At 63.4% G+C, this 56,131-nt stretch carries 57 protein-coding genes and 1 tRNA gene (1 of these 58 cut by a window edge); 36 read left to right on the forward strand and 22 right to left on the reverse strand.

The genetic code is table 11. The features are described 5' to 3' along the window. On the forward strand, window positions 1-1,247 hold a 1,247-nt coding region (locus F1542_RS04720; protein WP_193732027.1), incomplete at its 5' end, for an MATE family efflux transporter. 113 nt (window positions 1,248-1,360) lie between these two features. On the opposite strand, the gene F1542_RS04725 is transcribed toward F1542_RS04720, so the two are convergent. Beyond that, window positions 1,361-1,867 (reverse strand): hypothetical protein, encoded by a 507-nt coding sequence (locus F1542_RS04725; protein WP_193732028.1) that lies wholly within the window; start codon window positions 1,865-1,867, stop codon window positions 1,361-1,363. Window positions 1,868-2,015: 148 nt separating this feature from the next. On the opposite strand from F1542_RS04725, the gene F1542_RS04730 reads away from it, so the two are divergent. Beyond that, entirely contained in the window at window positions 2,016-2,342 is a 327-nt protein-coding gene (locus F1542_RS04730; protein ID WP_193732029.1) for a superinfection immunity protein, read from the forward strand. Window positions 2,343-2,536: 194 nt separating this feature from the next. Here the strand turns inward: F1542_RS04730 and serA are convergent, their stop codons facing one another. From serA to F1542_RS04745, 3 genes are all read right to left on the reverse strand, one after another. Next, window positions 2,537-3,802 (reverse strand): phosphoglycerate dehydrogenase, encoded by a 1,266-nt coding sequence (serA, locus tag F1542_RS04735; RefSeq protein WP_193732030.1) that lies wholly within the window; start codon window positions 3,800-3,802, stop codon window positions 2,537-2,539. A 91-nt stretch (window positions 3,803-3,893) separates the two neighbouring features. Then, window positions 3,894-4,709 carry an inositol monophosphatase family protein gene (locus F1542_RS04740; RefSeq protein WP_193732031.1) on the reverse strand — a complete coding sequence of 272 codons (816 nt, stop codon included), beginning with the start codon at window positions 4,707-4,709 and terminating at the stop codon, window positions 3,894-3,896. Beyond that, on the reverse strand, window positions 4,709-5,212 hold the full coding sequence (locus F1542_RS04745; protein ID WP_193732032.1) for a cytochrome c family protein: 504 nt from the start codon (window positions 5,210-5,212) through the stop codon (window positions 4,709-4,711). Before F1542_RS04745 ends, F1542_RS04740 begins: the two co-directional genes overlap by 1 nt. A 137-nt stretch (window positions 5,213-5,349) precedes the next feature. On the opposite strand from F1542_RS04745, the gene F1542_RS04750 reads away from it, so the two are divergent. From F1542_RS04750 to smpB, 4 genes are all read left to right on the forward strand, one after another. Next, on the forward strand, window positions 5,350-6,087 hold the full coding sequence (locus F1542_RS04750; protein ID WP_193732033.1) for a 3-deoxy-manno-octulosonate cytidylyltransferase: 738 nt from the start codon (window positions 5,350-5,352) through the stop codon (window positions 6,085-6,087). Beyond that, window positions 6,084-6,929: a prephenate dehydratase gene (locus F1542_RS04755; protein ID WP_193732034.1), complete on the forward strand. Its 846-nt coding sequence runs from the start codon at window positions 6,084-6,086 to the stop codon at window positions 6,927-6,929. The genes F1542_RS04750 and F1542_RS04755 overlap by 4 nt, the downstream gene beginning before the upstream one ends. 153 nt (window positions 6,930-7,082) lie before the next feature. Continuing rightward, complete coding sequence (gene dapA, locus F1542_RS04760; protein WP_227672490.1) at window positions 7,083-7,961, forward strand: 4-hydroxy-tetrahydrodipicolinate synthase; 879 nt, start codon at window positions 7,083-7,085, stop codon at window positions 7,959-7,961. A gap of 3 nt (window positions 7,962-7,964) precedes the next feature. Then, window positions 7,965-8,459, forward strand: coding sequence for an SsrA-binding protein SmpB (gene smpB, locus F1542_RS04765; RefSeq protein WP_025438569.1), 495 nt, complete (start codon window positions 7,965-7,967; stop codon window positions 8,457-8,459). Window positions 8,460-8,794: 335 nt separating this feature from the next. On the opposite strand, the gene F1542_RS17395 is transcribed toward smpB, so the two are convergent. Both F1542_RS17395 and F1542_RS04775 read right to left on the reverse strand, forming a co-directional pair. Then, entirely contained in the window at window positions 8,795-9,475 is a 681-nt protein-coding gene (locus tag F1542_RS17395; RefSeq protein ID WP_010507903.1) for a cold-shock protein, read from the reverse strand. Then, window positions 9,465-9,851 carry a hypothetical protein gene (locus F1542_RS04775; RefSeq protein WP_193732036.1) on the reverse strand — a complete coding sequence of 129 codons (387 nt, stop codon included), beginning with the start codon at window positions 9,849-9,851 and terminating at the stop codon, window positions 9,465-9,467. Before F1542_RS04775 ends, F1542_RS17395 begins: the two co-directional genes overlap by 11 nt. Between F1542_RS04775 and F1542_RS04780 the strand changes: the two genes are divergently transcribed. After that, window positions 9,850-10,575 carry a TetR/AcrR family transcriptional regulator gene (locus F1542_RS04780; RefSeq protein WP_227672485.1) on the forward strand — a complete coding sequence of 242 codons (726 nt, stop codon included), beginning with the start codon at window positions 9,850-9,852 and terminating at the stop codon, window positions 10,573-10,575. The genes F1542_RS04775 and F1542_RS04780 overlap by 2 nt on opposite strands. On the opposite strand, the gene recG is transcribed toward F1542_RS04780, so the two are convergent. Next, a complete protein-coding gene (gene recG, locus F1542_RS04785) occupies window positions 10,514-12,661 on the reverse strand; it encodes an ATP-dependent DNA helicase RecG (RefSeq protein WP_193732085.1) in 2,148 nt (715 codons plus the stop codon). The two genes, F1542_RS04780 and recG, sit on opposite strands and share 62 nt — an antisense overlap. A gap of 104 nt (window positions 12,662-12,765) precedes the next feature. Between recG and F1542_RS04790 the strand changes: the two genes are divergently transcribed. After that, window positions 12,766-13,077, forward strand: coding sequence for a succinate dehydrogenase assembly factor 2 (locus tag F1542_RS04790; protein WP_193732037.1), 312 nt, complete (start codon window positions 12,766-12,768; stop codon window positions 13,075-13,077). After that, window positions 13,074-16,556, forward strand: coding sequence for a transcription-repair coupling factor (mfd, locus tag F1542_RS04795; RefSeq protein WP_193732038.1), 3,483 nt, complete (start codon window positions 13,074-13,076; stop codon window positions 16,554-16,556). The genes F1542_RS04790 and mfd overlap by 4 nt, the downstream gene beginning before the upstream one ends. A gap of 216 nt (window positions 16,557-16,772) precedes the next feature. On the opposite strand, the gene F1542_RS04800 is transcribed toward mfd, so the two are convergent. Continuing rightward, window positions 16,773-17,705 (reverse strand): hypothetical protein, encoded by a 933-nt coding sequence (locus tag F1542_RS04800; RefSeq protein ID WP_193732039.1) that lies wholly within the window; start codon window positions 17,703-17,705, stop codon window positions 16,773-16,775. Window positions 17,706-17,793: 88 nt separating this feature from the next. On the opposite strand from F1542_RS04800, the gene F1542_RS04805 reads away from it, so the two are divergent. Together F1542_RS04805 and F1542_RS04810 are read left to right on the forward strand one after the other, a co-directional pair. Next, window positions 17,794-18,750, forward strand: coding sequence for a bile acid:sodium symporter family protein (locus F1542_RS04805; protein ID WP_193732040.1), 957 nt, complete (start codon window positions 17,794-17,796; stop codon window positions 18,748-18,750). A gap of 97 nt (window positions 18,751-18,847) precedes the next feature. Then, window positions 18,848-20,281, forward strand: a complete 1,434-nt coding sequence (locus tag F1542_RS04810) for a pyridoxal-dependent decarboxylase (protein ID WP_193732041.1) — start codon at window positions 18,848-18,850, stop codon at window positions 20,279-20,281. A 142-nt stretch (window positions 20,282-20,423) separates the two neighbouring features. On the opposite strand, the gene F1542_RS04815 is transcribed toward F1542_RS04810, so the two are convergent. From F1542_RS04815 to F1542_RS04825, 3 genes are all read right to left on the reverse strand, one after another. Then, a complete protein-coding gene (locus tag F1542_RS04815) occupies window positions 20,424-22,319 on the reverse strand; it encodes a cobaltochelatase CobT-related protein (protein ID WP_193732042.1) in 1,896 nt (631 codons plus the stop codon). 18 nt (window positions 22,320-22,337) lie between these two features. Continuing rightward, window positions 22,338-23,363 carry a cobaltochelatase subunit CobS gene (cobS, locus tag F1542_RS04820; RefSeq protein WP_193732043.1) on the reverse strand — a complete coding sequence of 342 codons (1,026 nt, stop codon included), beginning with the start codon at window positions 23,361-23,363 and terminating at the stop codon, window positions 22,338-22,340. A 158-nt stretch (window positions 23,364-23,521) separates the two neighbouring features. Next, window positions 23,522-24,151, reverse strand: coding sequence for a J domain-containing protein (locus F1542_RS04825; protein ID WP_193732044.1), 630 nt, complete (start codon window positions 24,149-24,151; stop codon window positions 23,522-23,524). A 79-nt stretch (window positions 24,152-24,230) separates the two neighbouring features. On the opposite strand from F1542_RS04825, the gene F1542_RS04830 reads away from it, so the two are divergent. Then, the gene (locus F1542_RS04830) at window positions 24,231-24,545 is read left to right on the forward strand and encodes a BolA family transcriptional regulator (RefSeq protein WP_176642544.1); all 315 of its coding nucleotides are present in this window, start codon (window positions 24,231-24,233) and stop codon (window positions 24,543-24,545) included. Further along, window positions 24,542-25,165 carry an outer membrane lipoprotein carrier protein LolA gene (locus tag F1542_RS04835; protein WP_193732045.1) on the forward strand — a complete coding sequence of 208 codons (624 nt, stop codon included), beginning with the start codon at window positions 24,542-24,544 and terminating at the stop codon, window positions 25,163-25,165. The genes F1542_RS04830 and F1542_RS04835 overlap by 4 nt, the downstream gene beginning before the upstream one ends. Before the next feature lie 27 nt (window positions 25,166-25,192). On the opposite strand, the gene lipB is transcribed toward F1542_RS04835, so the two are convergent. Then, on the reverse strand, window positions 25,193-25,879 hold the full coding sequence (lipB, locus tag F1542_RS04840; protein ID WP_193732046.1) for a lipoyl(octanoyl) transferase LipB: 687 nt from the start codon (window positions 25,877-25,879) through the stop codon (window positions 25,193-25,195). A gap of 60 nt (window positions 25,880-25,939) precedes the next feature. On the opposite strand from lipB, the gene F1542_RS04845 reads away from it, so the two are divergent. The 5 genes from F1542_RS04845 to moaA all read left to right on the forward strand — a co-directional run bounded on the left by F1542_RS04845 (window position 25,940) and on the right by moaA (window position 30,208). After that, a tRNA-Leu gene (locus tag F1542_RS04845) sits at window positions 25,940-26,025 on the forward strand. Between the two features lie 441 nt (window positions 26,026-26,466). Continuing rightward, window positions 26,467-27,336, forward strand: coding sequence for a UTP--glucose-1-phosphate uridylyltransferase GalU (gene galU, locus F1542_RS04850; protein ID WP_408886230.1), 870 nt, complete (start codon window positions 26,467-26,469; stop codon window positions 27,334-27,336). Then, window positions 27,333-28,742 carry a phosphoglucomutase/phosphomannomutase PgmG gene (gene pgmG, locus F1542_RS04855; RefSeq protein WP_193732047.1) on the forward strand — a complete coding sequence of 470 codons (1,410 nt, stop codon included), beginning with the start codon at window positions 27,333-27,335 and terminating at the stop codon, window positions 28,740-28,742. The genes galU and pgmG overlap by 4 nt, the downstream gene beginning before the upstream one ends. A 200-nt stretch (window positions 28,743-28,942) precedes the next feature. Further along, window positions 28,943-29,164 (forward strand): DUF3553 domain-containing protein, encoded by a 222-nt coding sequence (locus F1542_RS04860; RefSeq protein ID WP_193732048.1) that lies wholly within the window; start codon window positions 28,943-28,945, stop codon window positions 29,162-29,164. A gap of 12 nt (window positions 29,165-29,176) precedes the next feature. After that, window positions 29,177-30,208 (forward strand): GTP 3',8-cyclase MoaA, encoded by a 1,032-nt coding sequence (moaA, locus tag F1542_RS04865; RefSeq protein WP_193732049.1) that lies wholly within the window; start codon window positions 29,177-29,179, stop codon window positions 30,206-30,208. A gap of 15 nt (window positions 30,209-30,223) precedes the next feature. Here the strand turns inward: moaA and F1542_RS04870 are convergent, their stop codons facing one another. After that, window positions 30,224-31,144: a methyltransferase domain-containing protein gene (locus F1542_RS04870; protein ID WP_193732050.1), complete on the reverse strand. Its 921-nt coding sequence runs from the start codon at window positions 31,142-31,144 to the stop codon at window positions 30,224-30,226. On the opposite strand from F1542_RS04870, the gene F1542_RS04875 reads away from it, so the two are divergent. The 5 genes from F1542_RS04875 (at window position 31,143) to F1542_RS04895 (ending at window position 34,588) form a co-directional block, all read left to right on the forward strand. Then, a complete protein-coding gene (locus tag F1542_RS04875; protein ID WP_193732051.1) occupies window positions 31,143-31,907 on the forward strand; it encodes a ComF family protein in 765 nt (254 codons plus the stop codon). The genes F1542_RS04870 and F1542_RS04875 overlap by 2 nt on opposite strands. Window positions 31,908-31,977: 70 nt before the next feature. Continuing rightward, entirely contained in the window at window positions 31,978-32,238 is a 261-nt protein-coding gene (gene grxC, locus F1542_RS04880; RefSeq protein ID WP_193732052.1) for a glutaredoxin 3, read from the forward strand. A 23-nt stretch (window positions 32,239-32,261) separates the two neighbouring features. Then, the gene (locus F1542_RS04885; protein WP_193732053.1) at window positions 32,262-32,720 is read left to right on the forward strand and encodes a DUF1178 family protein; all 459 of its coding nucleotides are present in this window, start codon (window positions 32,262-32,264) and stop codon (window positions 32,718-32,720) included. 68 nt (window positions 32,721-32,788) lie between these two features. After that, entirely contained in the window at window positions 32,789-33,313 is a 525-nt protein-coding gene (locus tag F1542_RS04890; protein ID WP_193732054.1) for a DUF2147 domain-containing protein, read from the forward strand. Window positions 33,314-33,358: 45 nt separating this feature from the next. Further along, entirely contained in the window at window positions 33,359-34,588 is a 1,230-nt protein-coding gene (locus F1542_RS04895) for a lactonase family protein (RefSeq protein WP_193732055.1), read from the forward strand. Between the two features lie 38 nt (window positions 34,589-34,626). On the opposite strand, the gene ubiG is transcribed toward F1542_RS04895, so the two are convergent. Further along, window positions 34,627-35,376, reverse strand: coding sequence for a bifunctional 2-polyprenyl-6-hydroxyphenol methylase/3-demethylubiquinol 3-O-methyltransferase UbiG (gene ubiG / locus F1542_RS04900; protein WP_193732056.1), 750 nt, complete (start codon window positions 35,374-35,376; stop codon window positions 34,627-34,629). Between the two features lie 157 nt (window positions 35,377-35,533). Here ubiG and F1542_RS04905 point away from each other — a divergent pair, with 157 nt between their 5' ends. From F1542_RS04905 to prfA, 6 genes are all read left to right on the forward strand, one after another. After that, complete coding sequence (locus F1542_RS04905; protein WP_193732057.1) at window positions 35,534-36,787, forward strand: aspartate kinase; 1,254 nt, start codon at window positions 35,534-35,536, stop codon at window positions 36,785-36,787. An 11-nt stretch (window positions 36,788-36,798) separates the two neighbouring features. Continuing rightward, on the forward strand, window positions 36,799-37,884 hold the full coding sequence (locus tag F1542_RS04910) for a nitronate monooxygenase family protein (protein ID WP_193732058.1): 1,086 nt from the start codon (window positions 36,799-36,801) through the stop codon (window positions 37,882-37,884). Continuing rightward, window positions 37,881-39,026, forward strand: a complete 1,146-nt coding sequence (locus F1542_RS04915; RefSeq protein WP_193732059.1) for a helix-turn-helix domain-containing protein — start codon at window positions 37,881-37,883, stop codon at window positions 39,024-39,026. Before F1542_RS04910 ends, F1542_RS04915 begins: the two co-directional genes overlap by 4 nt. Before the next feature lie 129 nt (window positions 39,027-39,155). Beyond that, on the forward strand, window positions 39,156-40,316 hold the full coding sequence (gene ispG / locus F1542_RS04920) for a flavodoxin-dependent (E)-4-hydroxy-3-methylbut-2-enyl-diphosphate synthase (protein ID WP_193732060.1): 1,161 nt from the start codon (window positions 39,156-39,158) through the stop codon (window positions 40,314-40,316). 90 nt (window positions 40,317-40,406) lie between these two features. After that, window positions 40,407-41,663, forward strand: a complete 1,257-nt coding sequence (gene hisS / locus F1542_RS04925; protein ID WP_193732061.1) for a histidine--tRNA ligase — start codon at window positions 40,407-40,409, stop codon at window positions 41,661-41,663. Between the two features lie 2 nt (window positions 41,664-41,665). Continuing rightward, a complete protein-coding gene (gene prfA / locus F1542_RS04930) occupies window positions 41,666-42,727 on the forward strand; it encodes a peptide chain release factor 1 (protein ID WP_193732062.1) in 1,062 nt (353 codons plus the stop codon). A 5-nt stretch (window positions 42,728-42,732) separates the two neighbouring features. On the opposite strand, the gene F1542_RS04935 is transcribed toward prfA, so the two are convergent. Then, window positions 42,733-43,197, reverse strand: a complete 465-nt coding sequence (locus tag F1542_RS04935) for a hypothetical protein (RefSeq protein ID WP_193732063.1) — start codon at window positions 43,195-43,197, stop codon at window positions 42,733-42,735. Window positions 43,198-43,227: 30 nt separating this feature from the next. On the opposite strand from F1542_RS04935, the gene prmC reads away from it, so the two are divergent. Both prmC and F1542_RS04945 read left to right on the forward strand, forming a co-directional pair. Next, a complete protein-coding gene (prmC, locus tag F1542_RS04940; protein ID WP_193732064.1) occupies window positions 43,228-44,091 on the forward strand; it encodes a peptide chain release factor N(5)-glutamine methyltransferase in 864 nt (287 codons plus the stop codon). Between the two features lie 266 nt (window positions 44,092-44,357). Next, the gene (locus tag F1542_RS04945; protein WP_193732088.1) at window positions 44,358-44,909 is read left to right on the forward strand and encodes a DUF4167 domain-containing protein; all 552 of its coding nucleotides are present in this window, start codon (window positions 44,358-44,360) and stop codon (window positions 44,907-44,909) included. A 197-nt stretch (window positions 44,910-45,106) separates the two neighbouring features. On the opposite strand, the gene F1542_RS04950 is transcribed toward F1542_RS04945, so the two are convergent. After that, window positions 45,107-45,364 carry a hypothetical protein gene (locus tag F1542_RS04950; protein ID WP_193732065.1) on the reverse strand — a complete coding sequence of 86 codons (258 nt, stop codon included), beginning with the start codon at window positions 45,362-45,364 and terminating at the stop codon, window positions 45,107-45,109. A 53-nt stretch (window positions 45,365-45,417) separates the two neighbouring features. After that, the gene (locus F1542_RS04955; RefSeq protein ID WP_193732089.1) at window positions 45,418-46,683 is read right to left on the reverse strand and encodes an adenosylmethionine--8-amino-7-oxononanoate transaminase; all 1,266 of its coding nucleotides are present in this window, start codon (window positions 46,681-46,683) and stop codon (window positions 45,418-45,420) included. Window positions 46,684-46,744: 61 nt separating this feature from the next. Here F1542_RS04955 and F1542_RS04960 point away from each other — a divergent pair, with 61 nt between their 5' ends. Genes F1542_RS04960 through bioD form a run of 3 tightly spaced genes read left to right on the forward strand, consistent with a single transcriptional unit; the run spans window position 46,745 to window position 50,012 of the window. Further along, entirely contained in the window at window positions 46,745-47,938 is a 1,194-nt protein-coding gene (locus F1542_RS04960) for an 8-amino-7-oxononanoate synthase (protein WP_193732066.1), read from the forward strand. Next, a complete protein-coding gene (locus F1542_RS04965; RefSeq protein ID WP_193732067.1) occupies window positions 47,935-48,603 on the forward strand; it encodes an alpha/beta fold hydrolase in 669 nt (222 codons plus the stop codon). The genes F1542_RS04960 and F1542_RS04965 overlap by 4 nt, the downstream gene beginning before the upstream one ends. Continuing rightward, complete coding sequence (gene bioD, locus F1542_RS04970; RefSeq protein WP_193732068.1) at window positions 48,600-50,012, forward strand: dethiobiotin synthase; 1,413 nt, start codon at window positions 48,600-48,602, stop codon at window positions 50,010-50,012. The genes F1542_RS04965 and bioD overlap by 4 nt, the downstream gene beginning before the upstream one ends. Before the next feature lie 85 nt (window positions 50,013-50,097). Here the strand turns inward: bioD and lexA are convergent, their stop codons facing one another. Continuing rightward, window positions 50,098-50,766 carry a transcriptional repressor LexA gene (lexA, locus tag F1542_RS04975; protein ID WP_193732069.1) on the reverse strand — a complete coding sequence of 223 codons (669 nt, stop codon included), beginning with the start codon at window positions 50,764-50,766 and terminating at the stop codon, window positions 50,098-50,100. A 118-nt stretch (window positions 50,767-50,884) separates the two neighbouring features. Then, window positions 50,885-52,093: a gephyrin-like molybdotransferase Glp gene (glp, locus tag F1542_RS04980; RefSeq protein WP_193732070.1), complete on the reverse strand. Its 1,209-nt coding sequence runs from the start codon at window positions 52,091-52,093 to the stop codon at window positions 50,885-50,887. A 158-nt stretch (window positions 52,094-52,251) separates the two neighbouring features. Between glp and rpmG the strand changes: the two genes are divergently transcribed. After that, window positions 52,252-52,419, forward strand: coding sequence for a 50S ribosomal protein L33 (gene rpmG / locus F1542_RS04985; RefSeq protein ID WP_003620129.1), 168 nt, complete (start codon window positions 52,252-52,254; stop codon window positions 52,417-52,419). 73 nt (window positions 52,420-52,492) lie between these two features. On the opposite strand, the gene F1542_RS04990 is transcribed toward rpmG, so the two are convergent. Together F1542_RS04990 and eno are read right to left on the reverse strand one after the other, a co-directional pair. Then, window positions 52,493-52,822 carry a septum formation initiator family protein gene (locus F1542_RS04990; protein ID WP_193732071.1) on the reverse strand — a complete coding sequence of 110 codons (330 nt, stop codon included), beginning with the start codon at window positions 52,820-52,822 and terminating at the stop codon, window positions 52,493-52,495. 61 nt (window positions 52,823-52,883) lie between these two features. Continuing rightward, on the reverse strand, window positions 52,884-54,164 hold the full coding sequence (gene eno / locus F1542_RS04995; protein ID WP_193732072.1) for a phosphopyruvate hydratase: 1,281 nt from the start codon (window positions 54,162-54,164) through the stop codon (window positions 52,884-52,886). A gap of 137 nt (window positions 54,165-54,301) precedes the next feature. Here eno and F1542_RS05000 point away from each other — a divergent pair, with 137 nt between their 5' ends. Next, a complete protein-coding gene (locus tag F1542_RS05000) occupies window positions 54,302-54,784 on the forward strand; it encodes a DUF3429 domain-containing protein (RefSeq protein ID WP_193732073.1) in 483 nt (160 codons plus the stop codon). Window positions 54,785-54,982: 198 nt separating this feature from the next. Here F1542_RS05000 and F1542_RS05005 read toward each other — a convergent pair whose 3' ends face one another. Then, window positions 54,983-56,131: the 3' end of a molybdopterin cofactor-binding domain-containing protein gene (locus F1542_RS05005; protein ID WP_193732074.1), read on the reverse strand. Its footprint extends 1,173 nt past the window's final position; 1,149 of the gene's 2,322 nt are visible here — the last part of the coding sequence; the start codon falls outside the window, past its right edge; its stop codon occupies window positions 54,983-54,985.

Below are 56,131 nucleotides of genomic sequence, written 5' to 3' on the forward strand. Positions count from 1 at the left end.
TGGGCGGGCTGGGGGCATCGGCGCTGGCGATCGGTGGACTGGCGACCGGTACGTTCTTTACACTCAACGCCATCCTTGCCGCCGTGATCGAAGCCGGCGGCATTCTGCTGGCACAGGCCCGCGGGCGACAGGATCATGCCAGTCTGGGCACCATCATGACCTCCATGCTGGCCGTGGCGCTGGCGCTGTGCGTGCCCGAACTATTCTGCCTGTGGCATGTGGACCGTCTGCTGGCGTGGATGCACGAACCCGAAAGCCTACGCGCGCCCGTCATCCATTTCGTGCATATGCTGATGTGGGCCGTGCCGCCCGCGCTGCTGGGGCAGGGGATCCTGACCACGGCGCTGCCGGTCATGGGGGCGCAGGGGATCCTGATGCGGGTCATGCCCTGCATCACGGTGGTCAACGGGGTACTGAACGCAACGCTCATCCATGGGTGGTTCGGCCTGCCCGCGCTGGGCCTGTATGGATCAGCCACCGCCACGGTCATGACATTATGGTGCATGCCGTTCATCATGCTGGCCTTTGTGGTGCGCAGGCCCGAACTGCGCGTGGCGCTGCGCCCGCGCGGGCATGAATGGGGCCATACCCTTGCGCTGCTGCGCACCGGGCTGCCCATGATGGCGGCCGCCATGGCGGAGGTCACGCTGTTCCAGGCCAACAGTCTTGAGGCCGCACGGATGGGCAACAGCGCGCTGGCGGCGTTCCAGATCATGCTGGGCATGGGGGTGCAGTGCTTTGTGGTCTACATGGCGTTGGGACAGGCCTGCAATATCCGCGTGGGATACTGGACCGGGCGGGCCGACCCTGTGATGGTACGGCGCACGGCATGGGCGGGCATGGTGCTGGGTATGGCCGTCGCATGTATCATGGCATTGGTACTGGCGCTGGGGCGGCATGCCATCATCAGCCTGTACCTGGATGTTACCCTGCCGGAAAATGCCCATGCAGTCAGTCTGGCACTGGGCCTGCTGCTGGTCGGTGCGGCGTTCCAGATCCCCGATGCGGCGCAGGTGATTGTCACCGGCATCCTGCGCGGGCAGGGCGATACCGCGATCCCCATGATTCTGGCGGTTATCGGTTACTGGGGCATCGGGTTTCCCGGTGGGGTCTACCTTGCCTTCCACCATGGCATGGGACCGTCGGGACTGTGGTGCGGCAACGGGATCGGACTGGTATCGGTGTTTGTGCTGCTGGCGGCGCGCATCGTGTGGCGCATGCGTCCGCAAACATTGTGCAGATCATAAAGAAGTTTTTGGAGAAGCTTGTTTTAAAAAGCTTCAGAAAATACTGCCTTTTTGGGGGAAGGGGACACCCAAAATGTTTATTATTTTATAAACTATTTATTTTAAAATAATTTCTACAGCCGCTTGTGCATTTCATCACGGATGGCATTGCACTTCTTGGTAAACACGCCCGCCTGTGACGCCGTCATGAAGTTGATGAGGAACGCACCCAGCAGCGAGCAGAAGGACAGGATGATCAACACCCGCCCCATCAGCGATATGATCCCGCCGTAATGCTCGGCTGAATACCACAGCAGCCCGAGACTGAGCACCGCGCCGAAGACCCCCAGCACGCCGGTGGAGCGGATAAGGGATTCCTCCTCACGGATGAAGGTGGAGGATTCCTGCCATAACAGGAACAGCTTGCGATCCATTTCCTGAACTGCGGCGGCGTAGTCCTCCGTGTCATCCGGGTGCTGGTGGTCAGTGCCGCTGCGGTGCAGTTCCAGTTCCTGCCGGGCCTTGGCAAAGACACGCCTGCGTTCCTTGATGGCGGGCAAGCTGATATCGACAAAGCTGAGGATGGCGACATTCAGACCCGCCGACAGCTGGATCACCGCCTGGAAATCACCCCAGATCACAGGTTGTCCCCATTGGGGCACACATGACTGCGCACTGTAAAAACCCTGACAAGTTGGATACGACCCGGCATGTTCATGCTGCATGCCTGCGGCCGGCGCGCGATACGATATGGCGGCACGCCTGCGTTTAGGGTTAGCATGAAGTGCGATGAATATCCATGTTCCCTCCACCTATGAGGTCTACCGTGGCTGGCAGTCCATACAGGGGACCGGGCTGCAGATCGGCACGGCTGTCCTCCTCGCCCTTGCGCTGGGGATGGCTCTCGGCATGGTGGTGTTCCTGCTGCCGACCTTCATAGCGTGTCGGCGCAAGGTCCATAATGCGGCAGTGGTGGCGGTGGTGAACTGCGCCACCGGCATGACCGGGGTCGGATGGGTGATTGCACTGCTCATGGCCTGCGTGATGGAAACCGACACCCAGCGCCATGCCCGGCTGCGTCGTAGCGAACCGGCAACCTTCCTGAGCGTGCCCTGACACCTTGGCGTCCTGTTAAAAATTAAAGTTTTCGGGTGCCGCCTTTTTGAAAAAACTTCACCAGAACCTTCTTTCAGTTTGCACGATGCCTCAAAGGCAGGCTTCCCCAAAACCCGGACAGCAGGGCATAGAAAAGGGGACACGCCCAACCGGCATGCCCCCCGTTTTGTCGACCCGATGTAATCAGGCGCGCATTACTGCTGCTTGTACAGCAGGCGCGCACGCAGGGTGCCCTTGAGCGCGCGCAGGCGGTCAAGGATGCGGTTGTCCTTTTCCACATCGCGTCCGGTATCCGCTTCGACCACCACGTAACCCAGTTCACCCGCCGTCTGCAGGTACTGTGCGGTGACGTTGCAGGATTCCGACGAAAAGATTTCGTTGATCTGCAACATGATGCCCGGCACGTTGCGGTGCACATGCATGAAACGCGTGCCATGCGGATTTTCCGGCAACTGCACGGTTGGGAAGTTGACCGCGCCCAGCGTGGAGCCGACGTCGGAGTATTCCACCAGCTTGCGCGCCACTTCCACGCCAATGCGCTCCTGCGCTTCTGCCGTGGACCCGCCGATATGCGGTGTCAGGATCACATTGTCCAGGCCACGCAGCGGGGTCTGGAATTCCTCGCCAGCCGCCTTCGGCTCCTTGGGGAACACGTCAATCGCGGCACCCAGCAGGTGGCCGTCCTTCAGGGCGGCGGCCAGCGCGTCGAGGTCCACCACGTTGCCACGGGCGTTGTTGATCAGGAACGACCCCTTCTTCATGGCACGGATCTGGGCTTCGCCAATCATGCCCGCCGTTTCCGGGGTCTGGGGCACGTGCAGGCTGACCACGTCGCTCTGCGCCAGCAGGGTTTCCAGCGTATCGACCGGCGTTGCGTTGCCATGCACCAGCTTGTCGATCACATCGTAATAGAACACGCGCATGCCGAAGGCTTCGGCCAGCACGGAAAGCTGCGACCCGATGGAGCCATAGCCCACGATACCCAGCGTCTTGCCGCGCACTTCCCAGCTGTTGGTGGCGGATTTTTTCCAGATCCCGGCGTTGCATTCTTCCGACTTGGGGAAGATGCGGCGCATCAGCATCACGATCTCGCCCATGACCAGTTCGGCAACGGAACGCGTGTTGCTGTACGGCGCATTGAAAACGGGAATACCGCCTTCGCGTGCCGCGTTCAGGTCCACCTGGTTGGTACCGATGCAGAAGCAGCCGATGGCGATCAGGCGGTCAGCCTTCTCGATCACTTCGCGCGTCAGCTGCGTGCGCGAACGGATGCCAACGATATGCACGCCTTCCAGCGCTTTCTGCAGGGCTTCGCCTTCCAACGCCGTTTTCAGGCGTGTGACGTTTTCGTATCCGTTGTCCTTCAGCAGCTTTACGGCACTGTCATGAATGCCTTCAAGCAGGAGGATACGGATCTTGTCCTTGGGAAGGGAAAGATGTCCGTTTGATGGGCTGGTCATGTCGCGTGCTCCCGCTTCTGTACGGTCAAGATGGGTCCGTCCCTATCCGATTGGCCGCGCCCCCGCTAGGGGGAAAGATCAATTACCGCCGTTACTTTATGGCAATGCCCGGGGTCAGCAGTCCCGTCACGCGGGGCAGCAGGCCGCCATCCCCCACCGCCAGGACCGTGCCATCACCATCAGCGCGCAGCTTCTGGCCAGCCCAGTCGGTCATGCGGCCGCCAGCCCCTTCCACCACGGGCACAAGGGCGGCCCAGTCCCATATCTTCATGGTACATTCGGCGATGATGTCGATCTGTCCCAGCGCCAGCAGGCCATAGGCGTAACAGTCCCCCCCCCAGCTTGTGCGCTTGGCGGCAGCAGCCAGCGCGTCAAAACCGGGCCGGTGGGGGGCGTCAAGGATTTCGGGCGCAGTGCATGACAGTTCCGCACGCCCTATATCGGCGCAGGCACGCGTGACCGGCGTGCCGGGCAGGGTGGAGACATACCGCGTGGCCTCACCACGCAGGCCGATCCACCGTTCCCCCGTCACGGGCTGGTCGATCATGCCCAGAACCGGGACATTGTCATGCAGCAGGGCGATCAGCGTGCCAAAGGTCGGCCGCCCGGTCAGGAAGGCACGCGTGCCATCTATCGGATCGATCACCCACCGATACGGGCTGTCACCACCCTCCAGCCCGAATTCCTCCCCCATCACGCCAAAACCGGGCAGGCGTTCGGACATTACGGCCCGAATCGCGCGCTCGGCCGTGCGGTCGGCTATGGTGACCGGGCTGGCGTCGGTCTTGTCATCCGCGCGCACGCCACGGCGGAAAAATGGCAGCACCACGCTGCGCGCGACATCGGCTGCGGCGCCCGCCGCCTCCAGCACCGCAGCACGCGGAAACCCGGCGGGCAGGGCGGTCATCAATTCGTCTCCGGCTTGAGGGAGTTGAGGTAGGCGATCACGTCCGCACGCTCGGTTTCCGATGCGATGCCCGGGAATGACATCTTGGTGCCCGACGCGTATTCGGCAGGGGATTTCAGCCATGCGGACAGGGTGGTGTTGGTCCACGTCTCGTCCTTGTGCGCCTTCAGCCCGTCCGAAAATTCATAACCCGGAATATCGCCCACATGCGTGCCGACCACGCCAAACAGGCCCGGCCCGATAATGGCAGGCCCCTGCGGCGCCATGCTGTGGCACATCGCGCACTGCCGGTCGGCTATGGCATGGCCCTTTTCCACGCTGGCCCTGGCCACCAGATCATCAATGGACGCGCCTGCGGGAGCCACCGGGTGGGGAATGGCCACGCCGGGCTTTGCCGGGATCTGCTCCGGCACGGCGGTATGGGCGATACCCCAACTGGCCCCGACCGCGATGACTGCGCAGAGGCAGGCGGCCCCGATCTGGTTAAGGCGTACACTGTCCATGAAATCGGGCGTCCTTCCCATACGGTTGCATGAAAACCGCTCCTTACCTAGACTGCCGCGCGCCCTGTGTGAAGCATGCACGGCAGCGGACGGCCCCCGCCGCCGCCACAGATACGGATGGCCCAGACCCAGATCCCATGAATCCCATTGTCCTGATTCCGGCCCGGATGGCCTCGACCCGGTTGCCGGGCAAACCGCTTGCCGACATTGCCGGCCGTCCCATGATTGTCCATGTGCTTGACCGCGCGCGTGCCGCCGCTGTCGGCCCCGTGGCCGTCGCCACGGCAGAGCGTGAGATTGCCGATGTAGTAGAACGCGCGGGCGGCACGGCGGTCCTGACCGATCCCGCGCTCCCATCCGGGTCCGACCGCATATGGCAGGCATTGCGGCAACTGGACCCGCAGGGGGTACATGATACGGTCATCAACCTGCAGGGCGACCTGCCCGGCGTTGAACCCGAAAACCTGCGCGACGTGCTGCGCCCGCTGGCCGATCCGGGAACCGATATCGCAACCCTTGTCGCCCCGGTGCGTGACCAGGCGGAAGCCATGGCATCATCCGTGGTCAAGGTCGCCTGCACCTTCGGGCCAGATGCGCAGGTGGCGCGCGCGCTGTATTTCTCCCGCCTGCCCATACCCTGGGGGGATGGGCCGTTGTGGCACCATATCGGCATTTACGCCTATCGCCGCGCGGCGCTGGCCCGCTTTGTCGGCCTGCCCGAAAGCGGGCTGGAAAAGCGTGAAAAGCTTGAGCAGCTTCGCGCGCTGGAAGCCGGCATGACCATGGGCTGCGCACGGATCACCACCGCACCCTTCGGTGTTGATACGCCTGCCGACCTGGAACGTGCGCGGACCACACTGGGGGTCAGGGCATGAACGGGGAACGCATCATCGCCTTTCAGGGGCGACCCGGCGCGTATTCGGACCTTGCGTGCCGACAGGCCCGACCGGGCTGGACCACGCTGCCGTGCCAGACATTCGCACAGACCATTGCCGCCGTGCATGACGGGCGGGCCGAACTGACCATGCTGGCGTGTGAAAACAGCCTGGCGGGCCGCGTGCCCGACATCCATGCGCTACTGCCACAGGCGGGGCTGTTCATCGTGGGGGAACATTTCCAGCGCGTGGAACACTGCCTGCTGGGTGTGCCCGGCAGCACGCTGGACGATGCGCGCCGTGTTCATACCCATCCCGTTGCCATGGCGCAGGTGCGTGGCATCATTACCGAACTGGGACTGGACCCGGTGGTGGAATTCGATACCGCTGGTGCAGCCGAGATGGTGCGCGAATGGGGACGCAAGGAAGACGTGGCCGTGGCTTCGGCGCTTGCAGCCGAACTGAACGGACTTGAAATCCTGCGCCGCAATGTGGAGGACGCCGCCCACAACACCACGCGCTTCTATATCGCATCCCGCAGGCCTTTGACCCTGCCGCCGCCCGGACCGGGATTCATGACCACGCTGCTGTTCCGCGTCAACAACCAGCCCGGCGCGCTGTACAAGGCGCTGGGTGGCCTTGCCACGGCAGGGGTGAACATGACGCGGCTGGAAAGCTACATGCTGGAAGGGTCGTTTTCGGCCACGCAGTTCCTGATGGATGTGGAAGGCCACCCCGAAGCCCCGCCACTGGCGCGCGCGCTGGACGAACTTTCGTTCTTTTCGGAACAGCAGGAGATCCTGGGCGTCTATCCCGCGTCGCCCTTCCGGCGCAAACCCTGATGGGGTGGGCATGGCGGGCATGTTTTGCCCCCCGTGCCATTGTCTATATAACGGTATTGTCCGTCCCATGCCCCGGGGCTGACCACAGGAAACAACGTGCCGGACCCACCGGCGCATGCACAGCCACGACACAGGATCCAGGTGGAAACAACCATGTTCAAGGGTTCCATTACCGCCCTTATTACCCCCATGAACGAGGACGGGTCGCTGGATCTGCCCTCCATGGGCCGATTCATCGACTGGCAGGTCCAGCAGGGCGCATCCGCCCTGGTACCGGTCGGCACGACGGGCGAAAGCCCGACCCTGACGCATGACGAACATGCCAAGGTGGTGGAATTCACCATAAAATCCGTGGCGGGGCGGGTGCCCGTCATTGCAGGCGCGGGATCCAACAGCACGGCGGAAGCAGTGGCCATGGCCCAGCAGGCGCAACAGGCCGGGGCGTCAGGCGTGCTGGTGGTGACGCCGTATTACAACAAGCCGACGCAGGAAGGGGTGTACCGCCATTTTATGGCCGTGGCGGACGCCATCAACATCCCGCTGATCCTGTACAACATTCCCGGCCGGTCGGTCATCGATATCTCGGTCGATACCATGGCGCGGCTGGCGCAGCATCCCAATATCATCGGGGTGAAGGATTCCACCGCCAACCTGCTGCGCCCGCTGCTGGTGCGCCGTGCGGTGAAAAAGCCGTTCAACCAGATTTCGGGCGAGGACGGAACCGCCGTATCCTTCCTGGCAGCCGGTGGCGACGGATGCATCAGCGTGACCGCCAACGTTGCCCCCGCCCTGTGTGCGCAGGTGCAGCAGAGCTGGAATGACGGTCATGTGATGGAAGCCATGGAACTGCAGGACCGGCTTCTACTGCTGCATGACGCGCTGTTTTGCGAAAGCAATCCCGTGCCGGTCAAGTTTGCCGCAAGCGTGCTGGGCCTGATGGGGGAAACCTGCCGCCTGCCGCTGGCCCCGCTGAGTGATGCCAGCCGGGAAAAGGTCAAGGCCGCCCTGTCCGCCGTCGGACTGCTGGACTGACCCATGGCACCCAGGAACAAGGGCAGCGGCATGATCTCGACCGGGATCGCAGCCCAGAACCGCAAAGGCCGTTTCAACTATACCATCGTGGACACGGTGGAGGCAGGCCTTGTGCTGAAAGGCCCCGAGGTCAAGAGCCTGCGCATGGGCCGCGCCACCATAAACGAAGCCTATGCCGGTGAACGCAATGGGGAAATATGGCTGATCAACAGCTATATCCCCGAATATCAGGGCGGCGTACTGTCGCGTTTTGAACCGCGTGCCCCGCGCAAGCTGCTGCTGCACAAGAAGCAGGTGGACAAGCTGCTGGGGGAAGTCGCGCGTGATGGCGTGACCCTTGTACCGCTGGACATCCACTTCAACAGCCGCGGCCTTGCCAAGCTGACGCTGGGCGTGGGTGAGGGGCGCAAGAAAGCCGACAAACGACAGGCCATAGCCGACCGCGACTGGCAGCGCGACAAGGCCCGTCTGATCCGTAACAAGGGTGGCGATTACTGATCCCATCCCTGCGTGGCGGGGATGCGCCCGGCCGGAAACCCGTTTCGTTCGGTAGCCAACCTGTAGGGCAGGGATATTGTCGGTGCAGCCACGAGGCATTGCCACCTTTTTGAAAAAGGCGGCAATTGATGGCCTTTATTGATTTTTTCCCAGCAGGCTATGCCGCAGGCTATGCCGCAGGCTATGCCGCAGGCTATGCCGCAGGCTAATCTGCGCACATCACGCAGAATGCACAATAAAAAACAGGGCCGTCCCAATCGGGATGGCCCTGTTTCATTTTATCCGTTCATCCTGCCCACACCGCCATGCTGGCGGGGTGGGACAGGGTAGGGGGATCAGTCCACCGACAGTGCTGCTGCCTCAGGGCCTTTCTGGCCTTCGACAACCTGCACGTTCGCCGTCTGGCCTTCCGTCAGGCCGGACAGGCCCGAACGTTCCAGCGCGGAAGCATGGACGAAAATGTCCTTGCCACCGTTTTCCGGCGTGATGAAGCCAAAGCCCTTCGTGGCGTTGTACCACTTGACCGTGCCGCGCATGTCCTGCGCATGCGACAGGTCAGGGGCGGGACGACCGGAGCGGGAGAACCCGCCACGCGCACCGGGTGCCGCGCCGAAAGCCGCACGCGGGCGCTCGGGCTGGGCCGTGCTCTCGTCAACGGATACGACGTTTGCAACCTGGCGCCCCTTGGGACCCTGGCCGATCTGCACGACCAGCGTGGTGCCGGGTGCGACCGTCGCATGACCGGTGGGGTTCAGGGCATTGGCGTGCAGGAACACGTCACCCGAACCGTCCGACAGTTCGACAAAGCCGAAGCCCTTTTCGCTGTTGAACCACTTTACAGTGGCACTGATTTCCGGGCCGGATGCGACGATCTGGGGACCACCACCTCCGCCACCAAAGGAGCGGCGCGGCGGCGGGGCGCCACGATCACCAAATGAAGGTGACGACATGAAATCGTCGTCAAACCCGCCGCGGCGCGGGGAGCGGGAGCTGCGGTCGGTCCTGTTACTTCTCAACGGTCGTAATCCCGAGGTCTAGGTGGTGGCTGCCCCATGGGGACATCACCGAATGAAAGCACGTTTGCAGGATAGAGACTGCCTGTATGTCGTTGACCGTCGTTACAGGCGGCATGCGGCTGCAGGAAAACATCCTCTGTCCTACGGTGACCCTAGCATAAATCGCATCGGCATCAACAACACCAAAGCATATTCCGGCCTTTGGTTTCCACACGAATTTGCATCTGTGAACAGTTTGTGAGGCCAGGGGTGCAAAAAACCGTGCAAAAAGATGCAGATTAAATTCAGGAATAAACTTGATTTTTACTCGCATTCGCACATTATGAAAATTAACGTTTCGATTCACATGCCCCACATTGGTAAGAAAACGATCCATGCCCAATCCACTTCCCCCACGCCGAGGGCGCGGCCGACCCCCAAAAATTGCCCGTGCGCCCGAAGGGACACGCGCCATGCTGGTCCGTGCGGGCGTTGGCCTGCTGACGGAAAAGGGTTTTTCTTCCACCTGCGTCGATGATGTACTGAACGCCACCGGCATTTCCAAAGGCTCGTTCTACTACTGCTTCAGCAGCAAGGAAGATTTCGGTCAGGTCCTGATCGACAGTTACGCCACCTATTTCAATACCAAGCTCGACCTGTGGCTGACCGACCGGGCGACGCCGCCGCTGCAGCGCATGCTCAATTTCATGCAGGACGCGCGGGCAGGCATGATGAAGCACCATTTCCGCCGGGGCTGCCTGATCGGCAACCTGGGACAGGAAATCGATATGCTGCCCGATTCGTTCAACGGCCTGCTGCTGACGATTCTGGAAGGGTGGGAACGCCGCGTGACAGACTGCCTGCTGGTGGCATGCGGCCCGAACCCGACCGCGGTACAGCGGAAGCAGTGCGCGCGTCTGTCACGCTATTTCTGGATCGGCTGGGAAGGGGCGGTCCTGCGCGCGCGCATGGAACATGATGCCGAACCGCTGGACCTGTTCGCAACCTTCTTCCTGGCGCAGGCAGCGGCCGAACTGGGGACCAAGGCGCCCGCCGTGTCTAGCCTGCCCGGATCGCCCGTACCGCCTGCGCACGCGCAAACAGCTCAAGCAGAAAACTGACGGCGGGGATCCGCGCACGCAGCGCGGGCGTGGCTTCGGCGGGTGGCGTATCGACAATGCGCCGCGCGTCCTGCGCCGCCAGCCGCAGCAGCATGTCCACATGCAGCGGGCTGGCCAGCCGCAGGTCCGGCAGGCCGGACTGACGCCGTCCCGTCAGGTCGCCCCCGCCACGCAGGCGGAAATCCTCATCCGCGATCAGGAACCCGTCCTCCGTCTCCCGCAGCAGGGCAAGCCTGCGCCGCGCGGTCTGGCCCAGTCCCGCATCGTGCAGCAGCAGGCAGTAGGATTCAGCCTGGCCCCGCCCCACGCGCCCACGCAGCTGGTGCAGCTGCGCCAGGCCAAAGCGTTCGGCATGTTCAATGACCATGACCGTGGCGTCGGGTATGTCCACGCCCACCTCGATCACCGTGGTCGCCACAAGGATACGGGTCTTTCCTGCTGCGAAATCAGCAATGGACTGCTCGCGCACCGCAATGTCCTGCTGGCCATGGGCCAGTCCCACGGCGCCTTCGCCAAAATGGGCGCACAGGGCAGCGTGACGGGCTTCAGCTGCGGCGATGTCGCTTGTCTCGCTTTCACTGACCAGCGGGCAGACCCAGAATATCCGCGCCCCACGCGCCAGTGCGCGCTCCATCCCCGCCAGCAGGTCCCCCATGGCCGACAGCGCATGCAATGATGTGCGCACCGGCTTGCGCCCCGCAGGCTTCACATCCAGCCGGCTGACCAGCATATCGCCCCACTGCGTCAGCAGCAGGCTGCGCGGGATGGGGGTGGCGGTCATGACCAGCACATCCGTGCGCGGGCCCTTTTCGCCCAGCATCGCACGCTGTTCGACGCCAAAACGGTGCTGTTCATCAATGACCGCCAGCGCAAGGTCATGGAAAACCACGCTGTCCTGAAACAGGGCATGGGTGCCGATCACCAGCCGCGCCGTACCATCGGCGATCATGGCCAGTGCCTCGCGCCGGGCCTTGCCCTTCACGCTGCCGCTGAGGAAGGCGACCGGCACGGGCGACAGCCTGCGGAAGGTGGCAAGATGCTGGCGGGCCAGAATTTCGGTCGGCGCCATCAGGGCCGCCTGATGCCCCGCTTCCACCGCCGCCAGCATGGCCAGAAGGGCGACCAGCGTCTTGCCCGCGCCCACGTCCCCCTGCAGCAGGCGCGTCATCTGGCGGGGTGCTGCAAGGTCGGCGTCGATTTCCCCCAGTGTGCGGATCTGGGCTGTGGTGGGTTCATGGCCAAAGCGCGACAGCGCAATGCGGCGCAGGCTGCCATCGCCCACCACCGCACGCCCTGGCCGCAGCCGGTTGAGCCTGCGGGCCTGTGCCATGGATACCTGCTGCGCCAGCAGGTCATCACAGGCCAGCCGCGCGCGGGCGCGTTCGGATGCGGCCACCAGCGCGTCACCTTCCAGCAGGTCGGGCATGTCATACGGACGGTGCAGCGTGCGCAACGCGTCCTCGAACCCCGGCCACTTACGCTGTTTCAGCACGCTGGCATCCTGCCATTCGGGCAGAGGGGGAAATACATCGAACGCCGCGCGCACGGCAGCACGCACCTGACTGGGGAACAGTCCCGCCGTCAGTGGCCATACCGGGTCCAGCAGCGGAATTTCCGCCATGCGGGCGGCGGGTACCAGATAGTCGGGATGGGCCATGTTCAGCCGGTCGCCAAAGCGCTCCAGCGTGCCCGATACGCATATGTCCTGTCCCGCTTCCAGCCTGCGGACCAGATGGGGGGAAAAGAACACCAGGTCCGCATCCGCCGTGCCGTCGGTCACAACAACCCGCCACGGCCGCTTGCCCCGGCCGCCACCGGGCGCTGGCGGCACGACGCGCGTGACCGTGACATGCAGGGTGCAGACGCGCCCCGTTTCCGCCTGCCGCAGGGTCGGCCGGTACCGCCGGTCCACCACCGATTCCGGCAAGTGGAAAAGAAGGTCGATCACCCGCCCGCCACCGGCCACCCGCGCCAGCAGCTTTGCCGTGGCGGGCTTTACCCCCTTCAGGGTCTCAACCCCCGCAAGCAGCGGGGCAAGAAGGGAATTGGCGGGCGGGGAGGCGGTATCGGACACGCGGCGGTTCATCCTGCGGGGTGGCATGCTTGTCATGCGGGCTGACAGATGCCCGCATCAGGGCTATAGGACACCTGCGTTACGGAACAAAACACAACCATCATGGGTGGAACGCAATGGAAGCCAGAACGCCAGACCTCTCGCGCCTCGATACACGACGGCGCAAGATATATTACCGCGCCACGCATCGCGGCACACACGAAACCGACGTGCTGATCGGCGGCTTTGTCGCCCCCCGGCTGGAAGGCATGACCGAAGCCCAGCTTGATGCGCTGGAAGCGGTGATGGACCTGCCGGATGCCGATCTGGCCGACTGGCTGAGCGGCCGCCGCCCGGTGCCGGATGAACTCAACACTCCCATGATGAAGGAAATCATGGCTGACGCCACCGACCCCGTGCGGCTTGCGGCGATCCGGGGCGGAAAATGAACGATACGGCAGGTTTCTCACTCGCACCCGGCGCACCACTTCCCGTATGGGGCGTGCCGGATGGGTATGACGCTTTCCTGCTGGCGCGCAGGGCGGGCGACCATGACGGGCCTGTCCTGCATGTCTGCCGCGATGACGCCTCCATGGCGCGCATCGCGGACCTGCTGGCCTTTGTCATGCCGGGGGCGGAAATCCTGCGTTTCCCGGGCTGGGACTGCCTGCCGTACGACCGCGTTTCCCCCAATCCCGCCATCGTGGCGGAACGGGTGGCGACACTGACCCGCCTGCTGGAAAAGGCCACCGCACCCCGCATCGTGCTGACCACGGTCATGGGAATTGTACAGCGCGTGCCGCCGCGTGCGGCCTTTGCCGGGCAGTCGATCACCATCAAGGCTGGCGAAAGCCTTGATGCGCCGTTCCTGATGGAACTGCTGATCGCACATGGCTACAACCGCACCGACACGGTTATGGAACAGGGCGAATTCGCGACCCGTGGCGGTATTTTCGATATTTTCCCCGCAGGCGACAGCGAACCGGTACGCCTCGACCTGTTTGGCGACGAGGTGGAGAATATCCGCCGCTTCGACCCTGGTACCCAGCGTTCAACCGCGAAGGTCGACAGTCTGACCATGCGGCCGGTGGCGGATTTCAGCCTTGATCCTGCCAGTATCTCGCGTTTCCGCACCGGCTGGCGCGACCTGTTTGGCCCTGCTGCCGCCAATGACCCGTTATATCAGCATATATCCGATGGGCGTCGCCACGCGGGGATGGAACACTGGCTGCCCCTGTTTCATGAACAGATGGAAACGCTGGTGGACTACCTGCCCGGCGTGTCCATATCGCTGGCCAACCAGGCGGAAGAGGTGCTGGTCACCCGCCTGGAAATGATTGCCGACCATTATGACGCCCGCAGGCAGCCGACGCGCGAAGGCGAGGTGCCTTATCGCCCGCTGCCGCCGCACCTCATGTATCTCGACCGCAAGGGATGGGATGCGATGATTGCGGGCCGCAAGGCCGTCGTGTTCATGCCCTTTGCCCAGCCTGACGGCGCGCCGGGCATGGATGCGGGCGGCAGGCCCGGCCAGATGTTTGCAAAGACCGTGACCGAGGGACGTGAAAACGTCTTCCCCATGCTGCATGCAAAGGTGGAGGAATGGTCCCAGACCGGCAGGCGTGCCTATGTCACGGCATGGAGCCGGGGATCGTGCGAACGCATTGGCGTGCTGCTGCGTGAATACCGCCTGCCGGTACAGACCTATGCCACGTGGAAAGAGGCCCAGAAGCTGAAGCCCGGCACTGTCGGCCTGCTGACGCTGGGACTGGATCGCGGTTTCTTGGCGGACAACGTGGCGTTTGTATCCGAACAGGACCTGCTGGGTGAGCGGATTTCCCGTCCGCCGCGCCGCCGCAAGAAGGCGGACCAGTTCATATCCGAGGCATCGGAAATTGCCGAAGGCGACCTGATCGTCCATCAGGATTACGGCATCGGCCGTTATGACGGGCTGGAGACGATTGGCGTGGGCACGGCGCCCCATGACTGCCTGCGCCTGATCTATGACGGCAATGAAAAGCTGTTCCTGCCGGTCGAGAATATCGAACTGCTCAGCCGCTTTGGCTCGGATCAGGCCCATGTGGCGCTGGACAGGCTGGGTGGCGTGTCATGGCAGTCGCGCAAGGCGAAGATGAAGCAGCGCATCCGCGACATGGCGGGTGAACTGATCCGCACGGCCGCGGCACGTGCGCTGCGTGAAGCACCGGCCATTACGCCAGAGGACGGGATGTGGGACGAATTCTGCGCCCGCTTCCCCTTTGTCGAGACCGAGGACCAGTCCCGCGCCATTGCCGACGTACTGGATGACATGGCGTCGGGCAAGCCGATGGACCGGCTGGTATGTGGCGACGTGGGCTTTGGCAAGACCGAGGTGGCGCTGCGCGCGGCCTTCGTCGCCGCCATGTCCGGTGCGCAGGTGGCGGTGGTGGTGCCGACCACGCTGCTGGCCCGCCAGCATTACCGCACGTTTTCCGCCCGCTTTGCCGGGCTGCCGGTCAACGTGGCGCAACTTTCGCGCATGGTCACGGCCAAGGAAGCCACCGCCGTGCGCAAGGGGCTGGCCGATGGCACGGTCAATATCGTGATCGGCACGCATGCGCTGCTGGCCAAGACCGTCAAGTTCGCTGATCTCGGCCTGCTGATCGTCGATGAGGAACAGCATTTTGGCGTGGCCCATAAGGAAAAGCTCAAGGCATTGCGGGAGGACGTGCATGTCCTGACACTGTCCGCCACACCGCTGCCACGCACGCTGCAGCTTGCCCTGACCGGCGTGCGGGAAATGAGCCTGATCGCCACCCCGCCCACCGACCGGCTGGCGGTGCGTACCTTCATCATGCCATTCGACAGCGTGGTGATCCGTGAGGCGATCCAGCGCGAACGCTTCCGCGGCGGGCAGGTGTTCTGCGTCGTGCCGCGTATCGAGGATCTGGACCGCATGGCAGCCCGCCTGCACGAAATCGTGCCCGACGCCCGGCTGGTACAGGCCCATGGCCGCCTGACGTCAACCGAACTGGAGCGGGTCATGACCGAGTTCAGTGACGGCAAATATGACATCCTGCTGTCCACCAACATCGTGGAAAGCGGGCTGGACATGCCTGCGGTCAATACGCTGATCATCCACCGCGCCGACATGTTCGGGCTGGGTCAGCTGTACCAGCTGCGCGGACGCGTAGGCCGTGGCAAGCAGCGTGGCTATGCCTACCTTACGTGGCCGCAGACGCATGTGCTGTCGGCGGCGGCGCAGAAGCGGCTGGAAGTCATGCAGACGCTGGATACGCTGGGCGCCGGCTTCACGCTGGCATCCCATGATCTTGACCTGCGCGGGGCCGGCAACCTGCTGGGCGATGAACAGTCGGGCCATATCCGCGAAGTGGGCATCGAACTGTACCAGCAGATGCTGGAAGATGCGGTGGCCGACCTGCGCACCGAAAAAGGGCGGCGCAAGCTGCAGGACCGCGACTGGACGCCCAACATCATCCTTGGCCTGCCGGTGCTGATCCCTGATAGCTATGTCACCGACCTGCCGGTGCGACTGGGTCTGTACCGCCGCATCGCGGCACTGGCCAATGATGCCGAGGTCGAGGCGATGGAAGCCGAACTGGTGGACCGTTTCGGCACGCTGCCTGACGAAGTGCGCAACCTGCTGGATGTCGTCACCCTGAAACGCATGTGCCGCGAGGCAGGCGTGGAACGGTTGGAAGCCGGCCCCAAGGGCATGGTCATCCAGTTCCGTGGCAACACGTTTGCCAACCCGGCGGGGCTGGTGGCATGGATTGCAAAGCAGAAGGAAGCCAATGTCCGCCTGCGTCCTGACCACAAGCTGGCAATCATACGCGAAATGACCAACGCCCAGAGGATCACGCAGGCACGCAAGGTGCTGACGGCGCTGGTCAGGCTGGCGCGGGAGGATGCAGACGTTCCGGCCTGAACATGCCAGCCGCCGGCACACGATACGCAACATGTGCGTATCTTGGGCATTACGAGGGAAGGGGAGGGAAAGCAGGTATCGTCCGGGGCCGCCTGTATCCCCGCCCATGGAACATAACCAAGGTTTTTGGTGAAGCTTTTTTCAAGAAGCTTCAAGGAACGCCGCCTTTTTGAAAAAAGGTGGCCCACAGAAACTGCTATTACTTCTGCTGGCGTATCAACGGATGGGCAGGGGAATGTGGTTGACGGTCATCACGCCACCTTCCCAGCTTACATCCCATGATGTACCACCGCCTGCGGCCTTGTGACCGAACAGCTTGGCCAGAATCAGCGCAGCACTTGCCCGCGTCTGGCCCGCGTTGCGCAGGGTCTCGATCACGGCGTCAAGGTTCTGCACCTGTATGTGGCCCGTAGCGGATGACGCATCGGTATTGCCGGTCAGGTTGGCGTCGCCATTACCCGTGATCTGCATGGTCCCGCGCTGGGCGTTCAGCGATGCGACATGCAACGGCACGCGCACGTTTTCCGATGGATGACCGGTAATGGCGGCAGCCAGCGGCACCAGCGAATCACCGGGGATCGATGCATTGGCCGTGGCCTGCTGCGGCAATGCGCTGGCCAGCAGCGTGTTATGCGTGCCGGTTATGCCAATACCCTGTGTTTCCAGTGTCAGCGTGGCCGGGGCGCTGTCACCTCTGGCGCCCGCCAGATGCAGGTGCGCGCGGCGGAAAGACAGTTTTGTCTGACCGCTGGTCAGCAGGCCACCCTGCCATGTCAGGTCATAACTGTGTCCCGCGCGCAACCCGTCCATGATGGGGGTGGCGGCGGAAACGAAATAATCCTGCGCGCAGCCCTGTGAATGATGACCGGTCAGCGTCGCCAGCATGACGAGGGAGGCCACGTCCTCCATATCCCGTAGCGCCTGCGGGCCAAGCCCGGTACCGCTGGCCGCAATGTCAGTGGCATGAAACGTCTGGTCCGCATCCCCCGCCAGCGCCAGATCATAGCCATGCCCGGCAAGGGCGCTGTCGCCATGGGGCTGGCTGCTGGCGACCTGCACATGGCCACATGTACCGGGAAGGGCCGAAGCCCGGGCCGACCCGATGCAGGACAGGGCCGCCAGGGCGGTGGTGATGAGTAATTTCTTCATTTGCGGCACAAGTTGGCGTGATTACGCGCCTGATGCAATCGGGTATGATATCCCATCGCGATGATGAAACATTTGTACTCATTGGCCCATGCTGCGCCGGATTGATTCCTTTCTGGCCTGCCTGCTGGCCACCGTGGCGCTGGCAAGCGTGCTGCCCTGTCACGGGGTGGGGGTCAAGGTCTTCAATATCCTTGCCATAATCATGATCGCGAACATGTTTTTCCTGCAGGGCGCGCGTCTGTCGCGCCGGGCGGTAATGGAGGGGATGCTGGGGTGGCGAATCCATCTTGCCATCCTGTCATGCACATTCGTCATGTTTCCCCTGCTGGGCATGGCGCTGCACGTGATGCTGCCGGGCATGCTGGATACATCCATGTGGACGGGTATCCTGTTCCTGTGCTGCCTGCCGTCAACAGTGCAGTCGTCCATCGCGTTCACCTCCATCGCGCGGGGCAACGTGGCCGCCGCCATCTGTTCGGCCACGCTGTCCAACATACTGGGCATTTTCCTGACCCCGCTCCTGGTCGGCATCGTATTCGGCCGGCATGGTGACAGCGGTGGTGGGGGGATCATGCCCATCGTGCTGCAACTGCTGGTGCCTTTCATCGCGGGGCAGGTGGCCCAGCCATGGATCGGGGAATGGGCGCACCGGCACAGGAAACTGCTGTCCTTTTCCGACCGGGGATCAATCCTCGTCGTGGTCTATACCGCCTTCAGCGAGGCCGTGACCCAGGGGCTATGGCATCGCCTGCCACCGCTGCAGCTAGGGCGTGTGGGCGTGGTGGATGCCGGCCTGCTGGCGATCGTACTGGGGCTGACCCTGCTGGTGGGACGGCTGGGCCGCTTTCCCCGCGGGGACCGGATCGCCATTGTATTCTGCGGGTCCAAGAAATCACTGGCATCAGGCGTACCAATCGCCAGCGTGCTGTTTTCGCATAACGATGTCGGGCTGATTGTCCTGCCGCTGATGATCTACCATCAGGTCCAGCTTTTCGTATGTGCGACACTGGCCCGCCGCATGGGCGCGCGCGGGGACGGGGACTGATCGGGTCATTCCCCCCTCGCGCACGTTCGCATGGCCCGGTATGTAGGCACGCCAGACAGGCCGGATGGGCCTGCAACCGCATGAATGGTGGAGAGAGATGACAGGACTGGATCCGGACAACTGGGATGGGCTGCGCGCCCTTGGCCACCAGATGGTGGATGACATGATCGACCGCCTGTCCACCCTGCGCGACCGCCCGGTCTGGCAGCCCATGCCCGAAGCATTGCGCGCGCAATTGCGGACCGGCCTGCCGCATGATCCCACCCCGCCGGAAGAACTGTACGCCCGTTTCCGCGAACTGGTCGAACCCTATTCCACCGGCAATGTGCATCCCGGTTTCATGGGCTGGGTGCATGGTGGCGGCACGGCGGTCGGGATGCTGTCGGAACTGCTGGTGGGTGGACTGAACGCAAATTGCGGCGGCAGGGATCATGCCCCGATCGAAGTCGAGCGCGAGATCATCCGCTGGGCCGCCGAAATGTGCGGTTTTCCCGATACCACCACCGGGCTGCTGGTCACCGGGTCATCCATGGCGAACATGATCGCCGTCATCACCGCCAGTCGCGCCGTGCCTGATGGTCTGGACATGCGCGCAAGGGGCGTGGGCACGCGCAGGCTGGTGGGCTATGCCGCGGCTACCGCCCATGGCTGCATTTCGCGGGCGTTCGACCTGACGGGGCTGGGCACCGACGCCCTGCGCGTGATTCCGGTTGGCGCGGATAACCGCATGGTCCTGCCCGAACTGGAACGCGCCATTGCCCGTGACCGCGCGGCGGGGCTGGAACCGTTCATGGTGATCGGCACGGCAGGCACGGTGGATACCGGGGCAATTGATGACCTGAACATGCTGGCCGATATCGCGGCACGGGAAAAGATCTGGTTCCATGTCGATGGCGCTTTTGGTGCGCTGGCCATGCTGTCGGACACATTGCGGCCCGGCCTGCGGGGGCTGGAACGCGCCGATAGCGTGGCCTTCGATTTCCACAAATGGGCGCAGGTGCAGTACGACGCGGGCTGTATCCTGGTCCGTCGTCCCGGCGCGCAGGCCGCAGCCTTCGCCCAGTCGCGCGCCTATCTTGCGCGTGAGGACCGTGGTCTTGCCACCAACGCACCGTGGTACTGTGACCTTGGCCCCGACCTGTCCCGTGGTTTCCGTGCGCTGAAGGTGTGGATGACGCTGGGAACCTATGGCGCGGATGGCATGGGGAACATGATTGCCAACTGCTGCGCCATCGCCCGGCATCTTGCAGCCCGGATCGAGGCCAATCCCCGCCTGGAACTGCTGGCCCCGGTTACGCTGAACATCGTGTGCTTCCGCATCATCGCCCCGGTGGCTGATCTGGACCATTTCAATGGGGAAGTGGTGAAGGACCTGCATGAAAGCGGGATTGCGGCCCCTTCGACCACTGTCATCAACGGGCACAAGGCCATACGCGCGGCCATCGTCAACCACCGCACCACCAATGCGGATGTGGATCGCATGCTGGATGCGCTGCTGGAACTTGCGGACCGTCGGCTGACGGCGGGCTAAAACACGGCTAATAAAAAATAAAAGTTTCTGGATGCTGCCTTTTTTCAAAAAGGCAGCATTCTTCGAAGCTTCCTGAAAAAAGCTTCACCAAAAACTTTCTTAACAAAAAAGCCCTATCCCACGACCGGGACGGGGCAGGGGACTAGCCGCCGCGCCTGCGGCCGCGCGTGGCTTCTTCTTCAAACAGTTCGGACAGTTTCTTCATCATCGTGCCGCCCAGTTCCTCGGGATCGGTAATGGTTACGGCGCGGCGGTAATAGCGCGTCACGTCATGGCCGATACCAATGGCCAGCAGTTCCGTGCTGGTCCGCGTCTCGATATGCGCGATGACTTCGCGCAGGTGATTTTCCAGATACGACCCCGGATTGGCCGACAGCGTGCTGTCATCCACTGGCGCGCCATCGGAAATCACCATCAGGATGCGCCTGCCTTCGGGCCGCGCGGCCAGACGCCGCTGCGCCCACAGCAGGGCCTCACCATCAATGTTTTCCTTCAGCAGCCCCTCACGCAGCATCAGCCCAAGGTTACGCCGCGCGCGTCGCCACGGCATGTCCGCGGCCTTGTAGATGATATGGCGCAGGTCATTCAGCCGACCGGGGTTTTCGGGCTTGCCTTCCTGTACCCACAACTCCCGGCTGCGGCCACCTTTCCATGCACGGGTGGTAAAGCCCAGTACCTCCACCTTCACGGCACAGCGTTCCAGCGTGCGGGCAAGGATGTCACCACACATGGCCGCCACCGAAATCGGCCGCCCGCGCATGGACCCCGAATTGTCGATCAGCAAAGTTACGACCGTATCACGAAAATCGGTATCGCGTTCGCGCTTGTACGACAGGGACAGCATTGGATTGACCACGATGCGCGACAGGCGGCCCGCATCGAGCATCCCTTCCTCAAGGTCGAATTCCCACGCGCGCGTCTGCTGCGCCATGAGCTTGCGTTGCAGGCGGTTGGCCAGCTTGGACACCACGCCCTGCATGCTGACCAGCTGCTGGTCCAGCGTCTGGCGCAGACGGAACAGTTCTTCCGTGTCGCACAGATCCTCGGCGGCTATTTCCTCGTCATACACGGTGGTGAAGGGGTGATAGGTGGGGGTGGCTTCCTCTTCCTCCACCTCGTTCTCACCGGGACCGCCGGCTTCTTCCGATCCGCTGGCCGATCCGCCCTGGTCGCCATCATCGGGGTCTTCATCACCAGCACCCGTGCCCTGTGACATCTGCATGGGCAGGGAATTGTCGTCTTCCTCCGGCCCTTCGTCCTGTGGCTCGGGCGTGGTGTCGTCGGTCTGTTCCTCGTTTTCGCTGCTGGCGGCTTCCGCTTCGGATGTACCGTCATCGGCCACTTCATCCGGCGTGGTTTCCTGCTGCATCAGGTCACAGGCCATAAGCAGCCTGCGCGCGGCCTGCGCGAAATCACGCTGGCTGTCCTGACGCGTCACCATTTCATCCAGTGCGCGCAGGGCGGCGGGCGGCAGGCTGTCGGACCATGCTTTCATAAGGTTGCGCATGGACGCGGGCACGGGACGGCCCGACATGCGCGCGCGCGCCAGCAGCCCAAGGGCAATCGGGGTCGGCAGTTTCGTATGGCTGGGCAGGCGGTCCAGCCCCATATCGACGCATTCCTGCGCCAGGCGGGCGTCAAGGTTGGCCGCAACCCCTTCCATATGCCGCGCGCCAAGGCTTTCGACACGGGCCTGTTCCAGCACGTCATAGACTTCGCGGGCTTCACCCGGCGGTGGGCTGGCGCTGTCATGCAGCGCCACGTCATGATGGCGCAGGCGCAGGGCGGCGGCATCGGCCGCCCCTCGCATGCGGGTCACTTCGGCATCCGTCATCCGCCGTGACGGGTGGGGCAGGCGGACATGGGTGCCGGTAACCGAAACCCCCGATGGCACCGGGCCATTGAGGAACGAGACCTCGGCCTGTGCCTGACCGCCCAGCGCGCGCACGGCGCCAACCGTCGCGCGCTTGAATCCCTCGGCCTGACGGGCTTCCTGCTCGGCCTGTGGGGAAGGGGGGTTTTTCCGGTTTTCACGCATGCCTTGCCTGCCCTGTCATCAGCCCCTGGGCGCCAGCGGACTGGCGTTGAAGCAGCGCTGGTAATATTCCGCCACCGTCGGACGCTCCGCCTCGTCACACTTGTTGAGGAAGGTAACGCGGAACGCAAAGGCAAGATCGTTGAAGATACGGAAGTTCTCGGCCCAGCTTATGACCGTGCGCGGTGACATGACGGTGGAAATATCCCCCGCAATGAAGCCCGAACGAGTCAGGTCCGCCAGTGCGACCATGCTTTCCACCCGCTTGCGCCCGGCTTCGTCCTTTTTGGGATCAATGCCCATCTTGGCCAGTACGATGGCCGTTTCCTGCGCATGGGGCAGGTAGTTCAGCGTGGTCACAATGTTCCAGCGGTCCATCTGGCCCTGATTGATCTGCTGCGTGCCATGGTACAGGCCCGTCGTATCCCCCAGTCCGACCGTGTTCGCGGTCGCGAACAGACGGAAGAAGGGATGCGGGCGGATCACCCGGTTCTGGTCCAGCAGCGTCAGGTGTCCCTCGATTTCCAGCACGCGCTGGATCACGAACATCACATCGGGGCGGCCTGCGTCGTATTCGTCAAATACCAGCGCGCAGGGGTGCTGCAGGCCCCATGGCAGCAGCCCCTCGCGGAATTCGGTGATCTGCTGGCCATCCTTCAGCACGATCGCGTCCTTGCCGATCAGGTCGATGCGCGAGATGTGGCTGTCGAGGTTGATGCGTACGCTGGGCCAGTTCAGCCGCGCCGCCACCTGTTCGATATGGGATGACTTGCCCGTGCCGTGATAGCCTTGGACCATGACACGGCGGTTGAAAGCAAAACCCGCCAGGATGGCCAGCGTGGTGTCATGGTCGAATTTGTAGGACGGGTCGATGTCGGGCACATGATCGGTGCGGACCGAGAAGGCTGGCACCTTGATATCGCTATCGATACCAAACACGTCGCGCGCCGAAACCTGCAGGTCGGGAGCGGACACGGCCGAGATGTCGGGAAGCGGCGTACCGTTGGCGTCCGCTGCGGCGGTTATCAGGTCTGCGGGTTCGTTCATCTGCTTTTTCTCGTCCGTCGCTTCATGTGTTTTGGCCCGCCATGACAGCACAGGGCGGCATATCAGGCCGTAAGTATAGGTCTACCTGTAACGATCGACCAGTGCCGGGTTTCAGTCAGCGTGTGGCGCAACACCCGAAAGCAGGCGGCACGGCGCCATCATGCGCTGCGCGCCATGCCATCGCGCCCGGCGCTGGCGACCAGGTGGGCGCGCACGGTGGCATAGGCGATATTGATGCCCTTGAACCGTTCTTCCGCCTTGCGGTCACCGCCATTGGCGTCGGGATGGTGCTGGCGGGCAAGGTCCTTGTACCGGGCCTTGAGTTCCTCCATCGACACCGGCCAGCCAAGGTCGAGCACACCCAGCGGATATTTCAGCGCCTGTGGCGCCTCCGCCCGGCGGTCCTCCGCCTGGCGCTGCCGCGCACGGCTGCGCGCGCGGGCCTTTGCCGCCCCCTTCAGCAGGTCCAGCGGGTCAAGCGCCTCTTCCTCGCTGAAGGCATGGGCGGCATTGCCCTGTCCCAGCTTCCATGACGGCCGGTTCCATGACGTGTCGGCGCGGATATGCGCCTCGATCTGGCCGGGGGTCATGCCGCGATAGAAATCCCAGTTCGCGTTATATTCACGTACGTGCTGCAGGCAGAACCAGAAATAGCTGTTCAGCGCATCGCGCGAACGCGGGGCGCGGTAACCCGCGGGCTGGTCGCAGCCGTGCATGTCACAGCAGCGGTCCGGCGCATCGGGTTCGGGGTCAAAGGCGCGGTGCCGGGTGTTCCTTCTCTTCATCATTGTCGTTATGTGCGCCTGTTCATGCTTCGTGCAAGAGCGAAGCTGTGCAATGAATGATCCCGCTATCATGGAGCCGCCAATGGAACAGCAAGCAACCGGCCGGGCCGGACGGATCGAACGCATCATACGCGAACATCTCGCCCCCGTGGAACTGCGCATACAGGATGACAGCGCCCGCCACGCCCACCATGTCCATGTACGCGACAATGGCGTACAGGCAGGTGAAAGCCACTATAACGTGCTGATTGTCAGCCCCGCGTTCGGGGGCGTGGGCCGCGTGCAGCGGTCGCGCATGGTGCATGACCTGCTGGCGGGGGAATTCGCGGGCGGCATGCATGCCCTCTCTCTCGTGCTGCGCACGCCTGATGAGCAGGCACGGATGGACGCGGCATGAAGCCTGCCTTTCCCTTCGCCACACGGCGGCTGATGATGGGCGGCCTGCTGACCCTGCTGGCCGCCTGCGCCGGTACCCCCGTGCAGCAGCCCGACCAGCAGGCGGACATCGCCCGCGTCGAGGCCTATCTCAATACCTCGGACGGGTTGCAGGCCAATTTCGTGCAGACATGGCCCGATGGCGGAAAGGGGCAGGGCGTGATGCATTATGATCCGGGCCGCCTGCGGCTGGATTACGAAACGCCGGGGTCGATGAAGCTGGTTGCGGAAAACGGGCACCTGCTGTTTGTGGACCACCGCCGCGAATCGGTCACCCGCATGTCACTGGGCCACCAGCCGCTTGGCCTGCTGCTGGACCAGCCCGTGCACCTGTCAGGACTGATTTCGGTCACGGCGGTGCAGCATGGGCAGAACAGCCTGCAGGTTTCACTGGCGCGGCGTGACAGCGAATCACAGGGGATCCTGACGCTCGGCTTTTCCGATATCGGCGGAAAGCTGTCCCTGCTGGTGATCGAGATGACGGACGTGGAACGCCAGCACATCCGCCTTGACCTGACCGACACCACCGTCAGCGGTCAGAAATGGCCTGACGCAATGTTTACCCTGTCCGCCAGCAATTAGGCGCGTACCCGGCGCGTGGGCCTGCGCTTACGCACCGGGAATCGGGCCGAAGCACTCCGGCCACGTAGCCGCGAGGGCTGCGTCAATTTCGTCCATGCTGACATCCTTGCCCAGCTTCTTCAGGCTGGTGACGCCGTATTCACTGATGCCGCATGGCACGATCCCACCAAAATCACTCAGGTCCGGTGCGACATTGATCGCGATCCCGTGCCAGCTGACCCAGCGTGAGACGCGCACGCCGATAGCCGCGATCTTTTCCTCGCGTCCCGTGGCGGGATCGACCACCCATACGCCAATGCGGTCCGCGCGGCGTTCCCCCACGACACCAAAATGCCGCAGCGTGCGGATGATCCATTCTTCCAGCGTGTGGACATAGGCGCGCAGGTCGCGCGGGGGCGCCATGCCATGGGACCGGGTCAGGTCCAGCATGGCATAGGCCACACGCTGCCCCGGCCCGTGATACGTCCACTGCCCGCCACGCCCGGCGGGGTAGGTGGGGTAGCCACGCGGGTTGAATAGGTCCGAATCCTTTGCCGATGTCCCGGCGGTATAGGTAGGGGGGTGTTCCAGCAGCCACACCCGTTCAGGCAGCGTGCCCGCGCGGATGCCCTGTGCCTGACCCTCCATTTCCGCCAGCGCGGTGGGGTAGGGAACCAGATTTGGCGCCCTGTGCCATAAAAACTCGTTTTCAGTCATTGCCCGCGCGCCTTCCATCGGTTATATGCCCGTTCATCGTCATGACGGTATCGCCCAGTCGATCACCGTTGTCACGTTGCGGCCATGGCGGAATGGTAGACGCGCAAGCTTGAGGTGCTTGTGGGGGCAACCCCGTGGAAGTTCGAGTCTTCTTGGCCGCACCAGTTTTTTCCTGAAAATTGATGAAAACCGGATCATGCCCCATCGGGGCAGGGTATCCGGTGCGTCCATGCGATTCCGGCATGGGGGGCACGGTCGCCCGATTCATGAATGTTACATACGCACACATGCCATGCGCTGGTGGCAGGAAACAGTGCGGTCATGTCATAAAAAAGTCATAATATTTCCGCACAAAAAGCCGCTATCATCCTCAGGAGATATGGACAGCGTGGTAACCGGACACCCTGCACGGGAGGTTACAAAACGTGTCGTGTCAGTGGCGTGTACTGCCGTAAGGACAGAATCGTGATTTAAGTCATGTTTGGTCCTGATAAAGCACGCTACATCATTGCCATCTGGCAACGCCCGCCTGCCTGTTTCCGTTTCGTGAACAGTGGGTTGGCCGGTTTTGCCTGTTCCTGTCATGCATCTTGAGGTAAATATTAGTGATTAAGCCCCTTAAAAAAGCCGTATTGCCGGTTGCCGGCCTTGGAACACGCTTTCTGCCCGCCACCAAGTGCGTGCCCAAGGAAATGCTGACCGTCGTTGACCGTCCGCTGATCCAGTATGCAATTGACGAGGCACGCGAAGCCGGGATCGAGGAATTCTGCCTCGTTTCCAGCCGGGGCAAGGATTCCCTGATCGATTATTTCGATATTTCCTACGAACTGGAAGACACGCTGAAGGCCCGCAAGAAGGCATCGGCGCTGAAGGCCCTGGAAGCAACCCGCGTAACCCCGGGTTCCATGCTGTCCGTGCGCCAGCAGGAACCGCTGGGCCTTGGCCACGCCATCTGGTGTGCGCGTGAATTCATTGGCAACGACCCGTTCGCCATCCTGCTGCCCGATGACGTGGTGCAGAGCAAGAAGTCGTGCATCGGCCAGCTGGTCGAAGTCTACAACAGGACCGGCGGCAACGTGCTGGCCGTGACCGAGGTCCCGCGTGAGCAGACCGGCAGCTACGGCATCCTTGATGTCGGCAAGGACGATGGCAAGACCGTCGAGGTCAAGGGCCTGGTTGAAAAGCCCGACCCGAAGGATGCGCCGTCCACCCTGTCCGTGATCGGCCGTTACGTGCTGACCGCCGACGTGCTGAAGCACCTGGCCAAGCTGGAAAAGGGCGCAGGCGGGGAAGTGCAGCTGACCGACGCCATGGCCAAGACCATTGGCCATGTGCCGTTCCACGGCTATCGCTACGAAGGCAAGCGCTTCGACTGCGGCAGCAAGATCGGCTTCCTGGAAGCCCAGATCGCCTTCGCGCTGGAGCGTGAGGAACTGGCCCCGGGCGTGCGTGAATTCCTGACGAAGTACAAGTGATCTTCCGGCACCGTTTTGATCCGACCAGCCTGCGGGAATATGATATCCGCGGGACGGTCGGCAAGACACTGGGGCCTGAAGACGCCTATGCCATCGGCCGCACGTTCGCAAGCGTCGTGGCCGGTGATGGCGGCAGGACTGTCGTCATCGGATATGACGGACGCCTCTCGTCCCCCACCCTCGAGCGCGCGCTGGTGGAGGGGGCCATGGCGTCCGGCATGGACGTGGTGCGCATCGGCTGCGGACCGACGCCCATGCTGTATTTCGCCTCCGCCGATCTGAATGCGGACGGGGCGATCATGGTCACGGGCAGCCATAACCCGCCTGACCATAACGGTTTCAAGATCGTACTGGCCAACAGGCCGTTCTTTGGTCCGCAGATCGCAATGCTGGGACAGATGGCCGCCACGGGCAATGTCATGGCGCAGGCATCCGGCACCACGCGGATGGTGGACGTGAAAGCCGCCTATATCGACCGGCTGCTGCGCGACCACGATAGGGGCGCCCGCGCGCTGAATGTCGTATGGGATTGCGGCAACGGGGCCGCGGGCGATGTCCTGTCGCTTCTGGTCAGACGCCTGCCGGGACGCCACCGCGTGCTGAATGCCACGATTGACGGCCGGTTTCCTGCCCATCATCCCGACCCCACCATACCCGCGAACCTGCAGCAGCTGATTACGGCCGTCCGCCACGACGGGGCTGATCTTGGCATTGCCTTTGATGGCGACGCAGACCGTCTCGGGGTGGTGGATGATACGGGTGCGATCTTGTGCGCGGACCAGCTTCTGCTTATCCTTGCCCATGATGTGCTGCGTGCCCGGCCGGGGGCAACCATCATTGCCGACATCAAGACCAGCCAGGTGGTGTTTGATGAAATCGACAGGGCGGGTGGGCGAGCGCTCATGTGGAAATCCGGCCATTCGCAGATGAAGGAGCGCATGTCCGAAACCGGCGCGTTACTGGCGGGCGAAATGTCGGGCCACCTTTTCTTTGCCGACCGGTGGTATGGCTTTGACGATGCGCTTTATGCGGCGCTCCGCCTGCTGGATGTGGTCTCCCGCCTCGGCGGTTCCCTGTCGGATGCGCGGCGCGCGCTGCCCGTCACCGTTTCCACCCCGGAACTGCGCTTCGCCTGTCCTGATACGCGCAAATTCCACGTGATTACGGAAGTCGCCACCCGACTGGCGCAGGCGGGGGCCGATGTCTGTGATATCGATGGCGTACGCGTCAGCACGCCGGATGGGTGGTGGCTGCTGCGGGCCTCCAATACGCAGGCGGTCCTTGTCGCCCGGGCAGAGGGCGCGACACAGGCGGCGCTGGACCGGCTGAAGGCGGCCCTGTCTGCGCAGCTGGCGCAATCTGGCGTGGTGCTGCCCGACCACGCGGATCAGGCCGCGCGCCATTGATTAAAGAAGAAATAAGAGTTTTTAGGCGTCACCTTTTTTCAGAAAGGCGACGCTCCCTGACGCTTTTTGAAAAAAGCTTCACCAAAAACTTCCTTATGTTACGCGTAACGCCGCAGGGGCAGGACGGCATTCCCTGATACAGACGGTTTTTTTGTTGAATGCCGGGCCATGGGGTTTAATAAGACCCGCACCGGTCCGATATGCCGGTCATGATCCCCATGCAGGAACCGCGCGATATAATGGCCACTCCTCCCTTCCGTTCATTTCTTGTGCCGGGGCAACTCGTAAGCCACCCCGATCACCCGGAATGGGGCGAAGGGCAGGTGCAGTCCGCCATCGGGCATCGGGTCACGGTCATGTTTCCCCATGCGGGCAAGGTGCTGGTCGATGCCACGGTCGTGCAGCTGATCGTGCTGTCATAAGGGATCACCTGCATGAACATCGCCCCGTTGACCGCCCCGCTGCCGGATTCCTATGGCCGCCTGCTGACCTACCTGCGCGTATCGGTGACGGACCGGTGCGACATGCGCTGCATCTACTGCATGTCCGAAGACATGACCTTCCTGCCCAAGGCGGAAATCCTGTCGCTGGATGAACTGGGCCGCCTGTGCGCCGCCTTCATCCGGCATGGCGTGCGCAGGCTGCGCGTGACGGGGGGGGAGCCGCTGGTGCGGCGCGATGTCATGGGCTTTTTCCGGGAAATGGGCGGCTGGCTGAACCGCCCGGATGGGCAGGCCGGACTGGATGAACTGACCCTGACCACCAATGCCAGCCGGCTGGCGGAATTTGCCAATGACCTGCGCGCCTGTGGCGTGCGGCGGGTCAATGTCAGCCTTGATTCGCTCGATCCCGACCGCTTCAGGCGTATAACACGACGCGGCAGCCTGGCCCGCACGCTGGACGGTATCCGTGCCGCGCGGGAGGCGGGACTGGACATACGCATCAACACCGTGGCCATGGCGGGCATGAATGCGGATGAATTCGATACCCTGATCGCGTGGTGTGGTGAAATCGGCGCGGATCTGTGCCTGATCGAGACCATGCCCATGGGAGAAACGGGCGAGGACCGGACCGACCGTTACCTGCCACTGTCGGATGTACGCCGCGACCTGCAGCAACGTTGGACACTGGAACCGCTGACCTATCGCACCGGTGGCCCCGCGCGTTATGCCCGCATTGCCGAAACCGGACGCAGGATCGGTTTCATAACCCCCATGACCCATAATTTCTGCGAAAGCTGCAACCGGGTCCGGCTGTCATGCACCGGGCGGCTTTATACCTGTCTCGGGCATGAAGGCTCGACGGACCTGCGCGCGCCGCTGCGGGCCGGGGCGGATGACAGGCAGATGATGGACCATGTCCGCGCCGCCATCCTGCGCAAGCCACGCGGGCATGACTTCCTGATCGGCCGCAATGCCGATGATCCCGCCCGGGTCACGCGCCACATGAGCGTCACCGGCGGCTGAAGGCCCGCATGCATGTTACGGCGTCCCACGCAGCGCATCCTCCAGGCTTACGCTGAACTGCCCCGGTCGCAGGGGTTGCGGCTGGGTCGGGGCAGGGGACCAGCCTGTCATCATCGCCACATGCAGGTCCTGATTCAGGCCGCCATCCTTATCCACGGGCAGGTGGCCCAGCGCATTGGCCAGCAGCGCCGGATGGGTCAGTCCCCGCGCCCGCGCGCGCAGGGCGTTTGTCTCCCCGGCGTTACGCAGGTCGGTCAGCAGGCCCATGGGGGTGCGATAGGACAGGTGGATCACATCCGCATCCACTACCGGCAGCGAAAATCCCGCGCGTTGCAGCAGCCCCGCACAGTCCCGCAGCCCCGGAAAGGGGGAGACACGTGGCGAAACCCCGCCACGCTGCGCCATTTCGGCCTCCATCAACGCGTGGCGCAGGCCACCCAGCGTGGGCAGCACCGGCATGCAGGCCAGAAACAGCCCGTCAGGGGCCAGTATGCTGCGTATCTGCGCCAGCACGCCCGGCAGGTCATTGACCCAGTGCAGCGACAGGCAGGCCACCACAAGATCAAAGCTGTGGGGTGCAAAGGGCAGCCATTCCGCATCCATGCAAACGGCTGGTCCCCCATCCGCCCCACACATGGATGGCGACAGGTCGGTCGTCACGGTTGTGATGCCACGGGCGCGCAGGGCCTGCGCCACGACACCGCGCCCGCCAATATCCAGCGCCGTGTGAAAGGGGCGGGTGACATCATCCAGCCGGTCCAGCAGGCGATCTGCCGCTTCCGCCAGCACGGGCCGGACATGGCCGACCGTGGCGGCCGCACGGTCACGGTGCAGGCGCACGGCGTAGCGGTCAAATATCTGCGGCACATCCATGCTCATACCCCCGATGTGCCGCCTTGCCCCGTCGCTGCCAAGCCCACGATCACGTGAACGCATGAACCATCACGCACGCCCCTGGTGGCGACGGGCCGGCACGCGCATGCTGGATATGCTGTTCCCGCCACACTGTCTTGCCTGCGGGGCCGGTGTCATGCAGGCGGGACTGTTATGCGCGACATGCGTCAGCCAGTTGCACCTGATTACATCGCCCTACTGCCATCGCTGCGCCCTGCCGTTCCCCTCCCGCGCGGCTGGCGGCGCCACGCTGACCTGCACCGCATGCGCCGAAAATCCGCCGCCATGGGGGGAGGGACGCGCGGCGATGGTGTATGACGACCTGCCGCGCCGGCTGATCCTGCCACTGAAATATGCGGACCGGACGGAAAACGCGATCCTGCTGGCGCGTTACATGGCGGCGGCAGCTCGAGGAGTGGTGGAAAAGGACAGCATTTTCATACCGGTTCCCCTGCATCGGGTGCGCCTGTTTACCCGGCGGTACAATCAGGCGGCACTGCTGGCATGCGCACTGGCACGGCAGACAGGGGCAGGCGTCCTGCCGGACGGTCTGGAACGCCTGCGGGCCACGCCCGCGCTGAAGGGACAGGGCAGGACACGCAGACAGGCCATCATGCATGGCGTGATTGGCGTGCGCAGCCACCGGCTGGGTGATATCGCGGGCCGACATGTCATCGTAGTGGATGATGTCATGACCACGGGCGCCACACTTGCGGCCTGCGCCAGCAGCCTGCTGAAGGCGGGGGCCGCACGGGTTGACGTACTGGCCACCGCGCGTGCCTGTGGCCAGCATGAACAACAATAGGATAAGCTGGAAATCCAGACCCGTTCCGCCAGCATGGCAACGGATACATAACAGACCAAGTGAAGGTTCAATGCCGTCTATTGAAATCTATACCCAGCCGGGCTGCCCATACTGCATCCACGCGGTCCGCCTGCTGGCGCACAAGGGTGTGCCCTTCAATGAAATCAATGCCCCGCATGGCACGCCCGAACGCGAGGAATCGATCCGCCGGTCCGGCGGGCGCACCACCGTGCCCCAGATATTCATCGACAATACCCCGATTGGCGGCTGTGATGACCTGATGGCGCTGGAACGGGCGGGTAAACTCGATACCCTTCTGGGTAAGGGCTGACACGGCACACGGACGGAGAGGGCATGATCCGGTACCAGCTACGCTGTAGCGCAGGCCATGAATTTGAAGGATGGTTCCCCGGCAGCACTGCGTTCGAACAGCAGGCCACGCGCGGCCTGCTGTCATGTCCGCAATGCGGTTCGGCGGATGTCACGCGCGCGCTGATGGCGCCGGCGGTTCATACCGCGGCCCCCCAGCCAGCCGGGGACACGCCGCCGCAACCCGCGGCCACGCCACCCGGCCATGCGTCTGGGGGAGTGCCCGACGCCATGATCGCTCTGTTACAGAAAATACGCCAGACGGTGGAGGAACACTGCGACGACGTGGGGGACCGCTTTGCCGAGGAAGCCCTGGACATGCACCGGGGCAGGAGTGCTGCACGCGGCATCTATGGCAGCATGACGCCACAGGAGCAGGCCGAACTGGATGAGGAAGGGGTGGAGGTGCACGCCATCCCGTGGGTCCGCCGGGCCGACAGCTAGAGGGAACACGCAAGCGCGCGGCACGCGTATACCGCCGCGTCACGCGCCATGTGGGGGAACGATTGGAAATGCACGACAGCAAGAGCCACAATGGTATGCGCCAGACGGGGCACCGGGTAGGCAGGCGCATCAGGCGCTGGCTGGCCACGGGCGCCATGGCCGCCTTATGCGCGGTGGCGGCCGGGGCCGGCTGCCATCCAGCCGCCCGCGCCGCGGAAGCGGAACCGGACATCATCGGCCGGTGGATGACCAAGGACCATGACGGCGTGTTCGAGATTTCACACTGCGGGAACGAGATCTGCGGAAAGCTGGCCGGTGTGCGCTATACGACCGAAATGCCGCGCGACAAGCGGGGCGAGCCTGAATGCAACCTGCCGATGCTGAACGGGTTCACCCCCGACCCGAAGGACGTGGGACACTGGAACGGGCATGTGACCGATCCCGATACGGGGCATGTCTATCATGCCAAGCTGTGGGTCTCCCAGTCGGGGGACCTGAAGCTGCGCGGTTTCGTGGCCGTGCCTTTATTTGGTGAAACCGAAACGTGGAGCCGCTATACCGGCACGATCGGCCCGGCGTGCAAACTGCCCTGACGCCCCAAAAAACAAGTCTCAACCAATAGGGATGATCGTTATTCCATGAGCTGCAATATCTCCCGCCGTGCATTCACCACCGCACTGGCTGCCGCAGGCGTGCCCGCCATATCCCGCCGCGCCGTGGCGCAGACGGCCACCACGCCCCGCACCATCTGCTATATCGGTGGCTATACCCAGCACGGACCGCCGGGGGGGGCAGGCAACGGGCAGGGTATCTCGGTGTTTGAAATGAACCCCGACACCAGCAGCCTTTCGCCGCTCATGACCTATGTGGACATCGCAAGCCCGTCCTTCATGGCCATGTCCGCTGATTTCAAGCATCTGTATGCCCTGAGCGAAATCAATGATTTCAACGCCAATGGCGAAGGCTGCGTCACGGCGTTTTCCGTCAACCGCACCAGCGGGGAACTGACCAAGCTCAACGTCGTGCGCTCGGGCGGGGCCGTGCCCGCGCATCTCAGCGTGCATGCATCGGGCAAATACGTGCTGGTGGCCAACTACATGGGCGGCACGGTCGGCGTTCTGCCCATCCACCCCGATGGCAGCCTGGGCGACCCGACCGACGTGGTGCACAATACCGGCCCGCGCATGCCCGACCGCGCGGCGGACAACCCGCCGGGCAACTTCGCCATAAGTGACCATTCCAGCGCGCATGTGCACATGGTGGCGTCCGACCCGTCAGGCCGGTATGTGCTGGCCTGCGACGCCGGGCTGGACCGGGTGTATGTGTGGACGCTGGACCTGCACACAGGCAGGCTGGTCCCCGCCAAGACGCCGTTTATTTCCATGACGCCGGGATCGGCCCCGCGCCACTTCTCCTTCAATGAGAAGGGGACGATGATCTACATTCTGGGTGAACAGGATTCGAAAGTGGTCGCCGCCACCTTCAACCCCCAGACCGGTGAAATCGTGCCCCAGCAGACCGTCAGCACCGTCACCCCGCATTTCCGGGGCAGCACGCTGGCGGCGGGCATCCTGCTCTCGCCCAAGGGCAAATACCTGTATGTGTCGAACCGGCTGGGTGATTCGCTGGCCAGCTTCCATGTAAATGACGACGGCACGCTGAACCTGGTCGAGGAAATCTGGATGCATGCCGACTATGGCCGCGCGATGATGTTCGATCCCAGTGGCACCTACCTGTTCTGCGCCAACCAGCGCAGCGATTCCGTCACCTCGTTCAAGGTCAATGCCCAGACCGGGGTGCTGGACTTCACATGGAACTTCACCCCCGTGGGCAGCCCGACGACATTCGCGTTCATGAACACGATCTGACGCCGGGCCACGGTGCACGACCGGGGCGGCGGCTGCCCTCAGTCGCGCACCATCGCCGCGATGTAGTTCACCGCCATGTCGCGGCTTTCACGCCAGCCGCCAAGGCCGGGCACCATACCCGCGGCATCAGTTATGCGCAGGCCCGCATGGGCCGCGTACTGTCCCATTTCGGCCGGGGTAATGAACTTGCGCCAGTCATGCGTGCCGACCGGCAGCAGGCGCAGGACGTATTCCGCACCGATCTTGGCCATGGCCATGGACCGCCACGTGCGGTTCATGGTCGAGACCACCAGCGCGCCCCCAGGCCGCAGCATGCCCCCCAGCATGCGCAGGAAGGCAGCCGGGTCGGTCACGTGCTCGATCACCTCCAGCACTGAAATCGCGTCAAAGCGCGCGCCTTCGGCCACCAGTTCCTCCGCACTGCCGCAACGGTAGGACAGCGGGCCTGCGGACGGGGGCAGGGGATGGCGGCGCATGTGCAGCCTGGCCGCCGTAATCGCCGCCTGCGACGCATCCAGCCCGGTCACGTCGAATCCGGCGCGGGCAAAGGCCTCGCTGGCCAGTCCCGCGCCGCAGCCAATGTCCAGCAGCGTGCGGCGCGCGCCATCATCTGCCTGTGGGGCGGGCAGGTGGCGCATGGCCCAGCCGGTGCGCAGGTCGTTCATGGCGTGCAGGGGGCGCATCGGGCCAGCCGGATCCCACCACCGGGCGGCCAGATCGCTGAAATGGGCGATCTCCTCGGGGGCGACGGAATCTGCCGACAGAACGGGCGAATCGTGATGCTGCATATGTGCACCGCCTTTCATTTGGCTTTCTCCCGCTGGACGCGGAAGCTGGGGAGATGTATGTGACGCGGCTTGCGCATAACCGCAATGCCCCGGATTGGCCAACAGGGCCGCACTCCGGATATGCTGAAGCCCGAGCCATAATGGAGCCACTATTCCGATGTCCCCTACCGTACCGCGGATCGTGATGAAATTCGGCGGCACGTCCGTCGCCGATCTTGACCGGATTCGTGCCGTCGCGGAAAAAGTCCGGAAACAGGTCGAGGCCGGGTGCGAGGTTGCCGTTGTCGTCTCCGCCATGTCTGGCGTGACCAACCGCCTTGTCGGCTACTGCCGCGATCTCTCGCCCCAGCATGATGAACGTGAATACGACACCGTCGTTGCAACGGGCGAACAGGTCACCAGTGGCCTGCTGGCCATCGCGTTGCAGAACCTTGGGATCAATGCCCGGTCCTGGCTGGGCTGGCAGATCCCGCTGCGCACGGATGACGCGCATGGCAAGGCGCGTATCGTATCCATAGATGGTGCGAACCTGATCGACAGCATGCGGGCAGGGCAGGTGCCGGTCGTCGCCGGTTTCCAGGGGATCGGCCCCGACGGGCGCATCAGCACGCTGGGGCGCGGGGGGTCCGATACTTCGGCCGTGGCGCTGGCGGCGGCCCTGAAGGCCGACCGATGCGATATCTACACCGATGTGGACGGAATCTATACAACGGACCCCCGTATTGTTACCAAGGCACGGAAGCTGGACAAGATTACCTATGAGGAAATGCTTGAACTGGCGTCCGTAGGGGCCAAGGTGCTGCAGACCCGCAGCGTGGAACTGGCGATGAAGGAGCGCGTGCGTGTGCAGGTGCTGTCCAGTTTCACCGATGGTCCGGCACCGTCAGAAGGGCATCTGCCCGGTTCATTAGTCGTGGATGAGGACGAAATCGTGGAACAGGAACAGGTCGCCGGAATTGCCTACTCCCGGGACGAGGCAAAGATTTCCGTCCGCCAGCTTCCCGATCGCCCGGGCATTGCGGCGGCGGTGTTCGGCCCGCTGGCCGATGCCAACGTGAACGTGGACATGATTGTCCAGAGCACCGGCGACGACGGGACGACCAACATGACGTTCACGATCGGCAAGGCCGATCTGGCGCGCGCCATTTCCGTGCTGGAAAGCCACCGGGACGCCACCCAGTACACGGAACTGCAGACCGATGACGACGTGGTGAAGATCAGCGTCGTGGGTGTTGGCATGCGTTCGCATGCCGGTGTCGCCAGTACGATGTTCCGCACGCTGGCCGAACGCAACATCAACGTGCAGGTCATTTCCACCAGCGAGATCAAGGTTTCGGTGCTGATCGCTTCCGAATATACCGAACTGGCGGTGCGCGCCCTGCACACCGCCTACGGCCTTGACGCAGCGTGAGCGCGGCCGGAATGTCAGACGCCACCACATCCGCCGCCCCGTCAGCCCTGACGGACCCCGCACGCCGGGCGGAAGCCCGCGCGCGCCTTGACCACCTGTGGGGACGTGGCACGCGCTTCCTGGGCAGCGAATACGCGCTGCTGGCGGGGGCGATGTCATGGGTCAGCGAACGCAACCTTGTTTCCGCCATTTCCAATGCAGGCGGCTTTGGCGTGCTGGCCTGTGGCGCGATGGAACCCGCACGCCTGGCCGAGGAAATCGCGGCGACACAGGCGCTGACCAAGCGCCCGTTCGGCGTCAACCTGATCACCATGCACCCGCAGCTTGATGCACTCGTACGCGTATGCCTTGACGCGGGCATCACCCATGTCGTGCTGGCCGGTGGCATTCCCTCCGGCCCGGTCATCCGCGCCATCAAGGAAGGCGGGGCAAAGGTCATCGCCTTTGCACCGGCACTGGTGCTGGCCAAGCGTCTTGTGCGCCTTGGCGTTGATGCGCTGGTGATCGAGGGATCGGAAGCGGGTGGGCATGTCGGCCCGGTCTCGCTGACCGTTCTGGCGCAGGAAATCCTGCCCCACATCCATGACGTGCCGATCTTTGTCGCAGGGGGACTGGGACGTGGAGACGCCATCCTGTCATACCTTGAACAGGGGGCGTCGGGCGCGCAGCTTGGCACCCGCTTTGCCGCATCAAGGGAAAGCATCGCGCATGAAAATTTCAAGAAGGCCTTCATCCGCGCCAATGCTCGCGACGCGGTGACGTCCGTTCAGCTTGATGAACGCTTTCCGGTCATTCCGGTACGCGGGCTGAACAACGCGGGCACGCGCAACTTCCTGCAGCACCAGGCGGAAACGCTGCGCCGTTTCCAGTCTGGCGAACTGACCAAGGAAGCCGCCCAGCTGGACATCGAACATTTCTGGGCTGGCGCGCTGCGCCGCGCCGTGGTGGATGGTGATGTCGAAAATGGTTCCGTCATGGCGGGACAGTCGGTCGGCATGATCACGGGCGAGCAGTCAGTCGGTGAGATTATCAAGGAACTGGTCGATCAGGCCATTGATGCCCTGATCCGTCAGGATGAGAGGGCCCGCTACGGATGAGCGACGGCAAACGCAATTTCCGCCCCAACCCCGCACAGGGTACGACAGCCCCGACGCCCGGCACGACGACCATCGCATCGGTCGGGGACATTCTGCGTGCGCGGCGCGAGGAGCTGGGGTGGAAACTGCCCGATGTCGCGGCATGGCTGCGCATCCGCCTGCCATACCTGGAGGCACTGGAATCAGGCCGTCCCGGTGAGCTGCCCGGTAGCGCCTATGCCGTTGGCTTCCTGCGCACTTATGCCAAGGCGCTGGACCTGGAATCCGAACAGCTGGTTGAACGCTTCAAGGTCGAAAGCCGTGGCGCGTTTACCCGTCGGTCCGAACTGTCCTTTCCCGTGCCGCTGCCCGAACGGGGGCTGCCGACCGGGGTGCTGCTGCTATGCGGCCTCGTGATTCTAGTGGTGGCCTATATCGGCTGGTACAGGCTGACCGGCACGGATGGCCTGCATGACATACCCACCAAGCTGACGCTGCCGGGGCTGTCCTCATCCACCACCGCGTCGCCGCAGGTGGCGTCCGTCCTGCCCCCGGCTGCGGAACGGCCAGAGCCACAGCCGCTGCCCCAGCAGGAACGTGACGCCTTGACCGGCACGCCGTCGTCCGTGCCCATGCCACAGGCCGCGTCGGCCGAGCCACCCGCACCGGCCACCCCCACGCAGCCGCTGGAAAAAATGGGCGAGGACCGTAACGTGCTGGCACAGCAGGCCGCCGCTGCCGCGCAGCCCGCGACCGCAACGGACGGGGTAACCCTGAATGCGACCGCCATGACATGGGTGCAGGTACGCAGGCCCGGTGGCCCGGTGCTGTATGACCACACGATGCAGCCCGGTGAGACATGGCAGACCCCGCCGGACCAGACCGGCCTTGTGCTGACGGTTGGCAACGCGGGCGGCCTGACGCTTGTGGCCGGTGGCGTTACGACACAGCCATTGGGCCGTAACGGGGAAGTCCGGCACAACATTCCCCTAAGCCCCGCAGCCGTGGCGGACGGGTCGGTCATGCATGCCGCCCCCGCGCCCGTCATCCACCCACCGGGGCCTTCACCCGTAACCGATTCATCGGCTATTGGCGCAACACCCATGACGGGAAATGGCAATAATCTTTCTCCGCCCCTCCCGCAGCGCATCAATCCGGAGTAGAATGGTCTCCACGGCATGGTCCCCTGATGGTCACCATGCCGGAAACCGGCATGTAACAGATCCCCGGGTCGTGCCGCCCCGCCACGGCGGGCCGGAGCACAAACCGCCGCCTTATCTGGAGGGCACATAATGAGCAGCTATCGTCCTTATCAGCACATCGAACGCCGCAAGTCGCGGCAGATCCATGTCGGCAGCGTGCCGGTCGGTGGTGACGCCCCGGTTTCGGTCCAGACCATGACCAATACCCTGACCACCGACGCCGAGGCCACGATCGCGCAGATCCGCCGCGCCGAACTGGCGGGTGTGGACATCGTGCGCGTCTCCTGCCCCGATGAGGACAGCACGAAGGCGCTGGCCGAAATCGTGCGTGAAGTGAATGTGCCGATCGTGGCCGACATCCACTTCCACTACAAGCGCGCCATCGAGGCCGCGAAGGCCGGCGCCGCGTGCCTGCGCATCAACCCCGGCAACATCGGCAGCGCCGAGCGCGTGCGTGAAGTCGTGAACGCGGCGAAGGACCACAACTGCTCCATCCGCATCGGCGTGAATGCCGGTTCGCTGGAAAAGCACCTGCTGGAAAAATATGGCGAGCCGAACCCCGACGCGCTGGTGGAAAGCGCGCTGGAACACGCCAAGATCCTTGAAGATCATGATTTCCATGAATTCAAGATCAGCGTGAAGGCATCCGACGTGTTCATGGCGGTCGCGGCCTACCAGCAGCTGGCCGATGTATGCGACCATCCGCTGCATATCGGCATTACCGAAGCGGGCAGCAAGCGCGCGGGCACGGTCAAGTCCTCCATCGGGCTGGGTAACCTGCTGTGGTCGGGCGTGGGTGACACCATGCGCGTCTCGCTTTCGGCGGAGCCGGAAGAGGAAGTGCTGGTCGGCTGGGATATCCTGAAGTCGCTGGGCCTGCGCCACCGTGGCGTGAAGATCATTTCCTGCCCGTCCTGCGCGCGTCAGGGCTTCAACGTGATCGAGACCGTGCAGACGCTGGAAGACCGGCTGGCGCATATCAAGACGCCCATGACGCTGTCCATCATCGGCTGCGTGGTCAATGGCCCCGGTGAGGCGCTGATGACCGATATTGGTGTGACCGGTGGCGGTTCGGGCCGCCATATGGTCTATTCCGCCGGCAAGCAGGACCACACCATGCCCGCGGGCGACATGATCGAACACATTGTCGAACTGGTGGAAAAGAAGGTGGAGCAGCTTGCAGCCGCCGACGCCAGCAACACCCCCGCCGAGGAAATGGCCCGCGAAGCCACCATGTCCACCGCTGACTGAAGACACGCGGCGCGCCATGGTTCCGGCGCGTCGCCCAACCGGGCCGGCCCCATGGGGCATGGGCCGGGTTCAATGCAGGAATATCGCTTAGTGAGCAGCTTACAGCCCGTTCGTGGCACCCACGACCTGATCGGTGAGGACCGCAGGCGTTTTACCCATGTTGTCGAAACCGCCCGCCGCATTGTCGGTCTGTACGGGTTTGACGAATGGGCGACCCCGGTTTTTGAAGACACACGGGTCTTTTCACGCTCGCTGGGCGATACGTCCGATGTCGTGTCCAAGGAAATGTACACGTTCGAGGACCGGGGCGGCGAATCCCTGACCCTGCGCCCCGAGGGGACAGCCGCCATCTGCCGCGCGCTGGTCACCAACGGGCTGACGCAGTCCCTGCCGCAGAAGGTGTTCTATGCCGGGCCGATGTTCCGTTATGAACGCCCGCAGAAAGGACGTTACCGGCAGTTCCACCAGATTGGCGCGGAACTGCTGGGCGCCGCCGAGCCACTGGCCGATGCCGAAGTCATCGCCATGGGCCGCGACGTGCTGCAGGCGCTGGGTATTGCGCATGACGTGGTGCTTGAACTCAATACACTGGGTGACATGGCCAGCCGCGATGCGTGGCGGACCGCGCTGATCGCCTATTTCAGCGAACGCCGCGCCGAACTGTCCCCCGACAGCCAGGCCCGGCTGGAACGCAACCCGCTGCGTATCCTGGACAGCAAGGCCGCACAGGACCGCGCCCTGCTGGCCGATGCGCCTATGATCGCCGATTTCCTGACGCCGGACGCCCGGACATTCTGGGATGACTTGCGCCGGACACTGGATGTAATGGGCGTGAAATTCCGTGAAAACCCGCGTATCGTGCGCGGGCTGGACTATTACGGGCATACCGCCTTTGAATTCGTGACCGAACGGCTTGGCGCGCAGGGCACCGTGCTGGCGGGTGGCCGCTATGACGGGCTTGTGGCCGAAATGGGTGGACCTGCCACGCCTGCCATTGGCTGGGCTGGAGGGATCGAGCGCCTGTCCATGCTGCTGGAGGAAATCCCGGCGGAGCCGCGCCCGGTTGCCGTCATTCCCATGGGGGCGGATGCGCAGGCTGCGGCCATTACCGTATTGCAGGCGGTGCGCGGGGCAGGGGTGCGGGCGGAAACGTCCTATCGCGGCAACATGAAGCGCCGGATGGAACGCGCCAACCGCATGAACGCAACCCATGCCATCGTCATCGGCAGTGACGAGATCGCGCGCGGCGTGGTGCAGGTCAAGGATCTGGACAACGGGCAGCAGACCGAGGTGCCGATGGATGGCGTGGCCGCCTTCCTTATGTCCGGAACACCCAAGAAGGCCTGACCGTGGCAAAGTTTGACGACCGTCTGGACCGTATCGTCGCCCGGTGCGAGGAATTGCAGGCCCTTCTGGCGGAAGGAATGTCGGGGGCTGATTTCAGCCAGGCTTCACGTGAATACGCGGAACTGGAACCGATCGTAACCCGCGTAAACGCCCTGCGTACGGCAGAGCAGGCTGAACACGACGCCAGCCAGATGCTGACCGATCCCGAACTGCGGGAACTGGCGGAAGCCGAACTGGATACCCTGCGTCGGCAGATCCCTGAATTACGCCATGATATCCGTCTGGCCATGCTGCCACGTGACGAGGCGGATGAGCGCAGCGCCATTCTGGAAATCCGGCCCGCTGCCGGTGGGGATGAGGCGGGGCTGTTCGCAGCCGAACTGTTTGGCGCCTATCAACGCTATGCCGACCAGCGTGGCTGGCGGTTCGAGGTGCTGGAATATGACCAGTCCGAACTCGGCGGCCTGCGTGAAGGGATCGCCAGTATTACCGGGCGGGGCGTATTTGCCCGGCTGAAATACGAATCCGGTGTGCACCGCGTGCAGCGCGTACCCGCAACCGAAAGCCAGGGCCGCATCCATACATCCACCGTGACAGTCGCCGTCCTGCCCGAAGCGGAAGAAGTGGATGTAGAGGTCAATGAGGGCGATCTGCGCATTGATGTCTATCGGGCATCAGGGGCAGGGGGGCAGCACGTCAACAAGACCGAGAGTGCGGTGCGCATCACCCATCTGCCCACCAATATCGTGGTGGCGATGCAGGAAGAAAAAAGCCAGCACAAGAACCGTGCCAAGGCGATGAAGATCCTGCGCGCGCGCCTGTATGAACGTAACCGTGCCGCAGCCCACGAAACCCGCGCCGCCGATCGCCGCGCGCAGGTTGGCACGGGCGACCGGTCGGAACGTATCCGGACCTACAACTTCCCGCAGGGACGCGTGACCGACCACCGCATCGGGCTGACACTGTACAAGATCGATCGGGTGATGGCGGGGGAATTCGATGAATTCGTCGATGCACTGACACAGGAAGAACAGGCCGCCCTTCTGGCGGCGGATGATAACTGACGGCCCTATGATGTCGGTGCGGCGCACAGGCTGCTGCGGCCGGGATGGCGTTCGACCACATCCGGGTCATCCGGGTCGGCCAGATAGAATTCGGTGAAATTGCGCGCGCCAAGGGCGACAAGGTGGTGGCCATCGGGTTCATGCAGCACGCCTTCGCCACTGACCTGATGGATCTCGACCTTGCCCCCGGGGCGGCGGATCGTGATCTCACCACACAGGGCGTAACTGTGGTTCACGCGGCTGACTGCCGTTTCCACATGGGCGATCTGGGTGGGATGATCATGGTCAAGGCGGAAGGTCGCGACCAGCTGCTCATCCACATACAGGCGCGAGGTTTCGGATATTTCACCATCACCGTACCCATCCTCGACCTCAAACGACCCGGCCAGCGCTGGCGTTGCAAGGCAGGCGCACAGCATGGTGACGATCAGGGTCCGCACGGGGCGTAATGAAACAGCGGGCAGTTGCATGATGCCCCAGTATGCCGGAAATCAGCCGCGATGAAAGATGCCATGAAACAGACGCCCACAAATTTGCGCCATCTTCTGTCCGACGCCACCAACCGCCTGCGCGCCGCAGGCATCGAATCCCCCCAGCGCGAGGCCCGGCTGCTGGCTGCCCATGCCACGGGCACCGATCTGGCAGGGCTGTTGCGTATTGATACCGTGCCACCAGCGGACCATGCCACGTTCCTGCAGATTTTGCAGCGTCGCCTGCATCATGAACCGATGGCCTATATCATCGGGCACACGGGTTTCTGGTCACTGGATCTGGCGGTGTCACCGGCAACCCTGATTCCGCGCGCCGATACGGAAACGCTGGTGGAAGCCGTGCTGGAACACCTGCCGGACCATAATGCCGCGCTGCGTGTGCTGGATATCGGGACAGGCACGGGTTGCCTGCTGCTGGCGGTGCTGGCGGAATATCCGCAGGCCACGGGGATTGGCACCGACCTCAACCCCGATGCCACGCGCCTTGCCATGCGCAATGCCGCACGCAACGCTCTTTCGGCACGATGCGACATGCTGTGCTGCAACTGGGCCGATGGGGTCATGGGGCCATTCGACCTGATCCTGAGCAATCCGCCCTATATTCCCCATGCCGACCTGAACGGCCTCATGCCCGAAGTGGTGCGTCATGAACCCGCACGCGCGCTGGATGGCGGGACGGACGGACTGGTCGCGTATCGCGCGCTGGCTGCGATTTTGCCCGGGCTGCTGGCGCCGGGCGGGATCGCGGTGCTGGAACTGGGCATAGGCCAGGACCACAGCGTGCCCGCCCTTATGCACGATGGAGGGTTGCAGGTACTGGAAGTCCGCCCTGATCTGGGGGGAATAGGGCGCGCGCTGGTGGTGAAAAAATAATTTGGCAGACTGAAACAGGCGGGATATAGTGCGACGGCGCAGGAAACACGAACTGCAACCCTATATGCTGTTCCGTTTCCGCGTGGGTGATCCCGATTGCAAAACAGAAAAGCTGGCGTGATGAACCGGAATGGTTCCGCCATGCGCAGGGATCCGCGTCCGGCGTCATACCGGACAACCACTATGGCAACAGACGGGACGGACAGACCGCCCCACGGTCCAGGGCAGCGCCAGCGACCGGCAACAGGAAAGTGCTGCGACAGCTTATGAACATGAAACGCATGCGAGGCCGTCACAATCGTTCGGGCGGCAGCAATGGCGGAAGCGTACGCCATAACAATGGCCAGATCCCGTTGAACCGCAACCATGTCTTCGACAGCAACGGGCCTGACCTGCGTGTGCGCGGTACGGCGCAGCAGCTGTTTGAAAAATACCTGCAGCTGGGCCGCGACGCCAGCAGTACGGGCGACCGCGTCATGGCGGAAGCCTATTTCCAGCATGCCGAACATTACTTCCGCATTCTCAACGCCATGACGCAGGCGGCACAGCAGAGCCAGCAGGAACGTCAGGAACGCATGGCCGCCCGCCAGCAGCGTCCCATTGACAACCGCCAGCCCATGGAAACCAGCGCCGAGGAAGGGGCCGAACAGCCCGCCATCGCGCAGGCCCCGGAACCTGCGGAAACCGCCCCGCAACCCACCGTGGCCAGCGAACCCGTACCCGCCCCGGCACCGCGCGCACCCCGTGCCCCACGTCGGAACAGCCGTACCAAGCCGCCGGTTGAAAAGAAAGAAGAACTGGAATCCACACCGTCGTGAACCGGTATAGCCCCGTCCGCACCATCGGGCGGGGCTGATATACCGGTAATGCTGACCGGTCTACGGTTCCGAAACGCTACGCCTGATAAATGAATGCGCGCCCGCGGGTCGGGTAATATGGCCCGGCCATGCCGCTACGGTGCAACGCCGTAAGATCCATGTGCCCACGCAAAACGGGGACTTTGTGGATACCGTCTTCAGGCGTGAGGATTGACCAGACGCCAGACCTTGCGCTTGCGTCCATCACTGACATCCGGGGCATCTTCTACCGTGACCAGCCCCTGATTACGCAGCGCCTGCAACGCCAGCCGGGCATGGTAGGTGCCCAGTTCAGGGAACAGGTCACCGATTTCACGCACTGAACGGGCTTTCCCGTCCGACAGGATCTTCAGTACGATCTGTCGCTTGCTGTCATGATTTGTCATGCGCCAGGATCGATGCTGAAAAAAAGTCATGGGCTTTCTATACCAGATCCGTCCCCAATGGCCTAGCGCCGATGCATCCCCTGCTACACCGGTTGCGCCAGAACGGCGCGGATGGCAGCGGTCAGTTTGCCCAGTTCGGACGTGGTTATGTTAAAAGCCGGCGTCAGATAGACGATATTACGGAAGGGCCGCACCCAGACCCCCTGCGCGATCAGGGCGGTCTTCAGCGCATTCATGTCACGTATGCGGTCCAGTTCCACCACACCGATCGCCCCCATGACGCGCACATCCACCACATGGGGCAGCCTGCGGCAGGGTTCCAGTTCGGTGCGCATCTGCCGGGCAATGCGCGCGACCCCGGCCAGGCAGTCTTCACGTTCAAACAGGTCCAGCGAGGCATTGGCGCAGGCACACGCCATGGCATTGGCCATGAAGGTCGGCCCGTGCATGAGCGCGTGCAGCGGGTTATCCGACAGGAACGCATCAAACACATGCGCGCGCGCCACAGTGGCAGCCAGCGCCATCGTACCCGCCGTCAAGGCCTTGGACAGCGTGATGATATCCGGCACGATCCCAGCCTGTTCACATGCGAACATGGTGCCGGTGCGGCCAAACCCGGTGAATATTTCATCCAGTATCAGCAGGACGCCATGCCGGTCCGCCAGCATGCGCAGGTTGCGCAGCACATCGGGGGAATGGAACAGCATGCCGCCCGCGCCCTGCACCAGTGGCTCGACAATAATCGCGGCAATACTGTCGCCTGCTTGCGCCAGCAGTTCATCCAGCGCCCGCACGCTGTCCGCATCCACTGGCAGGTCGGCAATGAAATGTTCGGGCAGCGCGCCCTGATACAGGGAATGCATGCCTTCTTCGGGGTCACAGACGGCCATGGTAGCCATCGTGTCGCCATGATAGCCACCACGGAAGGCCAGCAACCGTGTCCGGCCCGTCCGGCCACGGTTCAGCCAGTACTGGATGGCCATTTTCATCGCGACCTCGACCGCGACGGAACCGGAATCGGTAAAGAAAACCCGTTCCAGATCCCCCGGCAGCAGGGCAGCCAGACGGCTGGCCAGTGTCAGCGCAGGTTCATTGACCAGGCCGCCGAACATGACATGCGGCATGCATTCAAGCTGTGCGCTGACGGCGGCACGGATATGGGGATGGTTATAGCCATGGCACGCTGTCCACCATGACGCGATGCCATCAATCAGTTCCGACCCGTCCGCCAGCGTGATGGTGCGTCCATGCGTGCTAACGGCGGGAAGGGGGGGCAGGGTGGTCTGCATCTGGGTATAGGGCAGCCAGACATGCTTCATGCCGCGTTCCAGCCATCGGGGTCCCTGCATGTGGCTACTCCATGATATTACGTGGGCGGGATTGACCGGGGCTGCGCGCTCCGGCAGGAGAATGCGCTTCATGGCCCGTTTTGATCCAATTTTCCAGACCGCGCTCGACCATATGGCGGATACGCACACCCGCCGCGTGCTGCGCCCCGTGCAGCATGTGGGGGCGGCCACCGTTATCCGTGACGGGCGCGAACTGGTCAATTTCTCATCCAATGACTATCTGGGCCTGTCCCACCATCCCGTGCTGCGTGCCCGCGCCGCCGAATGGCTGCAGCAGGACGGAACCGGGTCGGGGGCATCGCGCCTTGTGACCGGGACCAGCCCGCGCCACATGCAGGTCGAGGCACGACTGGCTGCATTCAAGGGGTGCGAGGCGGCCGTGATCCTGGCCAGCGGGTGGCAGGCCAATGCCTCCGTCCTTGCTGCTCTGCTGCGGCTGGCGGCGGGGCAGGGCGAGCCACCGCTGGTTTTCACCGACCGGCTGAACCATGCCAGTCTGCATCAGGGCTGCATGGCGGCTGGGGTGCGGCAGATCCGTTTCCGCCATAATGACCTTGGGCATCTGGACAGCCTGCTTGAACGCCACGCGGGTGACACGCGCGCCATGCGGGTGATCGTGACCGAAAGCGTGTTCAGCATGGATGGCGACCGTACCGATATTGCGCAGCTAGGCGCACTTGCCCGGCGGCATGGCGCCTTTACCTATGTTGATGAAGCCCACGCCACCGGCGTGCTTGGCCCGCAGGGACGCGGACTGTGCGCGGGACACGAAATTGATCTGGTCATGGGGACGTTCAGCAAGGCGCTGGGCGGTTTCGGGGCCTATGTGGCCGGGTCTCGGGTCCTGTGTGAGTGGCTGATGAACGCCTGTTCGGGATTCGTATTCACCACCGCGCCACCGCCTGCGGTACTGGGGGCGATGGATGCGGCGCTGGAACTGGTGCCCACGCTGGACGAAGCACGGGCGCGACTGGCCCGCAATGCCGACCATATCCGCAGCGTGATCCACGACTGCGGCCTGTCATCAGGACCGTCCGCCACCCAGATCATACCCATCCTGATAGGGGAGGCCACAGACGCACTGGCATTCGCAGCCCGGCTGGAGGCCCACGGCATCCTTGCCACCGCCATCCGTCCCCCTACCGTGCCCCCAAATGGCAGCCGCATACGGCTGGCGCTGAGTGCCGCCCATACCGGCAGCATGGTTGACCAGCTGGCCCGCGCCATCACCCTTGCCGCCCGGGAGCGTGCATGACCATGGATGCCGCCTCCCTCCCGATTGCGCTGGTGCATGGCTGGGCCTTTGATCCGACATTCTGGGATGCAACCCGTACTGCCCTTGGTCCGGCGCGCACGACATGCACCGATTTCGGCTTCTTCACCCCGCAATCCACGCTGGTGCTGCCACAGGTACCCTATATCGGGGTGGGACATTCACTGGGTGCGCTGTGGCTGCTGCGCCACCATGGTCCCCTGTGCCGGGGACTGGTACTGATAAACGGTTTCAGCCGGTTCGGGACGGCTGCCGACTTTCCCCATGGCATTCCCCGCCGCGTGATTGAACGCATGCATACCGGCCTGATACGGGAACCCGAAGGGCTGCTGCACAGCTTTCGCCTGCGTGCCGGCATTGATACCCCGCTACCATCCCATATCGAACGCGCCCGGCTGGAGCAGGGACTGATGGCACTGATGGACATGGATTGCAGGACCGACCTGCAACGGGTCACATGCCCGGTCCATGTCATTGCCGGAACGGACGACGCCATTGCGCCGCCCGCGCTGACCCGTGCCTGCTTTCCCCCTGGCTGCGGCATGGAAACCCAATGGATCGACGGGGGACACCTTCTGCCGCTGACCCATACCGCAACCTGCGCCCACGCCATTATGGCCATGACCGGACGGATAACCGCACCATGACCCGCAAGGACCGCATCGCCGCCCGTTTTGACGCGGCACAGGGATATGAACAGGCCGCCCGCGTCCAACGCATTGCGGCGCGCGAACTGGCACACCGCATTGCCGCCCATCATGCCCCCGGCGGCACGCCCGCCCGTATTCTGGAGATCGGCTGCGGTACAGGCTTCCTGACCCGTGAACTGCGCCGGCTGTTTCCGGCAGCCCATATCACTGCCACCGACATCGCCCCCACCATGCTGGACCGCACGGGACGGCAAATGGCCGATGATGACAGGCTGTCGCTGCACCGCATGGATGCCGAAGCCCCGGACGTGGAAGGCCCGTTTGACCTGATCTGTTCCAGCATGGCCATGCAGTGGTTTCCCCACCGGCCACGGACGTTGCGCATGCTGGGCAACCTGCTGGCGCCGGGCGGTCAGATGGCGCTTTCCACGTTGTGCGTAGGCAGTTTCCGGCAATGGCGGGACGCATATGCGCAGGCCGGGGTTGTGTGTCCCGTGCCGGATTATCCTGCCATCGAACAGCTACAGGCCGAATGGCCTGCCGGTGGCGCGGGGATGTGGCACGATACCGAGGTTGTCGATACACCGGCCACCCCACTGGCCTTCGTGCGGGAACTGCGCGCCATCGGGGCCACGCATACGGACCACGCGCCCGCCACGGGTGGTCAGTTGCGCCGCGTAATGACAGCAGCGGCTGGAACGGATGGACCGTTTACCGTGTCCTATCAGGTGGGCTATGGGCTGTTCCGCCGCGCGCTCTGGCCCGGCGTGTTCGTTACCGGCACGGATACGGACGTGGGCAAGACGGTGACATCCGCGACATTGGTAAAGGCATGGGACGCGGCTTACTGGAAACCGTTGCAGAGCGGGACGGATGACGCGCCATCTGACAGCATGGGCGTACGGCAGCTGGCGGGACTGGACCCGGCACGCCTTTACCCACCGGCCGCCACGTTCGGGGCATCGCTGTCGCCCGAGGATGCGGCCCATGTAGCCCATACCCGTATCGATCCCGCCATGATCACCCTGCCGCGCCATGTGGCCAGCAAGGGGCCGCTAGTGGTGGAAGGGGCAGGCGGCGTGTTTGTGCCGATTGCCGAAAATTACCTGATGGTCGACCTCATGGCCCGGCTGGCCCTGCCGGTCGTGCTGGTGGCGCGCAGCCAGCTTGGCACGATCAACCATACGCTGCTCAGCCTTGCGGCATTGCGGGCGCGTGGGCTGCATGTCGCGGGCGTGATCCTGAACGGTCCACCCGAACCCCATGGCCGCAGCGCCATCGAACGCCATGGCCGGGTCCGCATACTGGCTGAATTCCCGACCATGACCCCCATGGGGCCGGATGCGGTGGCGCAACTGGCTACCCGCCTGCCCACATGGGAGCAGGTGGCACGGGATACGCCCTGAAGACCAATTCAGGAAAAACAGGACTGCCTGGAGCTTTTTTGGGAAAGCTTCACCGAAAACTTTTCACGGACCTGAGGCGGGCTTTTCAGTAACGCCGGATCAGGCCCGCCAGCGTGCCCTGCACGCTGACACGCCCGGCAGGCAGCACGCGGGTTTCATAACGGCTGTTGGCAGGGATCAGCGCGATATCGCTGCCCTCGTGCCGCAGACGCTTCAGCGTGACTTCCATCCCATCGATCAGGGCCACGACAATCTGTCCGTCCGTTGCATGCATGCCTTCACGGATGATGACCATGTCACCGTCCAGAATGCCCGCCTCCTGCATCGAATCCCCCGCGACTTCCAGCGCGTAATGACTGGCTTTGCCCAGCATGTCGGCCGGAACGGCGATGCGGGCGGTTTCCGGTGTAATGGCTTCAATGGGGTTACCGGCGGCAATCCGCCCCACAAAGGGTACATCCACCACCAGCATTTCGGGAGCGGGCAGACCGGGAACCGGGGCAGGTGAATCGGACGGAGCCGGCGCGGGCGGCACTTCGATATCAGGCAGGCGCAGGATTTCCAGCGCACGGGCGCGATGATGCCTGCGATGGAGGAAACCGCGTTCCTCCAGCGCAGAAATCAGGCGGTGAATACCGGATTTGGAGCGCAGGCCCAGCGCGTCCTTCATTTCATCAAAGGACGGGGAAAAACCCGTCCTGCGCAGGTGGCTGTCGATAAACAGCAAAAGTTCATGTTGTTTCTTCGTAAGCATGCCACATGTCCTTTTGCCGTTACCGGTGTCACCCGGACTGAAATATGATGGAACAAACCAAAAACCTGTTCCTGTGTTCTATATTGGTTCCCCATGCCGCGTCAACCGGCGTGACGACCTATTCCAGAACGCGATCAATACGGATCATGTCGCACGGTTCCCCCGCCTTTGCCGCAGGGGCATGGGGTGCACGCAGGATCAGGGCACCACTTTGCGCCAGCACATGCAGCATGGCCGAATCCTGTATGGCGAAGGGGGTCGCCACCAGCCGCCCATCCGAATCATAACCAAGTTCCGCGCGCAGGTGATCCATGCGCCGGTCGTTTTCCGGCACGTCCGCCCCCAGTATCGCCCGTTCGCGCGGCACAATCGGGGTCGCCAGTCCCGCCATGCGGCGCAGGGCGGGCAGGATGAACACGACCGAACAGACAAACGCCGCCACCGGATTGCCCGGCAGGCCGACAAACGGCAGGCGGCCCAGATGCCCGTACATGAGCGGACGCCCCGGCCGCATGGCGATTTTCCAGAAATCGGTTTTCAGCCCGACCTGTTCCAGTCCGCGCCGCACAAGGTCATGGTTACCGACACTCGCGCCGCCTGCGGTCACCAGCATATCCACGCCATCAACCATGCGTTCCAGCGTGGCAAGGTCGGCCATGTCGTCACGCAGCACCGGCAGCATGACCGGGTCCGCGCCCGCCGCGCGCAGCAGGGCGGCCAGCATGGGGGTGTTGGAATTGGCGATCTGTCCCGCCCCGATCCCGCTTCCGGGCAGCAGCAGTTCATCACCCGTCGCGGCAATGGCCACGCGCGGGCGGCGCGTCACCTGCACCCATGCATGATTGGCTGCGGCGGCAAGGCCGATGTCGCGCGCCGACAGCCTGCGCCCTGCGGGGATGATTTCCTGGCCTTCGGCAAAGTCCTGGCCCCTGCGCCGGATATAGGTGCCGGGGCGCAAGGTGGTGGTCGTGGTGACAGATGTGCCGTCCGCCTGCGCATTTTCCTGTATTACGATGGCGTCCGCACCGGGGGGGACGACCGCGCCGGTGAATATGCGCACGCATTCACCCGATTCCACCGTGCCATCGAAGGGATGACCCGCGGGCGCTGCGCCAATGCAGGTCAGGCGCGCGCCCTGTGCCGACAGGTCGGCCGTGCGCACGGCGTACCCATCCATGGATGAGACATCAGCCGGGGGATTGGACAGCCGGGCGATGACCGGGGCCGCGCTGACGCGCCCACAGGCATCGGTCAGGGCCACGACCTCGGATGGCAGGGGAAACACCCCGTCCAGAATCCGTTCGCGCGCTTCCGAGACGCTCAACATCGTGCACTGCGCTCCTTTTTTACCCATTGTGTGCGAATTTAATCAGAAATATTGGCCAAAGCGCTTGACCTGCGCCTTGTGTATGCGCATTTTCCGCCCACTTGAACCACTGCTGTACCTGAATGTTCCAGCAGCGGCAAAGCAGTGCTGAGGATATCATGGCCAAGACCAACACCATCCAGATCAAACTCGTCTCCACGGCGGACACCGGCTACTTCTACGTGACCAAGAAAAACGCCCGCGCCCAGACCGGCAAGATGGAAATGCGCAAATACGACCCCGTCGCCCGCAAGCACGTGGCCTTCCGCGAAGCGAAGATCAAATAATCTTCCGCGCAAACGGATACAAAAAAACCCCGGTAGTTTTTCCGGGGTTTTTTTGTGCCTGCCAGACGGGCGATCAGTACAGGTGGTCGTGCTCCCCATAGGGAACGACGATTTCATCCTGCCGGGCCAGATTCTGCATGGAGCGCGCGCGTTCATCCAGCAGGTCGGTATCCAGCGCCCCTTCCTTCAGCCCGCGCACGCGGCGCAGCCAGACTTCCTGTTCCGCCGCGGCATCTTTCTGGGCGGATCGTGCTTCGTCCAGCAGGTGAAGCTGTGCGGCATAGCTGTGCAGCCCATGTTCACCCCGCATGACATTCCAGCCGAAATAGGCTGTAAGCCCGATGAACAGGGCAGGGGGGATGGTCGCCCCCAGCACGCGCTTCATGATCTTGCCCAGCTGCATCGTAACCCTTTCCCCGCCATATCCTGTTGCCGGACGGGATTACCCCGTCCGGCATGGGATGTCACCCGTTCTTCAGGATCGTGCGCCCGGCATAACGGGCGGCCGTGGCCAGTTCGTTCTCGATACGGATCAGCTGGTTGTATTTCGCCGTCCGGTCCGAACGCGAAAGCGACCCGGTCTTGATCTGCCCGCAATTGGTCGCCACCGCCAGATCGGCGATGGTGCTGTCTTCCGTCTCACCCGAACGGTGGCTCATCACCGCCGTGTAACCGGCATGCTGCGCCATCTGCACGGCTTCCAGCGTCTCGCTCAGCGTACCGATCTGGTTGACCTTGACCAGCAGGGAATTGGCGACGCCGGCCTTGATGCCACGACGCAGGCGGTCGGGATTGGTCACAAACAGGTCATCACCCACCAGTTGCAGCTTGTGGCCAAGATTGGCAGTCAGTTCGGCCCAGCCTTCCCAGTCGTCTTCCGCCAGCCCATCCTCGATGGAGATGATGGGGTAGCGGGCGGAAAGATCGGCCAGGTAGGCGATCATGCCAGCGGCATCGAGGCTCTTGTCCTCGCCCTTCAGTTCATAACGCCCGTTCTTGTAAAACTCGGTCGCGGCGCAATCCAGTGCAAAGGTCACGTCGTCACCGGGGCGGTATCCTGCCGCCTCGACCGCGCGCATCATGAAGCCCAGTGCCTCATCGGCCGATTTCAGCGCGGGCGCGAACCCACCTTCATCACCGACATTGGTGTTGTAACCGGCACCTGACAGGCTTTTCTTCAACTGGGCAAAGATTTCCGACCCCATGCGGATCGCATCCGTCACCGTGGGCGCGCCCACGGGCTGGATCATGAATTCCTGAATGTCGATGGGATTGTCGGCATGTTCGCCACCATTGATGATGTTCATCATCGGCACGGGCAGGGTGCGGGCATACACGCCCCCGACATAGCGGTACAGCGGGGTCTGCAGTTCCTCGGCCGAAGCCTTGGCCACCGCCAGCGACACGCCCAGAATCGCGTTTGCCCCCAAGCGGGACTTGTTGGGTGTGCCATCGAGGTCGATCATCGCCTCGTCAATGGCAACCTGGTCGGTCGATTCCACGCCCTGCAGGGCTTCAAGGATTTCATGCTCGACATGACCCGCAGCCTTGAGCACACCCTTGCCGCCATAGCGTTTCGGGTCACCATCACGCAGTTCAACAGCTTCATGCGCACCGGTGGACGCGCCTGAAGGAACCGCAGCCCGACCTTTTGCGCCGGATGCCAGTTCGACATCCACCTCGATGGTGGGATTGCCACGACTGTCGAGTATTTCGCGGGCGATGATATCGATAATGGCGCTCATGGTATCTGTTTCCTCAGATTTGACATTATGGGGATACGGCATACGACCGCATGCATATCCTGCCCACACGATAACAGATGCCGCGCATCATGCCAGAGTAGGCTATGCACAACATAACAAGATAGGAGAGACCCGCCGTGAAACGCCTGCCACTGCTTGCCATCGTCACTGCGCTGGCAAGCCTGCTGCCACTGGTTGGCTGCACATGCGCGATCCTGTTCCTGACCCCCGACCATACGCCGCGCCTGCTGACGGCTGCTGTCGGGTACGGGGCGGTGATGCTGTCCTTCCTTGGCGCGGTCCACTGGGGGCTGGCGCTGGAACAGCCCGACATCATCCCTGCGGGCGGCACGCAGCGCCTGACCAACCTGCGTCTTGCCATGGGGGGTGCCCCTGCCTTCATCGGCTGGGTGGGGCTGTGTGCGGCAACGGTTCATGAACTGATCGGGCTGCTGATCCTGATCGTGGGATTTGCCGCCACCGCCGTGGTGGAACGCATGGCGTGGCAACGCGGGGCCATGCCGCGCGGTTACATGACATTGCAGTGGTTTGTCATATGCCTGGCGGAACTGTGCTTTCTGGCCATGCTCGCGGCCTGCATGGGCATGCGGCCGCATTGATATGCCGGCAGATCATAACGACGTTTCTGGTGACGATTTTTTTAGAAAGCCTTGAAAGAACGCCGCCTTTTTTGAAAAAAGGCGGCGCCCGAAAACTTCTGTTCCGTATCAGTGATTTTTAATACTTGCCAATCCAGACAATAAAAAACCCCGGCATGCATCGCATACCGGGGTTTTTCGTATTCAGGCTGTATCCACCTAGCTGTTCTGCAGTCCGCGCAGCACATCCGCCGGACGGACCGGCATATGACGCAGGCGCACACCCACGGCATTGAAAATGGCATTGCCGATTGCAGGACCGACCACCGTCGTGCCGGGTTCACCCAAGCCCATCGGCTTCTCGGTGCTGGGCAGGAACTCGATGTCCATTTCCGGCGTGTCGGCAATACGCAGCGGCGTATAGGTGTTCAGGTTACGGTCAACCGGCATGCCGTTGACGATTTCCGTGTTCTCGAACAGGACCATGCTCAGGCCCCACAGCGCAGCGCCCTCGGTCTGGGCCTTCGCGCCATCGGGGTCGACCACGGTACCCGCATCGACCACAATCGTCAGCTTCTGGCATGTCACCACACCCGTGCTGCGATCCACATGCACCTGCGCCACGCAGCCAATCCATGTCGGCATGCCGCGTTCCTGTCCTGCCGTGGTGGCCAGGCCTATCGCGGTGTCCTTGGGCAGGCTGGTCTTGCCCCAGTTCACCTTTTCCATAAGCCTGCGCACGACAGCGGCCTGACGCAGCGCGCCACCAACAGAATCGGGTGCCTGTCCCTTGTTGCGGCCCTGCGCGGTCAGCAGTTCAAGGCGGAACTGCGCCGGATCCTTTTTCTGGCGGTGCGCGACTTCATCAAGGAAACATTCGATCCCCCAGCTGGTCCAGCCGGGGCTGACCGACCGCAGCCAGCCGGGACGGAATGTCTTTTCCGCCAGGTCATTACGCAGCGCACGCACCCGGAAGGCGCCGACTTCATACCAGTGATCGCCACCCGCGATGGCGAACTGGTCATACGGCTTGCCATCCACGCCCTTTTCCATGAACGCTTCGGCCATCACGCCCGTGGGCCAGCCAGCAGCAGCCTGGTAATCCATGGAGGTGATCTTGTCGCTGGCGTCAAACGCCATGCGGACACGCTGGACCGAAGGCGAGCGGAAGGAATCGAACTGCATGTCGTCCGACCGCGTCAGGATCAGCTTGACCGGCTTGCCACCCAGCGCCTTGGACGCAAGGGCGGCCGGGATCATGTAATCCCCGTTCAGCCGGCGGCCAAACCCGCCACCCAGCAGGTAGCTGCGCAGGATGACCTTGGATTCCGGCACCTGCAGCGACTTGGCCAGCGTGGGCAGGATCAG

The sequence above is a fragment of the Komagataeibacter sp. FXV3 genome (assembly GCF_015155755.1).
Classification (GTDB): domain Bacteria; phylum Pseudomonadota; class Alphaproteobacteria; order Acetobacterales; family Acetobacteraceae; genus Komagataeibacter.

Bases quoted from the DNA above. Each gene is read 5' to 3' on its own strand.
- F1542_RS04730 (WP_193732029.1), top strand. From the start codon at position 2,016: ATGAATATCCATGTTCCCTCCACCTATGAGGTCTACCGTGGCTGGCAG.
- serA (WP_193732030.1), bottom strand. From the start codon at position 3,802: ATGACCAGCCCATCAAACGGACATCTTTCCCTTCCCAAGGACAAGATC.
- F1542_RS04740 (WP_193732031.1), bottom strand. From the start codon at position 4,709: ATGACCGCCCTGCCCGCCGGGTTTCCGCGTGCTGCGGTGCTGGAGGCG.
- F1542_RS04745 (WP_193732032.1), bottom strand. From the start codon at position 5,212: ATGGACAGTGTACGCCTTAACCAGATCGGGGCCGCCTGCCTCTGCGCA.
- F1542_RS04750 (WP_193732033.1), top strand. From the start codon at position 5,350: ATGAATCCCATTGTCCTGATTCCGGCCCGGATGGCCTCGACCCGGTTG.
- F1542_RS04755 (WP_193732034.1), top strand. From the start codon at position 6,084: ATGAACGGGGAACGCATCATCGCCTTTCAGGGGCGACCCGGCGCGTAT.
- dapA (WP_227672490.1), top strand. From the start codon at position 7,083: ATGTTCAAGGGTTCCATTACCGCCCTTATTACCCCCATGAACGAGGAC.
- smpB (WP_025438569.1), top strand. From the start codon at position 7,965: ATGGCACCCAGGAACAAGGGCAGCGGCATGATCTCGACCGGGATCGCA.
- F1542_RS04780 (WP_227672485.1), top strand. From the start codon at position 9,850: ATGCCCAATCCACTTCCCCCACGCCGAGGGCGCGGCCGACCCCCAAAA.
- F1542_RS04775 (WP_193732036.1), bottom strand. From the start codon at position 9,851: ATGGATCGTTTTCTTACCAATGTGGGGCATGTGAATCGAAACGTTAAT.
- recG (WP_193732085.1), bottom strand. From the start codon at position 12,661: ATGAACCGCCGCGTGTCCGATACCGCCTCCCCGCCCGCCAATTCCCTT.
- F1542_RS04790 (WP_193732037.1), top strand. From the start codon at position 12,766: ATGGAAGCCAGAACGCCAGACCTCTCGCGCCTCGATACACGACGGCGC.
- mfd (WP_193732038.1), top strand. From the start codon at position 13,074: ATGAACGATACGGCAGGTTTCTCACTCGCACCCGGCGCACCACTTCCC.
- F1542_RS04800 (WP_193732039.1), bottom strand. From the start codon at position 17,705: ATGAAGAAATTACTCATCACCACCGCCCTGGCGGCCCTGTCCTGCATC.
- F1542_RS04805 (WP_193732040.1), top strand. From the start codon at position 17,794: ATGCTGCGCCGGATTGATTCCTTTCTGGCCTGCCTGCTGGCCACCGTG.
- F1542_RS04810 (WP_193732041.1), top strand. From the start codon at position 18,848: ATGACAGGACTGGATCCGGACAACTGGGATGGGCTGCGCGCCCTTGGC.
- F1542_RS04815 (WP_193732042.1), bottom strand. From the start codon at position 22,319: ATGCGTGAAAACCGGAAAAACCCCCCTTCCCCACAGGCCGAGCAGGAA.
- cobS (WP_193732043.1), bottom strand. From the start codon at position 23,363: ATGAACGAACCCGCAGACCTGATAACCGCCGCAGCGGACGCCAACGGT.
- F1542_RS04825 (WP_193732044.1), bottom strand. From the start codon at position 24,151: ATGATGAAGAGAAGGAACACCCGGCACCGCGCCTTTGACCCCGAACCC.
- F1542_RS04830 (WP_176642544.1), top strand. From the start codon at position 24,231: ATGGAACAGCAAGCAACCGGCCGGGCCGGACGGATCGAACGCATCATA.
- F1542_RS04835 (WP_193732045.1), top strand. From the start codon at position 24,542: ATGAAGCCTGCCTTTCCCTTCGCCACACGGCGGCTGATGATGGGCGGC.
- lipB (WP_193732046.1), bottom strand. From the start codon at position 25,879: ATGGAAGGCGCGCGGGCAATGACTGAAAACGAGTTTTTATGGCACAGG.
- F1542_RS04860 (WP_193732048.1), top strand. From the start codon at position 28,943: ATGCCGGTCATGATCCCCATGCAGGAACCGCGCGATATAATGGCCACT.
- moaA (WP_193732049.1), top strand. From the start codon at position 29,177: ATGAACATCGCCCCGTTGACCGCCCCGCTGCCGGATTCCTATGGCCGC.
- F1542_RS04875 (WP_193732051.1), top strand. From the start codon at position 31,143: ATGAACCATCACGCACGCCCCTGGTGGCGACGGGCCGGCACGCGCATG.
- F1542_RS04870 (WP_193732050.1), bottom strand. From the start codon at position 31,144: ATGCGTTCACGTGATCGTGGGCTTGGCAGCGACGGGGCAAGGCGGCAC.
- grxC (WP_193732052.1), top strand. From the start codon at position 31,978: ATGCCGTCTATTGAAATCTATACCCAGCCGGGCTGCCCATACTGCATC.
- F1542_RS04885 (WP_193732053.1), top strand. From the start codon at position 32,262: ATGATCCGGTACCAGCTACGCTGTAGCGCAGGCCATGAATTTGAAGGA.
- F1542_RS04890 (WP_193732054.1), top strand. From the start codon at position 32,789: ATGCACGACAGCAAGAGCCACAATGGTATGCGCCAGACGGGGCACCGG.
- F1542_RS04895 (WP_193732055.1), top strand. From the start codon at position 33,359: ATGAGCTGCAATATCTCCCGCCGTGCATTCACCACCGCACTGGCTGCC.
- ubiG (WP_193732056.1), bottom strand. From the start codon at position 35,376: ATGCAGCATCACGATTCGCCCGTTCTGTCGGCAGATTCCGTCGCCCCC.
- F1542_RS04905 (WP_193732057.1), top strand. From the start codon at position 35,534: ATGTCCCCTACCGTACCGCGGATCGTGATGAAATTCGGCGGCACGTCC.
- F1542_RS04910 (WP_193732058.1), top strand. From the start codon at position 36,799: ATGTCAGACGCCACCACATCCGCCGCCCCGTCAGCCCTGACGGACCCC.
- F1542_RS04915 (WP_193732059.1), top strand. From the start codon at position 37,881: ATGAGCGACGGCAAACGCAATTTCCGCCCCAACCCCGCACAGGGTACG.
- ispG (WP_193732060.1), top strand. From the start codon at position 39,156: ATGAGCAGCTATCGTCCTTATCAGCACATCGAACGCCGCAAGTCGCGG.
- F1542_RS04935 (WP_193732063.1), bottom strand. From the start codon at position 43,197: ATGCAACTGCCCGCTGTTTCATTACGCCCCGTGCGGACCCTGATCGTC.
- prmC (WP_193732064.1), top strand. From the start codon at position 43,228: ATGAAAGATGCCATGAAACAGACGCCCACAAATTTGCGCCATCTTCTG.
- F1542_RS04945 (WP_193732088.1), top strand. From the start codon at position 44,358: ATGAACATGAAACGCATGCGAGGCCGTCACAATCGTTCGGGCGGCAGC.
- F1542_RS04950 (WP_193732065.1), bottom strand. From the start codon at position 45,364: ATGACTTTTTTTCAGCATCGATCCTGGCGCATGACAAATCATGACAGC.
- F1542_RS04955 (WP_193732089.1), bottom strand. From the start codon at position 46,683: ATGCAGGGACCCCGATGGCTGGAACGCGGCATGAAGCATGTCTGGCTG.
- F1542_RS04960 (WP_193732066.1), top strand. From the start codon at position 46,745: ATGCGCTTCATGGCCCGTTTTGATCCAATTTTCCAGACCGCGCTCGAC.
- F1542_RS04965 (WP_193732067.1), top strand. From the start codon at position 47,935: ATGACCATGGATGCCGCCTCCCTCCCGATTGCGCTGGTGCATGGCTGG.
- bioD (WP_193732068.1), top strand. From the start codon at position 48,600: ATGACCCGCAAGGACCGCATCGCCGCCCGTTTTGACGCGGCACAGGGA.
- lexA (WP_193732069.1), bottom strand. From the start codon at position 50,766: ATGCTTACGAAGAAACAACATGAACTTTTGCTGTTTATCGACAGCCAC.
- glp (WP_193732070.1), bottom strand. From the start codon at position 52,093: ATGTTGAGCGTCTCGGAAGCGCGCGAACGGATTCTGGACGGGGTGTTT.
- rpmG (WP_003620129.1), top strand. From the start codon at position 52,252: ATGGCCAAGACCAACACCATCCAGATCAAACTCGTCTCCACGGCGGAC.
- F1542_RS04990 (WP_193732071.1), bottom strand. From the start codon at position 52,822: ATGCAGCTGGGCAAGATCATGAAGCGCGTGCTGGGGGCGACCATCCCC.
- eno (WP_193732072.1), bottom strand. From the start codon at position 54,164: ATGAGCGCCATTATCGATATCATCGCCCGCGAAATACTCGACAGTCGT.